Here is a 57,671-nt window from a genome sequence, read left to right as displayed (position 1 = left end):
TTAATTGCTACCGGTTCGCCAGCAATTAATGGCGGTTCTTTAGCGTTAGCTGCCGGCACTGAAATCTTTTTGGCAGTCACCGAAACCACCACTTCTCCAGCGTCGGTAAATTTAACCGCATTACTGAGCAAGTTGATTAAAATTTGCCTCAAGCGGGTGCTATCGCCGATCGCCGTTGCGGGTACTGTACGATCGATCAAGTAACCCACTTCCAGTTTTTTTTCTGCCGCCTTAGCAGCTACCAAGTCTAGAGATTCCTCAATGCAAGTGCGGAGGTCAAACGGATGTTCCTCCAAGTCCAATTTGCCCGACTCAATTTTCGAGAAATCTAGAATATCGTTGATCAGCGTCAGCAAAGCATCGCCGCTGCTGCGGATAGTTTCTACAAAATCGCGCTGTTCGCGAGTTAAGGGGGTATCCAGCAGCAAACCGGTCATGCCGATGACTCCATTCATCGGAGTGCGAATTTCGTGGCTCATGGTGGCTAAAAATTCGCTTTTGGCTCTAGTAGCCGCCAGTGCTTGATCGCGAGCTTTTGCCAAATCTACGTCTGTTTGCTGGCGTTCGAGTTCGCTTCCCACCCACTGAGCCATCAGTTTCATCAACTCTCTGTCTACAGCTCGGAACGGTTCTGTCACAGGAGTCGGAGAAAAGAAGCACAGAGTGCCGTAAACTTCACCTGCCACCGTGACGGGAATGCCCATGTAAGCTTCGATGGGGAAAGCTCGATCGTCGCTGTTGAAGGAAAAACCCGAAAATCGCACCGACTCAAAGTAAATCGGTTCTTTTGCCATTGACGTAGCGACGCAGAAAGTTTTTTCTAGATCATAGATTTGGTCTTTGACGATCGACCCGTCGGGACACTCAACAGCCATTATTTGATAGTTGTCGCCTTGAATGCAGGACAAAATTCCCACGGACAGGCCTAAATGCCGACATCCCATTCCCAGCAGTTCTTGGAGGCGCAAATCAAAGGTAGAGAGGTGGTTGAGCGGGTCTGTACGGGGAGCCGAAGTTACTTGGTACAAAGCTTTGATGGCAGCTTCGCTTTCTCGCAGTTCTTGTTCTGTTTGCTTCCGCACGCTGATGTCGCGGGAAATGCCGATAATTTCTTGGACTTCGCCGGTTTGGGGATCACTGATCGTGCGGCCGGTAGTTTCAAACCAAATGTATTTGCCGTCTTTGCGGCGGATGCGGTAGCTGACGGTGTAAGTAACTGGGAGCGCCAGGACTTTCCAGTGAGCTTTGGCAATGGTTTCTAAATCGTCGGGGTGAAAAAAATCCTTGGGGACGCGGCCGATGAGTTCCGAAGGTTCGTATCCCAGCAAAGCCCGGCTGGCGGGCGAGACGTAAACAAACACGCCTTTGGGGTCGTGTCTGGTGATCATGTCGGTTGAATTTTCGGCCATCAACCGATAGCGGTCTTCGCTTTCATTACGTTCGACTTGAGAATTGCCCAATGCTTCTAACATTCGGTTGATGGCGTCGGCCAAGCTTGCGAGTTCATCTTCTCCGGCCATATGAACGCGCAAGTCTGGGTCGCCGCTGGCTGCGATGTTGCTGACGCTGGTGCTCAACGAAGCCAATCTCGCCAAGACTAATTTTTCTAGCAACAGCAGGGTGATGGCGCTAAATATTAAACCTACTGCCAGTATTGATAAGGTAAACAGCTCCAAGGTAGCCTGACCTTGGCCGTAGATGATGCGATCTGTCTCTACTCGCAGCAGCAGCGCTAGGTTCCCGTGGATGTCACGAATCAGGGCGTATCCTGCGACTAAGGTGTCGCTGAGTGGCTCGACTAAAATTTCTACTGATTTGAGGTTGGAAATTTTGAGTTTGACATTTTCCAACTCCTGTCTAGAGCGAGCCAGCGCCTTGGCGCTGTGCCCGAAGTAGTTCGCCGCTCCCACTTTAAAATCTAAACTCGGCAATCTAAAATCCACTGATAGGTGGGTCAGTTCTGAAAGCAAACCGATTTCGCTGCTGTCTAGGTAGCGTCCCAAGATCAACGTCCCCCGCGGCGGGCCTTGGGCGTTGCTGTTCAAGATGGGCTTGGAGGCAATCAGCAGCCTGGCTTCTGGCAGGGTGAGGACGCCTGTTTTGGGGTCGGGGCGATCGCCCTCGACTGTCGATGAGTCTATTAGTGCCTCGGTCAAGTTATGTTTTAAGCTTTCGGGAATCGGGATTTCGGTTTTGGATTTCAGGTCGAAACCTTTGCTGAAGATCGTCTTACCGTTAGAGTCCAGCAGTACCAATAAGTTTAGTCTCAAGTAAATAAATGTCGAATCGACGAAATTTGACTTGACAAAATTTTCGTTCCGTGTTTCGACGAAAGAGTAAGTATCGTCCCACTCGGCGTAATCTTGGGCGCTGGTGTCTAAATTCGACAAGTCATCATCTAATGCGTCCAAAGCCCGTGCGACATCCTGGCGGACGTACTGTGCCTCCAGGTTGTGAAAATCATGCAGCAAAATAGTTGATGCAGTGGCATAGAGGACCACAATCAGGCTGATCAGCGCTGCACCGATGATTAATAGTGTTTTTTTTCGGAGTTGCATGGCGTCGCCCTCCTCACGGTGCTAATAGGCAACTAGCCAGGAGAGGTTTGAGACGTAGGTTGTTTAACATTGGCGATCGCAGGGCCTGCGTGTTTGGACTGTTCTGGGCTGACGAAAGCAAAGCCCTTGGTATTTCCAAGGTATCCGGTATGTTGCCCCCCACAGTCAGTGTAGTATTTTCACAGCTTTAGTTCCATATTATGCACAACCTATGATCTACAAGTTATAACCTGACGATCGGCATCTTCAAAATAAACCGCCGATCTAACTCAAAACAGTTCGCGTTTGATACTAACGCAGCCAGGGCGGCGGGCGGTTGATAGAACAGGCGTGCTGGGTTGAGAACCCTAACTATTATTGTACGTGACATCCTCCTACGCCAACTGAGTAGAGTATGGCGTAGGCTTCTTTGCAGCCCGATGAAGGGTGTGCAAAATTTCCTTCGCGGTACTATTATCTATAGTTTCTACTACAGAAAGATTCCCGCCACGGCGTTTTATACTGGGAAAAATGTCCAATCCCAGTTTCTTTAAATTAATCGCAGCATTGATATCACGATCGACCATTAAAGAATGTTGCTCATCCCAATAGTTTCGCATACCGCAATCGGCAAAAACAATTTCATTCCGATAGCACAGAACCATTGAGGTATAAGCAGGTTTTTGCGGAACGACGGCTGACCCAGCTTTTTCGGCTATGTATTCCAGCGTCTTGAAAAATTGACCAAACGCAGCATCCAACCAAGACTTGTTTAGTCCTGATTTAGCTGATTGACCGTTTGGAAGGTAAGTACCCTCATCATCTTGCTTAACTTTATTCCGCTTCGTTAAGCCTTTTAAGTTTAAGTCTTCGTGAAAAAAGAATTTAGCTCCAGACCTGACAAGTCTGTGAGCTGTTTTGTAGTGGAAGTCTTGGCGAGAACGCGCTATTTTTTGGTGCTGTCTCGCTTCTTTTTTGGCTAATTTGCGTCGGCTTTTAGAGCCGCGCTTCCGTTTGTTCCGCTTCCTTGATATCTGGTCTAACTTAGCTTGGTTTTTGCGAAGCGGTTTTAACGAAGGTAACTTCTCGCCTGACGACGTTGCTAAATAGACATCTTCATGCAGCACCGCATCTAACCCAATTGAGTTGTCCCAGTTTGGGGTAACTTTGTCGAGCGTGAACTGGGGCACACAAGAGTCTTCAAGCATTACCTGGATAAACCAACCATCAGCCTTTCTAGTCACACTCACTTGCTTGATGGCAAATCCGTTGGGGATTGAGCGGTGCATCCGAACTTTGACAACACCTAATTTAGGCAATCGAATATAAATCCAATTCTTGCGAACCAATTTAATCCAATCGTTGTTAGCCGTAGAAAAAGTCATCGTTCGGTAATCCGCTTCAGTCTTGAATCGAGGTTTACCCGATCGCCCGCCTTTGCTATCCCCTACAACAAATCGCTCAAAGGCTTTGTCTACTCGCTTAGAAACATCTTGTAGGATAGTTGAATCTACCTGTTTAAAGTCTAATAGCTCGCCACTGTGGAAGACTTTTACCAAGTCTTTTTTGATGGCTGGCAATTGTTGTTTTTGCGAATAATAGTTGGGCTTTTCACGAGGCGCAGAGATACTAGCGAGCAATGGACAAGCATTCACAGTAGTGCGGTTCCTCTCCCACCAATCAAATCGATCACCTAGTTGTCTGTTGTACCAATAGCGACAAATTCTTAACCATTGGTTGAGGGTTGACTTTTGACTGGTGTCGGGATATAACTGATACTGGTATGTTATCTTCATTGCGCTACGACCTTTACGCATTTGTTGAGAATAAAAATACCCGAAAATACTATACCATGTCAAGCAAATTAATAATTATACCGCACAACAATGTTGGTCTAGTAAATAAAAAACTTATTGTACTTTGATGTCGTCATCCACATCTTCATTGCTCGCCCGCTATGCTTGTGAGGGCATGAAAATGTGGAATCCTCGATTCACGCGACGAGGTATCCCACACTAATCGAAGCGATATAGTGTGGGGATTCCCGTCTGACTAGCTAACATTAGTGCCTGATATCAGTAGAAACTCATATCAGGCACTATCTGCAATCCGATCGCAACTTCAGTCTTGTTTATCGGATGACGGCTAAAGCACCGGCGCCGGCTGCTGCTGCCGCCGAAGTAAGAGCGGTGAAAAACAGCCACCAAGAGGCAACTTCTGCTGCTTTCCGAGTTTCTTCGGCTTGTTTTTCGGCTTGCAGTTTGATGCTTTCGAGGCGAAGCTGCGCCTCTTGCTGCAAGCGTTCTGCTCTTTGCAAGACGGTGTTGCGGCTTCTTTCAATTTGGTCGATCAAGCGGTTGGCATCTGCTTCGGAAATGTCCTCGCGAGAACTCATTAGTGCTACTAAAGTATCGCGGTTGAAATGACCAAGCCGATCGCGCAAAGCATCAAATCCGGCTTGCGGATCGTCAAATAACTTCCGCACGTCCCGCGTAATGCCTTCGTAATTTAGTTCTGGGCGATCGAGCGAATTGAGGTAATCCCGAACTTTTCCTAGAATCCCGTCAATTACCGACTGAATACCCTCCTGTATTTTCTGAATTTGCAGTGCGAACTCATCGCGCACCGACAAAATTCCATCGACAATGCGATTGGCTTCTGCTTCAGAAATATCCGGCCGCTGAGACAGCAGAGAAACAACTGTAGCTCGATCAATGTGTGACAAGCGCTCGCCCAAACTGTAAGCGCCGACTTTCGGGTCATGCAGCAGCAGTTGTAAGTCGCGCTTGATAGCTTCGGGATTTAATTCATCCTTGCCCGTATTACGCAAATAATCTTCTAAAACACCCTGAAAATCGTGAACTTGGCTTTGCATCCGTTTTGCCAAACGGCGCGGCGCTTTCACAATCGAGCCGAGAGTTTCCTGCACTTGGTCGATAATTTGATTGACTTGTTCCTCGCTCAAATCTTGTCTCTGAGAAAGCAGTTTTACCAAAGTATCGCGATCGACTTGAGACAGGCGGCCCCGCAGCGCTAAAGCTCCTTCTTTGGGATTTTCCAGCAGTTTTGTCAAATCCCGCTGAATCCCTTCAGGATTGAGTTCTGATTTGCCAGTATTGCGGAGGTAATCTGCAAGGGCGGTGGTGGTTTGGTCGTACTGATCCTTAGCTTTTTCGGCCAACTTTTGCGGCGCATGCAGCGCGCCGTGCCAAGTTTCTTCGGCGCTGTCGAGAAGCTGATTTACTTGGTCTTCGCTAAGGTCTTTCCGCTGAGATAGCAATTTTACCAAAGTTTGGCGATCGAACCTAGAAGCTCTAGCTCTCAGCGCCCACATTCCTGCTTCCGGGTTATCCAGCAGCGTTTTCAAATCGCGCTTGATGCCTTCGGGATTAAGTTCTTCTTTGCCCGTAGAGTTCAAGTATTCTTGCACTCTTTGCCACTGGTTGTCTAGTCGAACTTGCGCTGCTTCTTGTAGACCTTTAGCATCTGCTAAAACTACATCTCGCGTCCTTTCCAACTCTTGAACAATCTGTTCTACTTCCTGGAAGCCGAAGTTTTCGCGGCCTCGGAGAATTTGCACAAAACTGTCGCGGGTGTAAGGAGAAAGCCGATCGCGCAACTGTTCGTAACTAGCGTCGGAATCCTCTAAGATTTTTTTGAAATCGCTCCCGATACCTGCTGCTGTCAGTTCTTCTTTCGGCGTCAGCTTCAAATAAGTTTCTACCCGCCACTGCAAATCGCGAGATTTTTCTTGCTCCTCGGCAAAGATCACGGTTTGTAAAACGCGCTGTCTAATTGCTTCTAATTCCTGGGAAATTTCTTTAATTTTGTCTTGTGTAAAAACACCTCGACTGGCCAGAATTTCAGCAAAATTAGCCTGTTTGAGTTTTTCTAATTCGCGGCGCACAGTTCCTGGATCGGCGGTAGGATCGTAGAGAACGTCCCGAAATTCGCGCTCGATGGCTTGGGGGTTCATCTGCCACGAATAAGTGTTGAGTAGGTAGTTTTCTACGTCGGCACGAATTGGGCTGTAAGTTACGGGTTCGCCTTTGACTTGAGCGGTAATTTTATCAGTTTGCTGGGTAACTTTGTTTTTAGCTTCTTTAAGCTGACCGACTACTTTTTCAACATCCAAGTCAGAAATATCCGTGCGACCCAATACTATTCCCATTAAAGCATTGACTGCCATTGTCGTTGCTTGGTTCATCATGGTCGGGCTTTGTCCAGAATTTTGACCGCCCAGATTGCTGAGGGCTTTTTCTACCCTACTTGCCAATGTATCTGAGACCAAATCTCCCGATTTGGCAGATTTGAGATAGTCTACTAATTGGGCGATGCCGTCTGATTGCTGCCCTTGTTTTCCTACTTGTTTCCAAGCATCTTGAAGTTGGTCTACAATCCGGTTTACGTCGCGTTTTGATAAGTCCGATCGCGAACTTACTAAATCTACGAGAGTTTGCCGATCGAGATTCGGCAAATTTTCGGCTGCAATAGTTTTTAGTTGCGGATCATTAAGCAATTTTTCAAACTCGCTACGCATCCCTTTGATGTCTAATTCTGGCGGTTTGAGGCTTTGGATGTAGTCTTCGACGTTTTCGCGCAAGCTTGTGGGGTCGATCGCGCTACCGAGTTCATGACCCACTGCTGCTGCTGCTGCTTTGGCTGTGGCGACGACTTGGTTGCTGGCTGCTTTTGCGCCGATAGCCGAGGCTGCGGTGCCGACAATGGCTTGAAAGCCTGATGTGGCGGTGTTGACGACGGAACCAATCAAGGAACCGACGGTGGTGGAACTCACCCACACAAGCATTGAGAAATAGGTTGCCCACACGACTAAACCGACGATCGCACCTAAACCGGGACTGCTAATCAAGCTGAGCTTAACTGCTAGCAAGCAAGCGAAGAATAAAGCGATGGTGACGGTGATTAGCGTCCAAGTACCTACCTTTCGGCCGATGTGGCGGACTGGGGGGCTGCCGCTATCCGAGTGGTGGTCGTCGTCGTGGGATTGTCCCATGTACGAAAGGCCCGCGGCTACTGATAAATTTGTTAGCAAGAGTTGGAAAGCGCAGGCGAGCACGACTCCAGCTATCAAGGCGATAAAAAATTGCGGCCCGGAATACAGGAGTGCTGCGTCTTCTGCTGTGTTTGTAGTAGTCTGCTCTACTGGCACTTGGGCCAGCCAGAACCCGATGTTATACAGTTGTGGATTTATTGGCAAATTTTGATACATAGTATATTCCTCGTTAAGGAGTGGGTGCGCGCGCTCATTGGCGCAAGTTAACTAATGTATAGTTTTAGACTCATGCCCCCAATGGCAAGTATCGCCTTATTGTCGAGCTAAAGCATCCCCCTACAGTCGGAAGTGTAGAAATATGTCTGCGGCCGGCTGTTTATTTAGGGCTATTTGTGCTATGTAAATTGGCAGTTGTGAAGTTGTTAGTTCTCCGTTATGAGTAAGGTGCGCTGTGGCGCAGCCGAGATAGATGGTAGTAATGGTAAGTCTGATTACAATAATGGCAAACGAAAATCCTTGGTCGATCGATATTAAGAGTCGGCATAGAAGCCCAGACAAATTGTTCACAATTCATCAACCAATGCCATAGCAAATTAGCTTTGAAGGGATTCGATAGTGCAGCGAGAAAGTCATGCAATTATTATTGGCGGCAGTTTAGCAGGACTGTTGGCCTCTAGAGTATTAGCAAAACACTTCGACCGAGTAAGTATTGTTGAACGAGATTTTTTCCCAGAAAAACCCGTACCTCGCCCTGGTATTCCTCAATCCTGTCACCTTCACATCCTTTTAAATCGGGGAAAAATCATCCTAGAAGAGTTGTTCCCCGGCTTGGAAAACGAACTGATAGCTGCTGGTGCTCCTAGTTTAGATCCGAAGTCGATCGGGTGGTTTAGTCCGGCGGGTTGGGCCCCGCAATTTAGCCCGGATCTAAATGATTTAATTATGTTCAGTCGGGATTTACTTGATTGGCAAATTCGGCGCCGCTTGGCTGAAAATACTAACGTGCATTTCCTCGAAGGATGCACAGTAACGGGGTTGCTGGCGAATGCCTCGCGCGCGGAGGTGACAGGAGTGTCGGTGCGTTTTCGCGATCGCCACAACCCTGGTAATATCCATGCAGAGAATTTGTATGCAGATTTAGTGGTCGATGCTGGTGGCAAAGTTTCCAAAACACCTCAATGGTTGAAAAGTTTGGGCTATGAACCTCCGCAAGAAACCGTTATCAATGCTTTTGTCGGCTATGCCAGCCGCATCTATAAATGCAGCGGTAAATTGTCAGACACAGCGCCAGTATTTGTGTCACTAGGCCCGCCATTTCGCACCCGTGGCGGTGCAATTTTCCCGATCGAAGGTAATCGCTGGCTGGCAATTCTTGCCGGGGGCGATCGCGATTATCCCCCCACAGACGAAGCAGGTTTTGTAGAATTTGCACGCACTCTCCCAACTCCGATAATTTATCATGCAATTAAAGATGCGAAACCGCTAACTCCTATTTCGAGTTATCGAGGTACTGAAAACCGTTTGCGTCACTACGAACATCTCTCTCGTTACCCTGAAAACTTGGTAATTATCGGTCATGCAGTTTGCGCTTTCAACCCAGTTTATGGCCAGGGAATGACGGTTGCTGCACTGGATGCTCAGATGCTAGATGAATGTTTGCAAAAGCAAAAAGAGCGGTATCCAGAAGGCGATTTAACAGGCTTGGCGCGACAATTTCAACAAAAACTAGCAAAATTACATACTATCCCTTGGACGTTTGCTATCAGTCAGGATTCCCGCTATCGGGGAAGTACAGGTGCGAAACCAAATTTGGGCACGCGGCTGATTATTGATTACATGGATCTAGTGTTAAACGTGCTGGTCGGAGATGCTAAAGTTTGTCAAGCATTTTTGGAAGTTCTGCACATGATTGAGTCGCCGGCTGTACTTATTCATCCCAGTATTGCGGTTAAGGCGATCGGGCAATTAGTCACTGTTCGGCAGAAGGCAGAATTAAGATCGAGAGTTTATACAGAATCAGGTTAGTTTTGCCAATTCTATTTTTTTCCCGCCGAGTAAGGAAGATAAAGGCAGATGAAATCCTATTCATCTGCGTTGATTTAACCTGATATGATGTCCGCTACAACCTGCATGATAAAAAGGATCACTTTGGCGACTGCGGTTTTCGGGTATTTCACGTAATTAAGGTGGGTGAAATCCGATTTAGTACCGCAATTTTAGGTTTTTGAAATAAACCTAATGGATTGATTTCAAAAAATGTTTGCAGTCACGACTTACCCACAGGACTCAAGAAACCTGTTTTTTTACTCATATCCCTCGCGCTTCACGCTATATTGTCGTAAAAAAAAACGATTTCTGCAGCCTAGAATAATATAGACTTGTGCAATTGTCACTTGCCAGCCAAACAATCTAATTGTTCTTGCATTTGGGTGGTAACTCGCTCGAAACAAGCATCAACATAATCGCGATCGCGCGCCGCCTCGGCACCGTACCTCTCAAATACAATCGGTTCGCACACGCGAGTCCGAATTTGCACGGGTAAAGGCAGGTTTGGCAAAGGCCCAATACTCAATCCCCAAGGCAATCCCAAATACACCGGCAATACCACTGGATCGATGCCAAATAGCCACGGCATTCCCAATTCATGCAATTGCTTTGCTTGTTCGTACAAATCTGCCAACACTATCAAAGTATCGTGGGCACCGTGCGATATAATTGGTACAATTGGCACTTCTTCTCGCAATGCTAATTTGATAAATCCCTTGCGTCCCGCAAAGTAGATTTGATCGCGCAAGTGGTGGGGGCGGAAAACATCTTGAGCGCCGCCCGGATAGACGAGAACTGGGGCATTTTTCCGCAAAGCTGCGATCGCCATTTTCGGATGCGCCTTGAGGGCTCCACACTGAACCGCCATGCTAGCAACATCAGGAGAAACTTGCCAAACCGTTGGGTGCATCAATCCGTATGCCAAGCGTTCCGTGCCGTACCTGCGGAACCATTCGTATAGGAACATAAACATATCGGGAGCGGCGATTCCCCCGTTGTGAGAACCAACCACGAGCATTTTTCCGCTGGCGGGTACGTGGTGCCAGCCGTCGCTTTGTACGCGGAAGTAGTAGCGGTACAGCCATTCCCAGAATGGCAACAAAAGCTGAATGAAGTCGGGATTGCGATCGTCTAAAGATAGACCGTCAAAGGGATATTTAGAGGATTTGCCGTCTTTTTTGTTAGTAGTTTTTGTCACTGCAAAAATATTTAACGCTTTGGTCATTATATAGCAGAAGGAAGAAAGCTTTAGCTCTCGAAGAGAGAAGACTTTAGTTATTGCGGAAAGAAGGAAGAAGGGAGGATATTAGTTGGGCTTTCCCTCTCCTTGTGCGTCCACTAATCCCGATCGCCCGCCTAAAAAAAGATTTTTCGTATCATTAATATGCTCCCATTCCGAAGGAATCTACCACATTAGTTTTAGCAAGTGAAAACCTCATAAACATCGAGCGCGGTTGCTATAGCAATATAATGAAATCAGAATTGGCGCAAATATTTTGTTTCTGATTTGAGCAGGCTGCTTTTGTTCGGAGGTTTTGTGCTGGTTGTCTCCACAGGAACAAAACCGTTTGCAAACAGCTACAGCAACTGTCGCTGATTGCGGGGCGACTTTAGCCACAAAAACACAACTGTGTCTCAAGCCGATAAGTTTCCGTTTTGGAAGATTTTATCAAATTGATGCCAGCCATCGGGTCAATGCTAGCGATTGATGCTGTTTACCACAATTTTAATAGTCCTGGACGCACGTACTAAGATTTTCTGTCCGAAGATAAAGTAGTGAACCAATCTCAAACCCTTTATTTAACGCCCTTGAGTGCGTAAGTCCTGTTTAAGTAAGGTACGATCGACAGTTGAGTTATGTGAGCGCGATCGAAGAACTATATCCGGCTTCCGACACCCCACTACGACGATGGGGTCGATCGCGCCTATCGCCTGTCAATCTGAATATTGGAGCATCTCAACCACAATCTCGCTCTTGAAGCTGCCAAGAATTCACATGAAATGTAGCCCCATATTACTCAACTGCAACAACTGACAGCTAAATGGTTTAACGAACACAACACATGACTTGCATTTCTAGTAAACTGTCCCGCATTTAAACAGTTAACTGTTGACTTTCCGCCTCTGCCATTCCCCGACTCGGACACTCTGGCATTCTCCCCCTCTCCCGCTCTGCCATAATGAGCCATTTATAGGCGTAGCAGCTTTATGTCTCTTCGCTCAACTCACCAAACATTAAATAATATCAATAAAGCTTGACTTGCGGCCATAAAAAAGTTATATAAAGCTTTTTCGTGGAAGACAAATCGATTTTTTTGCTATATTGACGTGCAATTAAGATAATGATTGTGGTTAAGTGAGGAGTTGAACGGATGAAAAACTTGAATTGCTGGAACAAACCCGCTGCATTGCTGGGCGCGATCGCGATCGTAGCCGGAAGTTTGCAGGCGAATGCCATCGGTGTTGCCGCCCCATCAACATCCACTGTCAGTCAAGATGCGGAAAATATTTCCTTTGAAGATAGCGCCACGTTTCAAATAGCCCAGGCTGGCAACCTTTGCCGCAAAGTCACTCCAAAAGAAGGTTTGACGGTTCGTCAGAAGCCAGACCCCAAATCCCCTAGAGTTGGCGGGGTAGCACTTAACACACAGGTAACGCTGTCCCAAGGTGCTACTTCTGTTAAAGCCTCCGACGGTCGCCTCTGGATTCAAATTACCGCTCCCGTCACAGGGTATGTGGCTAGTGGCTATCCCAACGACGAAAGTAATTTAGGTTCGTGCACAATTAGTCAAACTCCTTCCCCAAGTCCCGCACCAGCACCAGCACCAGCACCAGCGCCCGCACCCGCCCCAGCACCCGCACCAGCGCCTGCACCCGCAGCAACACCCGCACCCGCACCAGCGCCCGCGCCTGCACCAGCACCCGCACCAGCGCCCGCGCCTGCACCAGCGCCCGCACCAGCGCCCGCACCAGCGCCCGCACCAGCACCTGCACCAGCACCTGCACCAGCGCCTGCACCAGCGCCTGCACCAGCACCTGCACCAGCACCCGCACCAGCACCAGCAACGGGCCCAGTAAGTCTGTGCCGACAAGTAGAACCTCGCGTAGCGCCGAGGGGTCTAGCTATCCGCACTGAGCCTTCAAAGACTTCTGCTGTTAAAGGCGGTGTACCGGCTAACGGTCAAGTAACGCTTGTACCGAATTTCCAGTTAGTGAAAGATAAGAATGGAGAAAACCGCAATTGGGTTGAGATTTCAGCCCCTGTGGCGGGATTCATCTCGGCGGGAAATTTAATCATGTGCAAGTAAACTTCTGAGTTCGATCGCTCTTTTTGACTAAAAGAGCGATCGACACCGAAAATAGTTTTAAGATTGTCGCGCAGCCAGGGAACAACGCCGATCCCAGACTGCTTCTGGGACTTACGCATGAATAACTTATTTCTATCGGGAAGCAGCGGTAGCGAATCTTTCTGTGCCTCTGTTTTTCGTCGGTTGCATCAAGTCCTAGCTTGGTTCCTCGCAACGCACGCGGGATGAATGAATTTAAGGAAAAGGCCGATCGACCTTTCTACCTACAGAGGCCGCTTGCCCAATCTTGGTGTCCGCGATTTGGTTGACACTTCGATTGTCGGCCAATCCAGACAATTTCCCACTTATTTTGCCTGAGTCTGAGTTCGATGCGGTGTCGCATTGCAGCAACAGAATCGTCAGCTAAACCGATGACTGTATGTACAATTACTGCTGTTTCTCGCGTGGGATATTCAACCAAAATTTGCTCGCTTTTTCGGCCTTCAGATTCTTCACCGAAAATAAAGAGTTTTGCGGCGATATCTTTGGGTTTGGAGACGGTAATTTTGCGATCGGCAACGAACTGTTTAGCGTTAATTGCTTCGTAGTTCCATCGGGCGGCGGGCTGTCCCATTGCTGCGATAGGAATTTGGATGCAGGCGATAACAGCTAGGAAAAAGAGCGATCGCTTGACAATTGATTTGTTCATGAGGCTTCAGATTGTGCGAGAAATTTTTGTCTCCTTGATGCGAAAGCCGCCAAATCTGCCTCGGTGAATTGAGTTTGCTGCCATGAGGGACGCGACATTAGTCGATCGCACCAAGCTTGAATTTTAGGATAGCCGTCTAGGGACACACCAACCCAAGATAGCAAGGGCACGACGGTGCCGGCAACGCACTCGGCAAACGTGACACTGTTGCTAGCGAAAAAAGGGCGATCGTCCAACAAACCTTCAAAGAATTTCAACACAGTATCGACTTTTTCCTTAGCCTTTGCGATTTCCTGCGCTTGGGGAGTTCCCCATCCCATTTTTTCACTGCTGAGGGGGTAAAGTGCCGGCGCAAGTTCGTTAACCGTGACCAATTCTACCATTTTCACAACTGCCAAATCTTGCGGATCTTTCGGCAGCATTGCCGGTTCTGGATACTTCGTTTCTAGATAGTCAAGAATTGCCAGAGACTCGACGACGGTGAAGTCATCATCGACCAAAACAGGGATGCGGTGAAAAGGATTCATTGCGACAAACTCAGGCTGCAAGTGATCGCCGTCCAAGTGGATTTCTACTAATTCAAAGTCGAGGTTTTTTTCTAAGAGGGCGACCCAGACGCGGCGGGAGTTGGCGGAAATGGGAGTATGGTAAAGTTTCATGGCGGTTGCTATAATCAAAATATCATCATAACAAACTTCTAAAGATGCTATTATTGGCTGATTATTGGCTGATAGTGACTTCCTGACGCACAGACGAGGTAATAGCCTCTACTAGAAATAACCGCTCGCTAACTGACAATTTAAGCGTTAATTTCACTAATTCTTGAAAAGATAAATTTTGTGAATTTTCCGAATAATTATCCTTTCGATCGGGCGAAAAACTATCATCAGAACTTAAAGGTTTGGTATTCTGCTCTAAAGTTGTCGTCATGTCTGCGTGGAGAAGCTCTAAAAATTTAATATCGTTCCCTAGATCGGCAGCCTCATCCTCATCTACATCTTCAATTACTTGCAAACGTTTTTTATAGGCATTGATTTGATGTTCAATGGCTTCTATAATAAACCTTAAATCTTTAAATGATAAATTCATGATACTTGCCTTGGTAAGAATAAATACTCATTGGCCGACTTGAGTTGAAAATACCCAAAAGATTATTTTTTTCGATGCAGATAATTTGATATAAAAAACTAATCAAATATACTATTAATTATATTAGGAGGTTGGGTTTATCTACTTACACCCAACCTCCTCTTAACTTATTCTATTTTACAGAAAAATGTGCCTATGAGGTGAAGTGCCTCTTTGTATTTTTCTAGAGTCATCGGTCTACTGGGCTGGAATAACCAATGACCGGGACGGTCATTCACTAATTCCAGTTCTGGTGGAATGTCAGTGCTGAGGTCTAATTTATACCAATTTTTTCCTGAGCCTGGACTCTCAAAGGTTGATATTCCTTCTGACCGAGACATTCCTCCTGACAACCTTCCTTCTTCTAAAGTAGGCATAACCCATAATTCATCTTGCTGTTCATAAACGGTAATATCTTTATTGGGTCTGACATTATCCATTCTAGGTGAACTAGCATTCCCCTGTCGATACAGCGCAACGGGTGTTTTAGGCATCTTTAATCTTCTGAAATTGTTGTACAAAATTAACGGTCACGCAGGGTTAGGTTTTTGGGCCTAACCTCGCATGTGAGTACAGAGGCACGGGGCCTTAGAGATTGTGCGTTTAGTTAATTTCGCTTCAGAGAGAGTTAAAGTTATGCCTACAGTAAAAGCACTTCCCAAAATAACAGAGCGGGCCCTAAAGCCCGCCCCATCAAACGATCGATTAATTAGTAATCGAAGTCGCCGCCGCCCATGCCGCCGCCAGCGCCAGCAGCAGCGCCATCCTTCGGTTCAGGCTTGTCAACGACGATGCACTCGGTTGTCAGCACCATACCAGCAATAGATGCGGCATTTTGCAGAGCAGAACGAGTCACCTTCGCAGGGTCAACGATACCAGCTTCAAACATATCGACAAACTCATTTGTCGCTGCGTTGAAACCAACGTTGAACGGCTTTTCTTTGACGCGCTCAGCAATCACAGCGCCGTTCAAACCAGCATTTTCAGCAATCCGCTTCAGAGGAGCAGCCAGAGCCCGTGCCACAATCAATGCACCGGTCAATTCTTCGCCCTTCAGGCTGCTGTTAGCCCACTCTTCCAATTGAGGAGTCAGGTGAGCCAAAGTTGTACCGCCACCAGGAACAATTCCTTCTTCTACTGCAGCTTTGGTTGCGTTGATGGCATCTTCAAGACGCAGTTTGCGATCCTTCATTTCGGTTTCGGTAGCCGCGCCGACTTTGATCACTGCGACGCCGCCAGCCAATTTGGCCAAACGTTCTTGCAGCTTTTCTTTGTCGTAGGAAGACTCGGTTTCGTCCATTTGACGGCGAATTTGTTCGCAGCGGGACTTAACGGCGGCTTCGTTACCTTCGGCAACAATTGTGGTGCTGTCTTTGGTGATGGTGATGCGGCGGGCTTTGCCGATCATGTCGAGCTTGGTGTTTTCCAGTTTCAAACCGGCATCTTCGGTGATTAGTTGACCGCCGGTCAATACGGCGATATCTTCTAACATGGCTTTGCGTCGATCGCCAAAACCGGGTGCTTTAACAGCAGTCACGTTCAACACACCGCGCAGTTTGTTGACAACGAGGGTAGCTAAAGCTTCTTTCTCAATGTCTTCTGCAATGATCAACAGCGGGCGGCCGGAACGAGCTACTTGTTCGAGCACGGGTACTAAATCTTGTACCAGAGCGATTTTCTTGTCTGTCAGCAAGATGAACGGTTCTTCTAGAATCGCTTCCATCCGTTCGGTGTCGGTGACGAAGTAGGGAGAAATGTAGCCTTTGTCGAAGCGCATCCCTTCGGTGATTTCCAATTCGGTGGTCATAGACTTCCCTTCTTCCAGGGAAATCACGCCTTCCTTGCCCACCTTGTCCATTGCGTTGGCAATCATTTGGCCGACTTCATCGTCGTTACCAGCAGAGATGGAGCCGACTTGAGCGATGGCTTTGGAATCTTCTACTTGTTTGGCGTGTTCGGCAATTTTTTCTACCAAAAACGTGGTTGCTTTGTCAACACCGCGCTTGAGGGCGATCGCATTTGCGCCGGCTGCTACGTTACGCAGACCTTCTTTGACCATGGCGTGAGCCAAAACGGTAGCTGTTGTGGTACCGTCGCCTGCTGCGTCGTTGGTTTTGGAAGCTGCTTGACGGATCAGGGCAACGCCTGTATTTTCTACGTGGTCTTCTAGTTCGATTTCTTTGGCGATGGTAACACCGTCATTGACGATCTGAGGAGCTCCGAATTTCTTTTCGAGAACCACGTTACGGCCTTTGGGGCCGAGGGTTACGGCCACTGCTTCGGCCAAAATGTCCATACCGCGTTCGAGGGCGCGACGTGCATTTTCGTTGTAGATGATACGCTTAGCCATAGTTTTTGGGGATGAGAGGGTTTGAGATTTTGAATTGGGGATGATGGATTTTAGTCATTTGTCCCGTGTCATTAGTTGTTTGGCGGCGTTCGCTTTAAACTAATGACTGATGACTGATGACTAAGGACTGATGACTAATGATTAATTAGTTAACGATCGCCAGAATGTCTTTTTCTGCAAGCAAGACGTATTCGTCTGTGCCGAGTTTGATGTCGGTGCCGGCGTACTTCGAGTAGAGAACTTTGTCGCCGACTTTGACTTCCATTTCAATGCGGGTGCCGTCGTCATTGCGCTTGCCGGGGCCCACGGCCGCGACTTCGCCTACTTGGGGCTTTTCCTTAGCTGTGTCGGGCAGAAGGATGCCGCCGGCGGTTTTTTCTTCGCTAGCGCTTACTTTTACGAACACGCGCTCGCCTAACGGTTTAACGGTAGAAACACTCAGTGATACTGCTGCCATAAATAAATCTCCAGATTATAGATTGTCGTGAGTCAGTCGTCAGGGGTCACGATGAAAGCAACAGCGGACTACTTACAACTGACATATTAGCACTCTCGACTCCTGAGTGCTAATTTAGCTTTAGTCAGGGGCGATCGCAACTTACTTGTCAGTACGGGTTCCCGAACCGAGCATGAGTTGGAGGGAAGGAGAGGGGGAGAGAGGGAGAGAGGGAGAGGGGGAGAGAGGGAGAGGGAGAGAGGGAGAGAGGGGAGAGAGCCTGAAGCCAAAAAGCCCGGATTTCGACTTGTTATGCCTTTAAAACTTGCCTCTTGCTTGCCCTCAATTTCTGAATTGTAAAAAACCTACCCTTGAGAGGGGAGGGAGTGGGAGCTGGGGTGATGACTTTAGACCGCTAACCAATTACTTTTGATTGATGAAGACAATGACAGAAAATAACGAGGAATATTGCAGCCAAAGCTTGAGCGCTTGCGTCCAAAGCCTGGGAATCGCTCAAATCGAGCGGCATATTTTTATCTGTGCCGACCAAACCGTGCCCAAGTGCTGCGATCGGCAAACCAGTCTGGAGGCGTGGAATTACTTAAAAAAACGCTTGCAAGAATTGGGGTTGGACAAGCCAAGTGCCACTCGACCAACCTGCGTCTTTCGCACGAAAGCCAATTGCCTGCGAGTGTGCGCGTCTGGCCCGATTATGGTAGTCTATCCAGACGGAGTGTGGTATCGCGACGTTACTCCACCCGTCATTGAGAGAATTATTCAGGAACATCTCCTAAACTCAAAGGTAGTTCAAGAATACGCTTTCTTGACTCATCCTTTGCCAGTGCCTGCTGAGGCCGAGCCAAACATTTAAGTGTAGCGCTGTTTAAAGTACAGGGTTATAGGTAAAGTGTTAAATTTAAGGTTAAGGGTGAGAATTTGAGACAGTTTGGCGTCCGGGCGATCGCACCTGCTACAGCTCAATAAAACTGTAGTTAGGTTCTTGTCTTCCTTGTGCGGCTTCCCGTGTTCCTTGTGTTTCTCAAAAGGTACAGTAAAAAAAATCGATCGGAGGAACTGTGAAATTTTGTGCAAAAATTTCTCAGTGGCCGACACTAAGCAGGTTGCCAAACTACACTAGAAACAGTTAAATACTTAAGTAGGGAGTCTGCTTAAATTTCTCTATATCAGAAGTATCATTTAAAACCGGGGCATTAACCTGAAATTGAACCGATCGAGATTAAATATTTAACTTGGGCCCTGTTACGGAGTCTCGAATCAATCAAGGCCGATCTTGATAGGGCGATCGTCCATTAAAGGTTTGGGCTGCATTCCAGGTCGTAAGACACTCACAAACAGCCGTCGATTATAGGTTGGAAAGCGGTAATACCCGCCCCGCTTTCCCTCACCGCCATCGCTTCAGTCGATCGTCGTCCTCCACTCCCAGCCGGGTGGCGGGGGACTGACCGAAAAAACCGAAGTGAAAACAAGGAAGTGTGCGGGATACTTTAGCGGGAATAAACATGACAAAGGACAATAATTCAGGAGAACAAAAACGGCTGATGCTGGTTGACGACGACCCCAATTTGATCTTGCTGGTCAAGGACTACTTGGAGTTTCGGGGTTACAACGTCATTACAGCAGAAAACGGCAGAGACGCTCTGGAAAAACTAGAACAAGAAGTTCCCGACTTGATTATCTGCGACGTGATGATGCCGGAAATGGACGGCTACACTTTAGTCAAACACATCAGAGAAGACCCTCGCACGAGCTGGATTCCGGTTCTTTTCTTGTCCGCAAAAGGTCAAAGTTCAGACCGAGTAAAAGGCTTGAGCACTGGGGCTGACGTTTATATCGTCAAGCCTTTTGAACCAGAAGAACTGGTAGCCCAAGTGGAATCTTCTCTGAAAGCAGCATCCCGCTTGATTCGCCACTCAAATCCCGGTATGGACAGTGGCCCAAAAATTAAGGCGCGCCGCAATGTCGAATTGACTCCCACTGAGTTAAAGGTGGTACAGTTGCTAGCGCAGGGTATGGCAAACCGCCAGATCGCAGACGTGATGAATGTCAGCCAGCGGACTATCGAAAGCCACGTCAGCAATATGCTGGGCAAAACAGGTCTGCACAACCGGACAGAGTTAGCTCGCTGGGCTCTTGAAAGCAAAAAGGCTTAAGCGGAGGTAGTCTGCGCTATGAAATCAGGGGAGCAAAATCTACTGCTATGCGCTGGGCGTATGCCTGCTTGGCGGTAGGGCGGTGGGCGCGGTAGTTTGAAGGCGCAATTAACCTTGACACGGCAGCCGGTATTGAGTTACTAGGCGTATAGTTTGTGAGGGCCCCTCGCTCAAATGCAAGCAGGGTTAAAAGAACCCTCTGGCGGTAGAGCCGAAAATATGAAATACTGGGGAGATGGAGTTTTCTGAAGTCTAATCTATTGCCTCAGTTAGCTCCATGTTGCTAAAATGTGATATTTAGATTAACTTCTTTCTACAATTATTAGGTCTAAGTTTCTATGACAAACTTAATGAACCGCCTTTCTATTTTTGTGGACGGGAACAATATGTTCTACGCTCAACAAAAGAACGGTTGGTTTTTTGATCCTCGCAGGGTGCTCGAATATTTCAAAACTTCGCAGCCGAATGTCATCTTGATCAATGCTTTCTGGTATACGGGTCTGAAAGACCCCCAAGATCAAAGGGGATTTCGAGATGCTTTGATCAGTCTAGGTTACACGGTTCGCACTAAAATTCTTAAGGAATATTACGACGATGCTTCGGGCAGATATTCTCAAAAGGCTAATTTAGACATAGAGATTGTGGTTGATATGTTTAATACCGTGGATCAATACGACCAAGTTGTGCTGTTTAGCGGGGATGGGGATTTTGAGCGGGCGATCGAGCTACTGCGATCGAAAAATACTCATATTACTGTGGTATCAACCGAAGGAATGATTGCTAGAGAGTTACGAAATGCTACAGATAGGTATATAGACCTAAATGAAATTAGGGAACATATCGAGAAGATGGATTATTAGTCAGTAGTTATTAGTCATTAGTCATTAGTCATTAGTCATTAGTCAGCAGTCATTAGTCAGTAGTTATGGGTTATGGGTTATTAATTATTCGTTATTGGCGTGAGACAGGGGACTGGTGACTGGAGGCTAAAAATCCAGAAAAACGGACAAGTAAAAATCAGGAAAACACTTTTTTAGAGCTATGAAAACTCAACCAAGTCAAGACCGGATTATTATTTTCGATACGACTTTGCGGGACGGAGAACAATCTCCGGGTGCATCTCTGAATGTGGATGAAAAGCTGACGATCGCTCGCCAGTTAGCGAGATTGGGCGTGGATGTGATTGAAGCGGGTTTCCCTTTCACCAGCACGGGAGATTTCGAGGCAGTCCAAAAAATAGCCCGATCGGTTGGCACAGAAAATGGGCCGACAATTTGCGGTTTAGCGAGGGCGAGAAAGGAGGATATTAAAACAGCAGCCGAGGCTCTGAAACCAGCAGCAAATGCGCGAATTCATACGTTTCTGGCTACGTCCGATATTCACTTGGAATATAAGCTGAAAAAGACGCGGGCTGAGGTTCTGGAAATTGTGCCGGAAATGGTGGCTTACGCTAAGTCTTTTGTGGATGATGTGGAGTTTTCACCGGAAGATGCTTGTCGATCGGAACCGGAGTTTTTGTATCAGGTTCTAGAACGGGCGATCGCCGCCGGTGCGACTACTGTTAATATTCCCGATACTGTAGGCTACACGACTCCGAGCGAGTTTGGGGCTTTGATTCGGGGAATTAAGGAAAATGTGCCGAATATCGATCGCGCAATTATTTCGGTTCACGGTCACAATGACTTAGGATTGGCTGTTGCTAACTTTTTGGAAGCTGTGAAAAATGGCGCCAGACAGTTAGAATGCACGATTAACGGGATTGGCGAACGGGCGGGAAATGCAGCTCTGGAAGAGTTGGTAATGGCCCTTTACGTGCGGCGCCAATATTATAATCCGTTCTTGGGCAGGCCTGCGGATTCTGAGGAACCGCTGACAAATATTGACTCGCGCCAAATTTACAAAACCTCGCGCTTGGTTTCCACTTTGACGGGGATGTTGGTGCAGCCAAATAAGGCGATTGTCGGAGCAAATGCTTTCGCTCACGAGTCGGGAATTCACCAAGATGGGGTGCTGAAAAATAAGCGGACATACGAGATTATGGACGCTGAGTCGATCGGCTTAACTGAAAATCAAATCGTCTTGGGCAAATTATCCGGCCGCCACGCATTTCACACTCGCTTGAAAGAGTTGGGTTTTGAAATGGCCGACGATGAGCTAAATAAGGCTTTTGTCAAGTTTAAAGATTTGGCAGACAAGAAAAAAGAGATTACTGATTGGGATTTAGAGGCGATCGCCAATAATGAAGTGCACCAAGCACCGGAACTGTTCCGGTTAGAATTGGTGCAGGTTTCCTGCGGCGACAAATCTCGCCCGACAGCAACCGTAACGGTGCGGAATCCGGCGGGCGAAGAATTGACCGATGCTGCGATCGGCACTGGGCCTGTGGATGCGATTTACAGGGCAATTAACCGGGTGGTAAACGTACCGAACGAGTTGATCGAGTTTTCTGTACAGTCGGTAACAGCGGGCATAGATGCGATCGGCGAAGTAACAATTCGCTTGCGCCACGAAGGCAAAGTATTTTCCGGTCACTCAGCAAATACCGACATTATTGTAGCGTCGGCAGAAGCATACATCAGCGCTTTAAATCGCCTGTATCAGGCCTTGCAGCATACTACTGAAAAATCCTCGGAACAGCCAAATCTGATCAGAAATGAAGTTGTTGCAAAAGCACAGCGCTGATAAATTTATTGTCAGCCATTTTTCTTGAAACAAACCGCAGACGAACCCAGATCGAAGCAGATAAATCTCAATTAATCTGCCTTTATCCGGGTTTATCTGCGGTTTAAAATTACTTTTTTTACTAATAACCAACTCTTGAAAAATGCAAGACGAAACTTTAAAAAAAGAGCGGCAATTCCACGATGCTTGGGCATCCACAATCGATATTGACGGCATTCGAGTTAATGATTACTTTGAAGCTTGTACCGCCCCAGAAAATAGATTTATCGTCCAGCAAATGGGCGATATTACAGGTAAACGCCTGTTAGATTTAGGCTGCGGCGCGGGAGAAAATAGCGTTTACTTTGCCAAAAAAGGTGCGAATTGTGTGGCGGCTGACTATTCTCAGGGCATGGTAGAAGTTGCTCTGAAATTGGCAGAGAAAAACGGCGTCCAAATAGACGGCTGCACGGTGAATGCAATGGCTATGGATTTCCCGGACAATAGTTTTGATATTGTTTACGCTTCTAATTTGCTGCACCATTTACCGGAACCTGAAAAGGCAATTCGCGAAATGCACCGCGTGCTGAAGCCTGGGGGTAAAGCTTGTTTTTGGGACCCGATGAAGCACAATCCCGTGATTAATGTTTACCGCAGGATGGCAACTGAGGTGCGGACTGAGGATGAAAGTCCTTTGGATATTAATATTGTGAATGTGGTCAAGTCTTTGTTTTCGGAGACGGCTTATGATACGTTTTGGCTGACATCGCTTTGGATTTTTTTGCGCTTTTATTTGATAGAAAAAGTGCATCCAAATGAGGAGCGTTATTGGAAAAAGATTATCATTGAACAAGAGAGATTGAAACCGGAATACTCTCGGCTAGAAGGGTTGGATGGCTTTTTGAAGAAGTTGCCTTTGATGAAGCGCTTGGCTTGGAATTTGGCTGTGGTGGCAACGAAGTAATTAAAAGAAGTACAATAAGTCAAAGCATTTAATTAAGAGGCTAATTATGCCAGAAACTATTGCTGCTGTGTACGAAAACGGGGTTTTTCGTCCCCTGAGTCCTTTGTCATTGAATGATGGGGAAACTGTGCAAATCACAATTGTAGCGGAAGTGTCGCAGCGCCAAAAGTCGATGATTAAGATGATGACAGAAGGGCAATTGGTGCCTTTTCCAACAAAACAGTTTAAGCTAGATGCAGCCGCAGAACAAAAGCGGCGCGAACTGTTTGAAAAACTGAAGGGAAGAGTGGGGAAACCTCTTTCTGAAATCGTTATTGAGGATCGCGGCCCGTGGTAAATGCCTATTTCTTAGACACCAGCGCTTTGGTTAAACGGTATGTGCCCGAATTGGGAAGTAATTGGATTCAATCAATTACTCTTCCAGCAGCAGGTAACTTTCTCGCGATTTCTCAGATTACTTGGGTGGAGGTATGCAGCGCTTTTTCACGCCGTCAACGAGAGGGTAGTCTATCTGTCGATGAGGTTGACCAACTTATGGGAGATTTTCGCACGGATTTTGACAACCAGTATGAAGTTCTTGAAGTCGATCGCACTTTGATAGAAACAGCGGGTGCACTGGTGATGCAAAACCCGCTGCGGGCTTATGATTCTGTGCAATTAGCGTCAGCTTTGCGGGTTCAATCTACTCTCGTTCGTTTTTTCGTGCCAGATACTCAACTGGTTTTTGTTTCGGCGGACAAGAGATTGCTGGATATTGCTCATTCAGAAGGGTTGGCTATTGATAATCCTAATAATTATCCGTAATCAAGCTGTTTCTAGTGAGGAATGCAAGTCCTCATAAAAATTTGAGGACTTGCATTCCTCATTACAAACTAATTTTAGTGCGATCGCTCTTTATAGGATTTCTTTCAAAGTTTTAACTAAGATTTGATTCTGTTCATCAGTACCTACACTAATCCGCAATTTGTCTTCCAATCGCGGCTGATTGAAGTATCGAATCAATATTCCCCGTACTTTGAGTGTTTGATAGAGCCTTTCTGCATCGCCGTTTGGTGGCCTAACTAACAAAAAGTTGGTTTGCGAGGGCCAAACGTCAAAGCCTAATTCCTTGAAGCTAACGGCTAGTTTTGCTCGCGAAGCCTTAATCTTTTCGGCGTTGGCTGTTTTGTGGTCTTGATCTGCGATCGCACCCGTCGCCACTGCATAGGCTAAAGCATCCACATTATAGCTGTCTTTGACTTTATTTAATTCAGCCAGCAGAGCCGGATTTGCTATGGCAAAACCCAGCCTCAATCCTGCTAGGGAATAACCTTTGGAAAGCGTCCTCAATACTATAACATTACTGTACTTTTTTGTCAATTCCAAAGCATTATTTTCTGCGAAATCTACATAAGCTTCGTCGATGACAAGAATGCCCGATAACTCTTTAGCCAGTTTCTCCAAATCTGCAACAGATATGGCTGTTCCCGATGGACTGTTTGGCGAGGCTACAAATGTCACTGCACCCTGGGCTGCTATTAGCAAATCGACTGGTAACTTGTAGTCGTCGGGATAAGGAACTTCAACAAATTCTGTATCTTGAATTTCTGCCAAAGTGCGGTACAATACATATGTAGGTGAGGGACAAACAATCTGTTTCCCAGATTCCCCCACAGCGCGAACTATCAAGTTTAATAAATCGTCGCTGCCGTTACCTACAACAATCCAATCCTCAGCAACTCCCAAAACTTTACTAGCAGCAATGCGGAAAAGTTTGCCAGTTGGATCTGGATAGCGGCGCAGCATTTCTCCGTCTATTTCCTGAAGCACTTTTAAGGCTTTGGGAGAAGGCGGATAGGGATTTTCATTAGAATTTAGTTTAATAATTTTTGTGCCTAGCGGTGGCTGTTCCCCCGGCACATAGCCAGACATTTCGTGGATGCTTTTGCGAAAGTAATTCATCTATTAAGTGAGTTTTGTGGAACGGGCATCTTGCCCGTTCTTGATAATGGCGCAAGATATCAAGTTAAAAAGATTATATCAAACAATTAGTGACTATCCGCGTTATACCCAAATCAATTAACTTTTGCATATCCGCTCGATCGTCCACCGTCCAGGCCACAATGTCCACTCCCTGACTCCGGCTTTCTTGAATTAGCGCGGGGTTTTCCAGCAACACGCGATACAGACTGCTAATCAAATTATCCTGATGGGCTACAGCTTGAGCTAATTGAGTTTTGTATGCTTCTAGATTAGCAACAATGTGTCCGATCGCCAAATCGCCAGATAGCCGCCGCACTTGTTCCAGAAATCCCTCGTTAAAGGAGGTAATAACGCATTTGTGTTGGATTTCTTCGCCCTTCAAAGTATTGACAAAATCCGCGACATCTGCATCCGACCACTCGCAGTGCGGCTTGACATCAAAGTAAAGAAATTTGTCAACATTTTTGAGGATAGCTAATGATTCTTTTAAGGTAGGAATTTTTTCTTGTGAAAATTCATCGCTAAACCATTTTCCCGCATTCAGTGTCTGCAATTGAGACAGGGTTGTTTCCCTAACTTTGCCCGAAACTCCAGTGATTCTATCTAATGTTGCGTCGTGAAAAATCACTGGTACGTTGTCGGCGGATAGCTGGATGTCAAATTCGATCGAATGAGCTCCACGGGCGATCGCCAGTTCAAAAGCTGCTAAAGTATTCTCCGGGGCGATCGCCGAAAATCCCCGATGTGCGATAATTTCTAGATTCACTGTCTTCTACCCTCTAAAAAATCTGCCACAGTTTGATTAAAAGTTTCCGGTTCAGTCAAAAAAGACCAGTGATTCCCAGGTACTTTTGCAACGGTAAGATTTTTCAAGTATCTCTTGTAGGGCTGCATTTGCCAATCCATGCGATTTACGCCTTTTTCCGGCTGTAGGAACAAAGTCGGTATCTCAATATTTTCAGTTAAACCGGCAACTTTCATCACTTCTGCAAATATCTGATTTCTGGCTGCAATCGTAAATTTACTGCCCCACTTTCCGTCTGATTTTTGTTCGATTTGGTGTTGGAATACCCTTTGCTGCACGTCACTCCAATCTGCGTATTCTCCCGATTGTTTGGCTGCTGCTTCTGCTTGGGCTAAAGTCGCAAACGGGCCCACACATTTGAGACAGTCTAATTTTCGGTAAACAATTGGCAGCGTGAGTTTCATCGCGGCGGGCAGTTTGGTGATGAAGATGGGGTCTACTAAAATCATACTGCAAAAGCGATCGGGATTTTGCCTCGCCCAAATCGGTGCTAGTTTTCCCGTCCAAGAATGTCCTAAAATGTGGGCGTCTGGCCAGTTGAGATGTGCCATCAAAGCTTCTAAATCTGCGATCGCACTTTCAAAAGTATAGCCTGTTTTCGGTTTGCTACTTTCTCCGTGACCGCGCATATCGGGCGCTACAATATGATAGCGGTTGGACAAGTAATTGCCCAAGCTAGTCCAGACACACGCACTATCTGCTAAACCGTGCAGCAGCAGCAAACGGGGAGATTTTTCTTTCCCAGTTTCTGGCTGCCATTCTAGGTAGGAAAGTTCGATTTCTGGCAAGTGCAAAGTCTTACGAGTTGGCATGACTGGCGGTAGTTAATTACTCTGTTGAACACTCGGCGGTTGAAACCGCTGCTATACAAACGAAGTCCGCCTTCGCGGACTAAAAAATAAGGCGTCCTAATACTAATTTTGGGTTTTCAAACTCAACAAAATAAACTGAGTTTTCTGCGCTTCATCAAAATTGTCGTCGCTGACCAAAACTACACTCTGGCTGCCGTCGGGCAAGCGCGGGCCGAGGGTCATTCCCTCTAAGTTATATAGCGGAATTCCGAGTTGGCTTAAGTCTAGCAGCAACTTTTTCCTAACAGGTTCTACCATTCCCACTCGTCCTTTAAAACTCTGAATTCTCGAAGTATCTGTAGCCGCCCCAACCGCTACTTGATAAATCCTAGCGCTGTATCCCGACAGCCCAAAAGAACGTTCTAAACTCAAAATCTGACCGCCACCGATTGTTACTAATTCTGTTAAACCGTTCAAAATAGTCATGGGAACTTGGTCGAGAGTGTAAAGATTTTCTGAGACTAATTGCGGCGTTTTATCGACGATGATATAATGTAAAATACGGAGTTTGCTTGCCTGTTCGGGGTCTAAATCTTGCATTAACGGCGCTTCCGTAGCTGCGAACAAACGAAACGGATCGAGACCGCCCGGACTAAAGGTTTCTGGGTCGATGGTTAAAGATTCAAAACCTAAATTGTCCACCACTCCTTGCTGCTGTTTTTCATCGCTGGCATCGGGAATATAGCGCTTTGGTATCGGCAAATTTCCCCGCATTTGCCCTGTTTTGAGGTCAAATTCACCGAGAAAAGGAGGGATGCCAACATGAGTAACGCCTTCGCTGGCGACAAATACTGAGTTGCGGGGAGAAAGGGCGATGCCTTCGGGATTGATGGAACCCCAAGAGAAGGTTTCACCGTCTGCTTTTTTGAGGGAGGTAACGCCTTCAACGGTAACTTTTTTCAGGCGAATATTTGCTGGGTCGCTTGATGTGAGATCGAGTCGGAGACTGTAAAATCTGGCTTCTCCGTTTTCGCTGGGGTCGTCGGAAAGAGCGTAAAAGCGATAAGCTTTGGAAGTGACTGCGCTAATACCTTTGGGGTCGTAGGTAATTCCTGACAAACCGCCGACTGGTACTCCTTCAAAATTCATTTTTGGCAATTGGTACTCGCCCAAAAATTCTAGAGACATTTCTGGAAAAGAGCGGTCTTTTGCAACTGCGGGAGGGGGGGCGCAAGCTGTGCAAACAGTTAAGAGAATTAGGGCTAGACTGAATAAGCGTAAAATACGTTGGCGAAGCCCGCCCCTACGGGGGCTACGCCAACGAAGAGGATCGCCCAGCGTCTTTAAATCCCAATAATTGCTCAGTGCGGTGACATTTATTTTGTTGCTCTTGTTGAACAGTTTGCTTTTGTGCCATCTTTGTAACATAATTTATACCGTTTTGTAGATATGCAAAACTTGATGTTTCCAGAAAAGATGCCGAATCGCGGCAACAAAATTTTAAGAATGAGAAGTTCTGTGCCAATTGGGTGCTTGCTTTTCTTGTGGCTGTGTGCTGGTTCTATTGCTAGCGCCCAAACTAATCCACCAGGCCTCGATCAATTTTCTCCTAATCCTCTAGAAATTACCACACCCGATCCCCTAGCTCCCGCTAACGAATCTTTGAGCAGCACTCAGCGGGACGAACTGACAGCGGCTTTGGAAGAGTTAAACTTAGAAGCAGCGGCTAAACTGCAAGCTGGAGACGGCGCTGGTGCTTTTGAAATTTGGTTCCGAGAATTGCGGCTGCGGAGGTATCTGGGGCCGGCGGCGGAAATTGCTGCTTTGAGTCGGGTGGGAAGTTTTGCTTGGAGTAACGGTAAAAACCTCGAACTACAGCTTATTACCAAACGGTTGCAAGCAATTCAAAAAGAAGTCAAATCCCAAGTACCACTTAATACTGAGTTGCTCCCCGCCTTCGCTGCGGCTTTTCAGCAGGTGCGCGCTAAAGGGCCGACTGTAGAAGTTTACCAAGAAATTCTCGAAAATGCGCGCCAAAACCAAGATATATTGGCTGAAGGTCAGATTTTGAAGGCGATCGGGCTAATTCACATCAATTGGTTGAGTTACGATAAAGCTGCTCCGGTGTATGAGGAATTGGCTACTTTAATTCAGGAAAACCGCGATTTATTTGCTGCTAATTCTGCTGTGCAAAATTCTGCTGTAGTTGCGGGAAACGGTGCGCCGCCGCAGCCTGTAACTCCTCCAACTGAGGTAGATACCCTGAGACAGTTGGCTTACGTTTACCAGCAGTCGAAACAACCCCTAAAGGCGATCGCAGCCAGGGAAAAACTAGCATCAGTGTATGTCAACCTGCAAAATCCCAGCGCTATACCACCGCTCAAAATTGCGATCGCCAGTGATTACCAAACCATAGGTCAAATCAATTTAGCAGCTCAATACTATCAGGAAGCCTACAATTTAGCCGTCCCCATTCAACAGTATGCCCAAGCTAGTGAAGCTTTGGATAAATTAGCTTTACTTTACCGATCGCAAAAGCAGTGGGAGCCGACTTTGCGGATTTATCAAATGCAGTTGCTGTTAGAAGAGCGGGCTTACAATTTCTACGGATTGATGAACACTTATGACAATATCGGTCAAGTTTATCAAGAGATGAAGGCTTACGATAAAGCTTTGGAATCCTATCAAAAAGGGTTGGACGTGGCTAAAAGATTGGGACACAGACAAGAGTATTTTGCTAAGAAAATTCAAAAAGTTAACAAGCAATTGCAAAGAACTTCGTAGTTGTCAGCAGGCAATAATGCCAATTTGCAATGTGAGTAATTTAAATGCAGTAAGGTGTGCAATGCACACCCTACAAAACTACTTTTGACTCGTAGGTTTCTCGGGAGATAGAGTAATACAGTACATCAGTTTCGTAATAACGAGCATTTTTTTCATATTTCATGCCAACTTTCTGTATCACGCGCTGAGAGGCGATATTTTCTGGTCGGGCGATCGCAACTATTCTATCCAAATTTAATATTTTAAATCCATAGTTGAGACTAGCAAAAGATGCTTCTGTCACCAATCCTTGATTCCAATAAACTTTGTCTAGCGCATAGCCCAGCTCAACTTCCGGTGTCTGATCCAGAAAAGCAAGTCCGCAGCGACCGATCAATTTACGGTCTATTTTATGTACTAAAGCCCACATTCCGAAGTTGTTTTGTTCCCAACGTTGGAGCATGGTATGAATGGCGATTTGTGTTGCTTCTCTAGTTTTAACTCCTGTGAGGTATTTCATTATTTCCGGATCGCTGTAGATGCGGTACAGGTCATCTAAGTCGTCGGGCGTAAATTGTCTCAGATACAATCGGGCTGTCTCTATTTCGTGCATAATTTATCAGCAAAAAGTCTAATACAATTTCCGTGGGGCAACGGTTAAATGTAAAATCAATCTCTTTAATGCAGTGAACTGCCTTTTAAAAACCCAGCATTTGACACAGTAACTAAAACCAGTGGCAAACTCTATGTCTAAAGGCATAAAGTGGCAAGTAGCGGGTATCCGCAATTGTAATAAATATGGGTGACTGAGCGCTGTATGGTTGGATAATTTGCTGGATCTGTAGAAGATTTCTTAATTTGACTGACTCTATTTGCTACAATTATTAGTTGGATATATTGTACAGCTTTTTTGCTCAAAGCTGATCGAACTGATCTCGCCAGCCCGCCCTACAAGCCGCGCCGCGAAAAAAAGCTCGATATCCTCAGAAAAAGAAAAAGCCGCCGAATTTAGCAGCATAATAGCTTCTGCAATCTAAAATCTAAAATCTAAAATCTAAAATCGGATGACAACTTCCTCACCAGTAGCAGATACCAAAAACAAATCCGGCCAGGAAACAGACTGGCGGTTATTCATGAGGTTGGCATCTTACGCAACCCGCAGCAAACGCTTGTTGATTATTTCGATCGCACTATTAGTACCGCTAGCAGTCTCAGGAGCAATTCAACCCATTCTCATCGGACAGGCAATTTCGGTAATTCGCTCGGAACCTACCTACGAATTCTTACGGGGATTGTCTCTATCTGCTGCATTGAATATTTTGGCTATTTTGCTCATGCTAACTATAACACTTAGATTAGCACTGCAATCACTTCAAGGCTATTTAGTTACCAAAGTAGGGCAAATAATTACTACAGATATTAGAAATGATTTGTTCGCCCACGTCACATCGCTAGCAGTGAGATTTTTCGATCGCACTCCGGTCGGTAAATTGATGACTCGCCTCACCAGCGATGTAGAAGCTTTGGGAGAGGTTTTCTCTTCAGGGGCGATCGGCATTGTCAGCGATCTATTTTCAATTTTAGTAATTGCCATTTTCATGTTTACCATGCAGTGGCAACTGGCTTTAATGTTGGTGCTGATGATGATACCAATTACCGCAGTCATAGTTTATTTCCAGTACCAATATCGCATAGCCAATTACAATACCAGAGAAGAACTTTCCGAACTAAACGCACAACTGCAAGAAAACCTGACTGGTATTGGCGTAGTGCAGCTATTCCGCCGCGAAAGGTTCAATTCACAATTGTTTCGCGTGACCAATAAACGCTACATTAAAGCAGTTGACAAAACTATATTTTACGACTCAGCCGTATCTGCGACATTAGAATGGATTGCTTTAGTGGCGATTGCAGCCGTTTTGTGGATGGGTGGTCAAAGGGTTTTAGCCGGTAATCTTAACTTCGGTACTCTCTCGGCATTCATTTTATTTGCTCAGCGTCTCTTCGATCCGCTGCGGCAATTTGCTGAGAAATTCACTGCAATTCAAGCAGGATTTACCGCTGTCGAACGCATTAGCGATATTCTCAATGAACCGATCGAAATTAAAGATCCAACCAGCGGGAAGAAGGAAGGGCACAACACCGATTTTGACACGGATACACGGATGTTTGAAGGGAGAGGGAAGAGGGAAGAAGGAAGAAGGGCAGGTTATTCACCGTTGTTGATAACTGGACATCCAGAGGCAACGGCTTACAACTTGTCTCCGTTCGATCGAGAATTGCCAGATAATCATCAAAATCCAGCAAGTTCAGAATATCGTTTAGTGCCTAACAATCCCCAATCACCCCCCGCCAACCCCACCTTGCTAAGGGGAGGAGAAAATGCAAAATCGCAGAATTCTGAATCGGGAGAAATCCAATTTGACAACGTGTGGTTTGCTTATAAACAAGACGAATATGTCCTGCAAAACCTCAATTTCACCATCAAATCCGGCGAAAAAGTAGCATTAGTTGGCCCCACCGGGGCGGGCAAAAGTTCGATTATCCGTCTCCTGTGCCGCCTTTACGAACCTAGCCGAGGACGGATTCTGGTTAATCATGTGGATATTCGGGATTTGCCTCAAGCAGAGTTACGCAGGCACATAGGCGTAATTATCCAAGATGGCTTTCTATTTGCTGGTGACGTGAAGAGCAATATCAGCCTGGGAGAAAGTTACTCGATTGAGGAAATTCAAGCAGCAGCAGAAAAGACTAATGTTGCCCGTTTAATCGAACAATTGCCTCAAGGTTATGATACGCAATTGCGCGAACGGGGAACCAATCTTTCGGGGGGACAAAAGCAATTATTAGCGTTTGCTCGCGCCGCTATTCGCAATCCCAGTATTTTAGTTCTAGACGAGGCAACGGCTAGTTTGGATGTGGGGACGGAAGCTTTAATTCAAGAAGCTCTAGAGCGTTTGATGGCGGACAGAACGGCGATAATTATTGCCCACAGGCTCTCGACTATCCGAAATGTCGATCGTATTTTAGTTCTCAAACGCGGGCAGTTAGTAGAATCTGGTAGCCACGAAGAATTGTTGCAGCTAGAAGGTTTGTATGCCAGTTTGTACAAGTTGCAAATGCTGGGAAGTTAATATATGAAGGAAGGCACGACACGGATTTTGACACGGATACACGGATGAATTATCGATAATAGGGAAAATTATCCGAATACCCAGATACCAGACTTCTTCAAGTCTGGTATCTAAAAGAATCTAAAATCTAAAATCTCAAATCGGCTCACTTGCCCGAAATTATTTTACCCAGGGTTTCGGGCAAGTGAATTATATGTTGAAACAACTGATTGGGGCCGATGCCAAACAATAACTGCATCGCCAGCACAATTGCTGCTAAAGCAATCGCTGTCCCGATGCTGGCTTTCAACACTTTAAAAGCCCAATTAAACACCAGCCAAGATACAAGTAACGAAGCAATTAAGATAATTAGTTCTATTGGCATATAACATTTTTAACTCTATTTTAACTCTACATAACTTACGCAGCAATCCCAAAGCAACCGGGTTTTTTATCTGTGTTAAAGGCTTAAATGCCGTATTTCCGTAAAAACCCCGTTTCTGCGTCCAAGATTACTCTACTTATTACTTTAAGCAATACTGCCGCGCTTCCGTGTTTCCTTATACGAAATTCCGACATTTTTTAAGCCGGCTTTAATCATTTGCTGCTCTAACAAAGCGAAAAAGCGACTTCGATCACCCCCCGTGACTACCGCTTGATTGTGAGCTTCTGCTAGCGTCACCGGATAGCCGCCTCCTTTGTGTACTTGAGCCAGCATCATTCCTAATGCTAAATCTAGCTGTGCTGTATCTTGTGCTACCCATTCCGGCACTTCTATTCTAGCAATTTCTGTGCCGACGTGAACGTAACAGAAATAGACGGAATTAAGACCGTACAAATCTAAAATTCGAGCTTGGGATTTCCACAAAGGGCTTCTTTGTCCCGGTGACAGGATTGTTGCCCACAAGATGGCATCGCGCAAAGGTTCAAATTCTTGACAAGGTGCTTTTTCGGCGAAAGAAATTGTGGCGGCAAATCCCACGTTTGGGCAATTTGTCATGCAGTCTGGTACTTCGTGGGTGCAAGCTTCAAATCGTAAAAAAGATAAGCTTTCGCTGCTGCGAGAAGCGCTTAAGTATCCTAAGAGGGGAATTCCTGCTAAACGCAACTTGTCCCAAGATTCTAAAATTGGCAGCAAAATTTGATCGCGCGCTTCACTTGGTAACTGTTCCAAAAACCAATAAATCAGGGAACCGTCTACCATTGCTAAAGCTGGCGCGGGCAATTTATTGTCGTTAACTTTTGCCCAATTGCAGCCCATTTCTGCTAAGGCAATTGCTTCGGAAACTGCGCGCCGATATCCCATCCATTCTTCGGTTCTAATTCCCCACTGTCGCGAACCGTACAAGTCTTCGGGTTTGTAGAAAACCTCGGGCACGCTGTCTAAAACTGGGTGGCGGCTTTGTCCGTAGTGCAGCATGACTGTGCCGACGTTTAGCAGGTAGCAGTAGGCTATTTCGTGATGGTTGGGGGAAATTTGCGATCCGTCTGTGGCGAAGACTGTGTGGGCGGCGGGGGGTGCGGTGATGTAGGTGCGATCGGACAATGGCTCGATCGGCGTTGCAGCATTGAATAAAGTGCGATCGCGCCAATTCTCTTGCAATTCCACCAATTTTTCCTGTTCCGCTGCAGCCTTTACCAGCAAATTCTGAGCCACTTCCAAACGCTGGCGAGCGGCAGCCGCTTCCACATTCAAATGTTGGCTCATTCCCTGCATTGCCTTGGCTGCTTTAGTTAAATCGAGCATGGGTTTTAAGTCTCAATATTAGAAAGCTTTCAAGCTGAGAAATTATCAAAACACTTTTCAAACTTTGGGTGCCGAAGCTTGGTTTTTTGTCATACACGCGGTTTGATAAATTAAAATACTTCGTGCCCGCCCGCATAAATAGTGAAAAAACCATTTTTTGAGTTCAAGAGTACCTGCAATAGTCTAAAAAAAACATTTTTTTTAGACTATTGCCTTGCTTTTTTGAGGGATTTCTGTTATATTTATCTTATAATGGGATGGTGGCAAAAATAATATTTTTGCCACCATCCCATTATATTAAAATACCATGTCTACGCCGCAAAAGTCAACAAAAAAGATGTAAAATTTTGTGATTTTTTTTGACTCTGAAAAGCGAAAAAAAATCCCACCTGTAAACAAATCTAACATCAACAGTCGATCGGCAGCCAAGCGGGAAAATCTCCGGCAAACTGCGACAGAGAAAGCAATTGAACTGGTGGATTTTGAGCCACAGATTCCCGTTCTGGCAAAGTATTGTAACCCCAATCAGCCAAAAATAACCTCACCTGAGATAAATCCGGCTGCTGCTTCACCGACAGCAAAGTTTTTAACCTATCTTCCACAAACCAAATAGTCGAATCTTTGCCAGACGCTGCCAAAAATTCCCGCAAAATTTGGTGTTTCGGCTTGTTGTATTCCTTGCCAAAAATCAACTCCGACGGCATTTTTACGCCTGCTAGCTGCAAAAGTTCCCGCACAAAACGACCTTCCTTTGTAGTGACGATCGCCACTTTCACCGAACTCTCCTGCAACGAGTGCAACCGATCGGCAACCCCTGGATAAAAGCGGTGCAAAGACAGCCACCCAGCTAAATCCTCAGCAATCCAATTATCCCGCAATCCGTCTAACATAGCGCCGACAGACTGCGCTTTCAAATTATTTTCGGTCAACAAATACGGTACTATATTCGGCCACTCTAGCAAAATTTGCTCTGGGGAAATTCCTGTCAGTAGTGCGCGGATCAGCAGCGGCATTTCCCAACCGGTTTCTATGGCTGGGCGCACTCGGTAAAAACTCAAAGCTAAATCTGGATCGGGCACTGTTTCGACTGGTTTCCAAATTTGACAGTAGGTACGCCAAGCTGTTTGGAAATATTCGATTAGTCCGTCACAAATCACACCGTCAAAATCAAGAGCTAGAATTGTCGGAAAGTTATTAGCCATCAATCGATTTTAGATTTTAGATTTTAGATTTTGGATTGAAGAATTGAAGAATTTGAGAATTGAACAAAGCGATATCATATCATTTCCGGTTACACCGGAATGATGTTGACTGTTGACGGTTGACTGTTCACTGTTGACGCCGTGAACAGTGAACAGTCAACCGTCAACTCGAATTTACTATTCCGATGCTAACGGATTTGATATCACTGATGAATCCGGGGACTTGTTATCGGATACTATTTTTTGGTTGTGCCAGGATAAAGACGGGGGCTTGTACCCTGGCTGCTTTCGGTCACTGGAGTAAATTACCCAGCACTGACCTGAGTACAGGTACAGTGTGGGCTTTCAATAGCCCTGAAATGATCTTGCAAATTGCAAAACAATCTCGAACCTTCGGGCTTATTTACGAAAGCCCCAATAGCAGCAATATTTTTGCTACCGTTTAAGTCTGCGTCACCTTTCCAGCCACAATGACCACAAGCAAACTTTTTACCGTTTCTATAAGATTCACCCTGTACAGGGTGAATATGATTGCATTTGTGGCACATTTGGCTAGTGTATCTAGGCTCAACAAACAAAATCTTTACGCTATGCTTTATAGCTTTGTAGATTAGGAATTGGCGCAACTGAAAGAATGCCCAGCTATTGCTAATTCTCCGCTCTTTTTTCGAGCGTGGCTGCTGATTTGTGCGCTCCCTAATTCCCGTCAAATCTTCCAAAGCGATAATTTGATTTTTGTTTTGAGCTTTCGTTACGATACGGTAACTGATAGTGTGATTTACCAATGTCTGAAAGCGCTTTTCCTTGCCCGACAACCGTTTCAACAATTCTCGACATCTACGCCGAGTGCTCCGTGTGCCTTTCGTGGCTTTTCGCTGCATATTTGCTCTCAACTTGGCATAATGATTTCTAACTTTGGTAATTTGTTTGCCGCTAAATGTATCTCCATCAGAAGTAACTGCAATATCAGTCCTACCCAAATCACAGCCCAAAATTTGATCGCTTGGCGGAGGCTCGGCTGGCTGAGATTCAAGCTGAATATTGAGATAATAACTACCATTTTTGCGTTTACACAAAGTAGCAGTCTTGGGGTTTTGACCTTTCAGTAATCCAAGTTGGTAGTTCCCGATAGCCAGTGCAAACCGCTCCCTACCACCAGTAGTAGTCAAACTTACTGTCCAATCTTTCTCCCTGAAAGAAAAGATACGAGCATCGTAAGTGACGCTAGTAGGAGCAAATTTATTGACCAATTTCCTATTTTTTTTTGCTGTTTTTCTGTTACCAGAAACTCGTCTAATAGCATGGATTGCCCACTGCGCCGAAAGTCCAAACATATCTCTGACATCGTGATATATCAAAGATTGCATCGCCAATTCATTTGTCAGGGTTGGCGACACAGTTTGATTCACATATTCACAAGCACTCGCGAACGCCTGAAGGGTTGCATCAATTTTGATGGACTGCTCAGGCGCTACTTGGAGCTTGCAAGATAGTGTCAGGACTTGTTTCATGACAAGATTGTATCACTTATTGAAGAAATTCTGTCTGCGTTTATAGATAATTTGTTCAGCTCTTGAGCCTCACGCGCATTCGTCCCGTCACTCAAGGTCGTACCGTGTTTGGTGCGGGACTCCTGCTGTCTTAGTTGAAGAATTGAAGAATTGACTGTGCAAACAATCAGCAATGATTGGTGAAGAGTCGTTATTAAAAAGACTGAACTAGCGGTTGAGTGGCAATCGATTCTAGTCCTTGGGACTGCAACAATTGCGTCCACTCGGTCGTCAGCCGTGAATCATCGGGTGCGAGGCGCCGCATTTCGGCTAGAGTAGCAAGAGTCTCGTACCAAATCCCGTTCTTAGCATAAGCAATCACCTTAGCCATAGGGTCGGGATTTGCCAAATCGTTCTTGAGATTTGCCTGGGGTTCAATTCGCTGCATCCATCCTTTAACAATATAATCTCCTGAACGCTCCAGAGGATCGCAGGCTAGTGCAAACGACCACACATATCGCTTACCAACCTCAATATTTTTTGTCTGGTCTTTCTCAGAAAGGCTAACTCCAACAATTCCGGCTTTGTCATTTTTTAAAGTAGTTTCATAAACTACTTCCGATTCATCTTCGTTTAGCAAAATAAACTCTACTTGAGCCGCCGGTTGAGAAACATATACAAACAATGTTGGCGACTCTGTTAGCGTTAAGCCAATATTGCTTTCAGGTATTAAGGGAGTAATGAATAAACCATCCCGTAACTTACAGCCTCGATGCGTCCCCCCTTGCCTGTTGTCGGGGGCTGTTACATCTGGGGGTTTGAAATTAACATTCTGACTCAGCAGCATGGGTGCAGGCACAGCCTGCATCGGTGTCAGCAAACTGGGGAGAGTAACGGCGATCGCCAATACAGTCATCGCCAGTGCAGTAAATTGTATAAAACGTTTCATTTTTCCACCAACTTGTAGAAATATTTATAGATCGCATCTCTAATTTTAACCCGGAGTGTTAACCCCGGGCGCGATCGAGTAAATGGGTTAATTTTCACATCGCCATCGGAAGACCGACAAAACTTCAAGAAATAGCGAGATTTAAAGAGGCGCAACCAGTGGTTGAGCTGCAACTGATTCCAGTCCTTGGGACTGCAATAATTGCGTCCACTTGGCTGTCAGCTTCACATCCTCCGGTGTCTGGCGCCGCATTTGGGCTAAAGTAGCAAGAGTTTCGTACCAAATCCCATTTTGAGCATAAACGTTGAGCCTAGTCATCGGGTCGGGATCTGCCAAATCGCTCTTGAGAGTTGCCTGGGCTTCTATGCGCTGCACGAACCCTTTAACAACTAAATCCGCCGATCGATCTTCGGGGTCGCAAACCATCGAAAATGACCATACGTATCGCTTGCCAACTTCAAGGGATTTGTTGTTGTCTACGGTCGCAGGAATACTAACTCCAACAATCCCCGATTTGTCAAGTTTAAAGGTTTTTTCGTAGACCACTTTGTCCTCCTTTTCGTTGAGCAAAGTAAACTCTATTGCGGGCGAGGTGTTAGGAATATAGACAAAAATTGTGGGAGAATCTGTTAGGGTTAAACCAATATTAGTTGGAGGCACTAAAGGAGTAATAGATAAACCCGCTGGACAAAGCTTGTTGCCACGATGTGTCCCTCCTTGTCGGCCGGCCGGGGCTGTTACGTCGGGAGGCTTGAAATTAACATTTTGACTCAGTAGAAGCGGCTGAGATTGTGCGCGCATCGGTGTAAGTGAACTGGGTATGGTAGCTGCGATCGCAGATACGGCGACCGCAAGTTTAGCCCGATGTAGAAAACGTTTCATTTTGTTGTACCTTTCACTATAATTCCAAACACAGGCCTTCGCTGATAGCGACAAATATTTTTGAGCTGCTAGTCGAGGGCGCAGATACACAATTTAAACCTTGACATATCATCAATAACATTAATTAATTCGAGTGGCAAGTGGATTCTCTGTCGGAAAAATCAGGTGGCCTAGGTCGCAAGTATCATTGGATACAGTTCCTCGCCACGTACTGTAAATTTTTGTAACAAAGTGGTCGGAGTTTCCGAGTGTTCTAAGATGGAGGAAGTCTCCAGCAGGCGGAAAATGTGAAACAACTGCTGTTCCAGAAACGAGTCAAACTTTTATGCTGGGATAATGAGTAAAATATCTAACCACATTCGATCGGCAGTGGCTCAATTGAGTCAAATGTATAAACCATCACTAGCATTGGCTAAGTCTGTATTAATTGCCAGCGCGGCAGTCACATTATCCTTGATGGGGGCCAGACAGCTAGGAATACTCGAACCAGTAGAATTAAGCGCTTACGACCAAATGGTGAGGTGGCGTCCCGATGAACAGCCAGACTCGCGTTTGCTAGTTGTGGGGATTACCGAAGCAGACATTCAGAAACTGAAACAGTGGCCGATATCCGATCGCACAATAGCTGAAATTTTACAAAAACTCGACAAAATGCAGCCGGCAGTCATCGGTTTAGATGTACTGCGAGACATACCTTTAGGAGACGGGCGCGAGGAATTAACTAAAATTTTACAAAAAAGCGATCGCATTATCGGGGTATGTTTAGTCACCGACGGGAACCCCGACAATCCCGGTTCTCCGCCTGCGCCGGGGCTGCCAGAAAACCGGGTGGGATTTGCAGATTTCGGAGTCGATCCGGGTGGCATACTCCGCAGGGCTTTATTATTTATGAAACCACCGACAATTGAGGGCAAATCCTCGGTAGACAAACATCTTTGCAATGACGACTCTCAAGTTTTAGCTTCATTCAACCTCCAGATAGCACTCCACTACCTGCAAGGGCAAAAAATTTCTCCCGAAATGGCACCCGATCAATCTTTATGGCTGGGAAAAACCCAATTAAAACCACTAGAAAGCCATGATGGAGGATACACAAATGCCGATGCCAGGGGATATCAAATATTAATTAACTATCGTTCCAGGGAGCAAGTCGCAAACCAAGTCAGAATTACGGATGTTTTAGAAGGCAAAGTTGACCCGAATTTAGTTAAAGATAAAATAGTGCTCATCGGTTACACAACAGAAACCGTTAAAGATTTCTTCTATACTCCTTACAGTGGGCGACAGCAAAGCAACCAATTCATGCCTGGTATCGTGGCACACGCACAAGTAGTCAGCCAAATTTTGAGTGCTGTTTTAGACAACAGACCGATGTTGTGGTTTTGGCCGGAATGGGCAGAAATCCTGTGGATTTCGGCATGGTCAATTGTCGGAGGAACCTTGGCATCGCGGATGGCTCACCCAGCGAAGTTGACGGTGACATTCGGAGCAGTGCTGTCCGGGTGCTGCGCGATTAGCTTTGGGATTTTTCTGTTGGGAGGGTGGGTGCCTGTGGCAGCGCCAGCCTTGGCATTAATCTTAACTGGCGGTAGCATTGTATCAGCAGAAAGATTTAATAAAGCCGGATACGGGAAAGCAATTAGCGATCGAGTAAAACAAGTCTTCAAAATTGAAATAGACCAAGCAAAAAAAGAACAGCAAGTCGCAGAAATCACAGAATCTGATTTCTTTAAAGAATTGCAGCAAAAGAAAGATAAACTGAGGGTTAGCAAAAAAGAAACCTCTGAAAAAGCACCTTCCCAACCCCAAGAAATAATTGCCATTACCCCAGAGCTTCCCAAGGTCGAAAGTCAGACAGACGAATACCTAGCTCAGTTGCAGGAAAAATCCAAACACCAGAAGCAGCGCGCCGCCGTGACTGAATCGGAAAGCGGCTCAAAAACGGGTGTCCCGATCGATGCGGGCGGCGGGGCTAGTTCAGCCGAAACCAAACCTGATGACGAGTTCAGCGATTTGCAAACCAAAGCCAAACAGATGCGGCAGCGGAGGGGCGCCCAAAAGATGATAAAAGATGAAAAAATTGATAGTTTAACAGATAAGGAGGATTTGGGGGGCAAGGAAGAATGAGAGACAACTCGACTGCATCATCGAGAATTGCATCATAATGGGTTCTCGCAGTTTCTTACCCTCATACGCAGATCATGTCCAAAATCATCTCTGTCCACTCTTACCGGGGCGGAACTGGCAAATCGAACACGACAGCAAACCTGGCATCTATTATCGCTCGCGGCGGAAATCGGGTCGCCATTGTGGACACAGACATTCAATCACCGGGGATTCACGTGCTGTTCGGTTTCAGCGAGAGCAACATGGATCGCTGCCTAAACGATTACCTGTGGGGCCGGTGTCCGATCGCAGATACGGCCTACAATGTGAGTTCGCTACTGCCAAAATTAGCCAGTAACGGCAGCCTCTACCTGATTCCTTCGAGCATTAAAGCAGGGGAAATAGCGCGAGTTTTGCGGGAAGGCTACGATGTGGGACTGCTTACCGACGGCTTTCAAGAACTGATCGAGGTTTTGAACTTAGACTACCTATTTATAGACACGCACCCGGGGCTCAACGAAGAAACCCTCCTCAGCATCACCATTTCCGACATCCTGCTGCTGATTCTGCGTCCGGATCAGCAAGATTTTCAGGGAACGGCTGTCACGGTAGATGTGGCCCGAAAATTAGAAGTTCCCAAGATTTTGATGACGATTAACAAAGCCCCAGAATCGCTGGATTTCGAGGATTTGAAGCAGCAAGTAGAGAGTATTTACAAAATCCCAGTGGCAGGGGTACTGCCCCACAGCGACAAGATGATGCTGCTCGCCAGCAAGGGAGTGTTTGCGCTGCACTTCCCTAACGACCCTCTAACTAAGGTGGTGGAAGGGATTGCGAAACAGATTGTGGGATAATTGGTGCAGCGAAAGCCGATCGCCCGCCCAGGAGTTTCGCTTTCGCTCTCAATTCTTGCGGAGCGATGTCCTCCTGCGTATCCCGAATATTTGCTTAAAGAGTCAAGAGAATGGCGACAAAATGAGATACAAATAGATTATGAGAATTTGTTAAAAAACTTTAGGAGGAGAACTCATGGATTTTGACTTCCGCATACTAATAGTATTGATGCCCGTATTGTTGGCGGGCGGCTGGGCTGCTTACAACGTCGGTGCTATAGCTCTCAAACAAGTGCAGAAATTGTTGAACAAGCAAGCATGAACTAAGCATTATCACCAGTAATTTCGCAGCCGGCTGTTTTTTGAGATACAAAACAGCCGGCTAATTTGTGCATTGGCTCTGCTTAAGTGATGGCTGATTCTTGGTGAGCAATTTACGACTGCAGAGAGATGGGGCAAAAACCCAAGAAAAGTTAAATTTAAAGGTTAAGCAGAAACCGGGTACGCTCAAGCAAAATACTTTGTTGCAGCAAACGAGCCTGGGTTAAAAAACCTAGCTGTGAAAGCAGGGCGATCGCATAACTTCGGATTGTGATGTTTTCCTCTCTACTCAGGACTTGTGAGTAGAGTGTTATAAAAATATTTGGTAAGCACGTTATCGCAGAAAATATGAGACAATCACAAAAGAATTTGCCCTGAGAATCTCCCTCAAAACTACGAAGTTTAATTAGTAGGGAAGATAGGTCAAATTGTCAATGTTAAATTCCTATATCTTTAGATAGATTATGCTTTTTCCCCGATCAAGTGGCATGCTACTCCACCCCACGTCCTTTCCCAGTCGATTTGGCATTGGAGACATGGGAATAGAAGCATATCGCTTTATTGACTTTTTAGTTGAAAGCGACCAGCAATACTGGCAGGTATTGCCGCTGGGCCCCACAGGATACGGCAATTCTCCTTATTCGTGCTATTCAGCAATGGCGGGAAATCCGCTGCTGATTAACCCAGAACTGCTGCGGGACCAGCAATTGCTCGGAGATGAAGACTTCGCTAATTTGCCAGAATTTCCGCTGGATTATGTAGACTTCGATCGAGCGATCGCGCTGAAAGTGCCTTTGCTTAAAAAAGCTTGCGAAAACTTCAAAGCCAAAGCATCCCCGATCCAGCAAAAAGAATTCTCAGCTTTTTGCCAAAGCAAAGAGAATTGGCTGGAAGATTACGCCTTATTTATGGCACTAAAAGATCACTTTGGCGGTGTTAGCTGGAACAATTGGGAACCAGAAATTGCCCGTCGAAAACCAGAGTCAGTAGAGAAGTGGCGTCAGCAGCTAAATGCTGAGATTTATTACTACAAATACGTTCAGTTTGAGTTTTTTCGCCAGTGGACGGAGTTGAAACGCTATGCTAACCTGCGGGACATTAAAATTATTGGCGACATTCCGATTTATGTAGCTCACGACAGCGCGGATGTTTGGTCTCATCCAGAAACATTCTGCTTGGATGAAGCAAGCGGAGAACCAGCTTTAATGGCGGGAGTTCCCCCAGATTACTTCAGCAATACAGGTCAATTGTGGGGCAACCCCGTATACAATTGGGAGAAGTTGCAAGCAAATAATTTCGAGTGGTGGGTTGAGCGTTTTGAAGCGATTTTCGCTTATGTAGACGTGACTCGGATCGACCACTTTCGAGGATTTGAGGCTTACTGGGCGGTGAAGCGCGGACAAGAAACTGCGATCGAGGGAGAGTGGATTAAAGCGCCGGGAACAGCTTTGTTGGATCTAATTAACGAGAAGTTTGGTAACTTGCCGATTATCGCTGAAGATTTAGGGGTAATTACTCCAGAAGTGGAAGCTTTGCGCGATCGATACGAGTTTCCAGGAATGAAGATTTTGCAGTTTGCTTTTGGCGCTGGTCCGGGCGATCCTTTTTTGCCTTTCAATTACGATCGCAACTGCGTAGTTTACACCGGTACCCACGACAACGACACGACTGTCGGCTGGTTCAATCAACTGCAAGACTACGAAAGAGATGAGGTTTTGCGTTATTTGGGCTGCATCGATCCCCAAGGGATTCACTGGTCTTTAATCCGCATGGGCTGGATTTCTATTGCTAATTTGGCCATTGTGCCGTTTCAAGATTTGTTGGGTTTAGATACTGACGCGCGGATGAATTTTCCGGGGAAACCAGAGGGAAATTGGGGCTGGCGCTATCGACCCGAAGCTTTGAATTGGGAAGTGCGCGATCGGCTCAAAACCATGACTTACATCTCCGGGCGCGCTCCTAATAAACATTGATCGTCGGGAAGGGGTAGTTGGTAGTGGGTAATTGGTAATTGTTAATGGGTAATATCAAATCTGTTAGCATCGGAATTATTCCTATCTTTCTACTCTTTATCTGCGTGAATCAGCGTCAATCCCTTGTCCGGGGCGGTTAAGAAATTCTCTTTTTTTTAACCGCAGATACAGGCAGATAAACACAGATTAACGCAGATGAATCCTATCAATTCCGGTTACACCATCAGTGGTTGACTGTTGACTGGATTTGACTATTCCGATGCAACCGGGTTTGATAGAATGGGTAATTGGTAATTGGTAATGAGTGCATCAAGACGGACATTCTAATTAAACTCTGTGGACTGCCCGCTATTACCTATTACCCATTAACAATTACCAATTAATACTTACCCTTGATTCTTGGGCGGTGCTGAAGGCTTGAGTTCGTTTGCTTTAAAAACAACTTCTTTGGCGACTCCAGGAGCTCCGAGTTGTTCGGCTTGTCCATTATTAACAGCAACCATTACCCCGCCGGCGTTACCTGCTACCACTACCAATTGCTTTTGAGCTTCCCAGGTGCGAACACTCCCGGTCGGCAAAATTCCCTCAAACTCTGTTTTACCATCAACTTCAACCTGCATCCACGATTCTGCTTTAAAAGTGACGCTAACCATCACTGGTTTATTGCCAGATTTATTTAAATTTTGACCGGTTCTTACTGCTTCGACAGCCTCGTAACTATCCGGTTTCTGATTTTGTGAGGATCTCGATGCCTCAGCAGCTAAACGAGCTTGTTCTTGCTGCCCAAGCGCTAGTTCTTCGGCTCCCGCACCGTTTTTTGCGGTGACAGAACCGCTCATCAAATGAGATAAGACATTGACCGAACAGATAATTAGAAATGTGTAAAAGAGGTACAGGTGCATCGGCCGCAACTGAGGCCCATCTTGCCAGGATAGCTTGGTTCTCGATCGGGGCGGCGGTTCGATCGGAAAAAATTCGGCAAACTGAGTTGGGTCCAAACCCATTGCTTCAGCGTAGCGCTTGATCAAACCCTGAGTGTAGACGGGTTCGGGAAGTTGGTCTAGTTGACCGTCCTCGATTGCTTGTAGCAGATTCCGCCGAATCATTGTTACCACGGCTACTTTGTCCAAACAAATCGACTGCTGTTCACGGTACTGGCGGAGTTGAGCCCCTATTTCCGCTAGCTTCTTCTGAGCTGTTTCTGGCTCTTGGGAGTGCAGTTTCTGCTTAGTTGTTTTGAAGAATAAAAACAATAAATTCTTTGTCATATGCTGTGCTCCGGGGAATTTACTGGCACGCTTATTGATGTTAGGTTGACTAGATTCCATAAATAAATAATTTCTGCATCTTCTAGGGGTCGGTAGCAGCCCGGTGGCAAGATTGGCCCTGCGGGTGGCTGCAATTGGATCGGGCCAATGGCCGTGCGGTGCAGGCGAACCACGGGATATCCCAACTGCTCGGCTGTTCGCCGAATCTGTCGGTTTCTCCCTTCTGATAGAATGACTTCTAACAGAGTTTGGTCTTGCGCGCGATCGATAACTTTAACTTTCGCGGGCAAAGTTTTTCTGCCGGACAAGATGATGCCCTGACGCCACGCTTCCAGTATGGGTTCCGGGGGATCGCCGCTCACCCAAACCTGATAAGTTTTGGCGATCGAGTGACGCGGATGGGTCAAACAAAATGTCAGCTTACCATCATTGGTGAGCAAGAGGGCGCCGGTGGAATCTGCATCTAAGCGTCCTACGGGGTGGATGCCTTGACCGGAGCGTAGTTGGGGTGGCAGCAAGTCGAGAACTTTCGATCGGGCTCTTGGATCGCTGCAAGTAGAAACTACGCCTGCCGGTTTGTTGAGCAACAGATAGACCTTTGCGGGTCGCTCTGTTGGTTTCACCGGGACTCCATCGACTTGGATGAGATCGCGATCGGGATTCGCTTTTTCTCCTAAGCGAACAATCTTGCCATTAACTCGGACTCGTCCAGCTACAATCATCTGTTCTGCAAGACGGCGAGAGGCAATGCCCCACTGGGCGAGGATTTTTTGCAGCCTTTCATCAGACATGACGGGAGTGTGGAAATCCCCAACGAGCGAACGGTGGGGAGGAAACACGACACGGTTAATTGATTAACCGTACTAGCAATGCTCAATTCCTGGTTGGGAATAAATTATAATGCTGACCAATTATTACAGGACGCCCGGCAAGAGTGCAGATTGTCCTTGTGCCCGGTGCAGATTGTCCTGATGGCATTACCCTGAATGCTGTGCAAAAACTACGACGAAAAGACTCGCGGCAGGCACAGGTTTGCACCGTTGGTTTGCGGCTGGTTTGAAAGGTGTGGGTCTGACCCGACCATAAACCAACACTACCATAAATTCCGTACTACTGGTTAAATTTATACGCTCGATCGCGAATTTTTCATCGGGATCGCAAAACTCGTGAACTACCCAAAGATCCCAAGGGGGGAAAGGTGAGAATTTTTCTGCTTCTGGCCTTGCTGATGCCAGATTTCTGCTTGGTTTTGGAGTTAATCGGACTGGTTTTCATCAACCCTGTTTCTAAGAAAAATCAAAGGTTGACAGCGGTACATCTGTGCAGAAATCGGGTTTTTGAGTCCAGATGTGCAAGTTCTAGTTAAATTTATGTGCTTGAATATTAAGGTTTATATTCTGAAATTGTTTATGACTGTCGATCGAAACTCTCTTCAATTTGACAATAGAGATCGCGCTGCTGGCTCTGGTGGGACTATTAATCTCGGCGAGCAGCCGAGTCAAGGCAGCCGGATCGCGAGCGCGGTGCTGTCTCCGGCGGTGCAGTTGTGGCTGCGATCGCAAGTTCAGCAGGTGGACGACTTGAAGGTGAAAATTGAGGGGAGCGATCGACAAATCTTCAGCGGTGCGATCCCCAAAGTCACGGCTGCCGCGCTCGGTGCTGTGTATAAAGGACTACACCTAACTGAAGTTGCCATAGAGGGCTGTGGCATTCGCATCAACCTCGGTCAAGCTCTCAAAGGCCAACCCCTGCGCCTCCTGGAATCCGTTCCCGTGACAGGCGTTTTGAGGCTCTGTCAGGCGGATTTGAATGCGTCGCTGAAAGCGCCTTTGCTGGCTGATGCTTTGAGCGAATTTTTGCTGCCTATGCTGCCGCTGACAGATAGGGAAAAGTCGCTAAAGTTGCAAAATTCGCAGATCGCAATTGAGGCGGGTGTATTGACGCTTTCGGCGACAATTTTGCGCGCTGGCGGTAGGCAAATTCCTTTGGTATTGCGGACTGGTTTGCGGATAGCCAGCGGTCGCGAATTGATGTTTGAATCACCCGAAATCGAAATGGATGGAGAATTAAAGAGCAGTGATTTCAATGGTTTTAAAATTGATTTTGGGCCGGAAGTTGAGATAGAAGAGTTGATTTTGAGTCCGGGGGAGATTGTTTGTCGGGGGGGAATTAGAGTTTTACCTTAGTTAGTTGACAGTTGACAGTTGACAGTTGACAGTTGACAGTTGACTTTAAATCTGGTTCCTCGGTAGTGCCTTGGAATACATACCCCATGCCCTGTTTGGCCAATTCCCAATTCCCAATTCCCAATTCCCAATTTCCAATTCTCAATTCCCAATTACCCAATTACCCATTAATTAAAAAAGAGTCGATCGCGGGCAACAGTAAAGTGACAAAATAGTAGACTAAGGGCGCGGTAAAAACATAACTGTCGGTGCGATCGAGAATGCCACCGTGACCGGGGATCAACTGTCCCGAATCCTTAACGCCGGCGTCTCGCTTCATCATCGACTCAGTTAAATCTCCCAACAGGCTAGCAACCCCAATCAACAGACCAAAAGCAGCCCCAGTATACGGCCACCCCGGCCAGTGTAAATACCAAGACCCAGCGGCTGCCACGGCGATGCTGCCGCAAACTCCAAATACGGCACCTTCAACGGTTTTTTTGGGGCTGATGTGGGATAGGCTAGTGCGCCCGAAGAATTTGCCGACAAAATAAGCCCCAATGTCAGCGGCCCAGATGCACAGGAAAGCCAGCAGCAGCGAAGTCAATCCTAAAGATATATGGCTAGAAGTTGTCCAAGACGGCGGCGAGTAAATGTTAACGGGCAAATTGCTTGCTACTGCTTGCGAAAGTTGGGTTGTAGCAAGATTGGCTGGGTCGAGGCCGACTCGCAGCCGTACCCAATAGCTGGGCAAATAACCGCCGTAGAACAATCCTAAAACTGAGGAGGCAATATCGGCGATCGTCGATAATTTAGGTTGGAATAACAGGTAGAAACAGATTAAGGTTCCCGCTAAGGGGAACATGGCATCTACGAGTTCCGGTGCTAGGGCGGCAGTAATTAATAGCCCTTGACTGACGGCTAAAGTAGTTTTGGCAGCGGGTGCAATGCCTTTAGCCCTGGCTAATTGAAAATATTCCAATTGGCCTAGGTAGACGATGACTCCAAAGCCGACGGTGAAGTACCATCCGCCCATAATAATCATTCCCAAAGCAAGGGCGATCGCAACTATTCCACTCAGGATACGAGACCAAGGCATAAAATGAATTTCTCTTGCAGACGGCGGTGGATCATTCGATTTTGGATTTTGGATTTTGGATTTTGGATTTTTATAGAGCACGAGTTGATCCCTTGCACAGCTAACCCCCATCCCCCATCCGTTATCCAATATCTCAAGTCAGGGGGTCAATCCAGCTATGGTCGCCCTTATTCTAAGTATGAAGGTTAATTGAACGTAAAAAAGGTTAAGAATTACATTTAGGAATGGGCATAGTGCCTAAAAGCATGAGACATGGGGCATTGGAGGCAGACCCTAGAAGGGGATGGGTAACAAATAACCAATAACAACTGTCAACTGTCAACTAACTTCTAATCCAGCTTTTCGCCGCTGAGAATAAATATGGGATTGACGGCGGCAAAGGTTTGACTCAGGCCGCGAGTCTCCAAGCGGTTGACGGCGGACTGAACTACTTCAATGTTGCGGACTTGCAACTCGGCGAACCCTTCGGAAAGGGCGTAAAGATTCTCTAAATTCGATGCTGTGGCGACAACTCTACCGTGGGGTTGCAAGTAGCGCCAGACTTCTTGGAGAATGGCTTTAATGGGGCGACCTCCTTCGATGCAGACTCGGTGGGGGGGTTGGGGCAGGTTTTCCAGGCATTCCGGGGCACTGCCTTCTATGACTTCTACGTTGTCGAGCTCGAATCGATCGCAATTTCTGCGAATCAAGCTTGCTACTTCTTCGTCCCTTTCGACGGCAATAATCCGACCTTTGGGACACAGCAAACCTGTTTCTACGGCGATCGTACCAGTACCTGCACCGATGTCCCACACGACTGAATCTGCTTGCAGCCGCAGGTGGGAGATTAACAGCAGTCGGACTTCTCGCTTACTCATGGGAATTCCCGGTAAACGTTCAAATAAGTCATCCGGGATGCCTGGAGTGACGTAGGGCCAAAGCATAGTTATATTTTTGATTTTTGATTTTTGAGTGAAGCAAGACGGCAGTTGGAACTCGTGGAAGAAGTAGAAATTCTCCCAATTTCCCCCAAGCCTTAATATTTACTGTCGCACAACCTTGAGAGTTTGGAGGTTTCTATCGCTACAACCTGTGATTTTTCCGCCGGCGGCAAGGATTTGTTGCAGGTAGTCAACGGCTGCTGGGGTAATGATTTCACCGGGCATCAGGACTGGTATTCCTGGGGGGTAGGGACAGATGAGTTCGGCGCACAGGCGATCGACTGCTTTGTCTGCAGGTACTGTTTCCGCTGGAAAAAAGAAAGCCTCGCGGGGGGAGAGGAGAGGGGGAGAGTGGGAGAGTGGGAGATTGGGAGATTGGGCAAATCTTCCATCGGACATCTGACTTCTTCTCTCGGACTTCTTCTTTCGGACTTCTTCCTTCTTCCTGACATCCTTTGCATCCGTTACATCCGTTACAGAATCCGTTGCCGAACTTCCTTCTTCCTTCTTCCTTCTTCCTTCTAAAAAAGTACAAGCTTTAACTAAATTGTCAATATCTGATGCTGTATTTCCCAAGCTGATAATAAATGTTAAATGTTGGGGCATGGGAAGTTCTGCGGTGACGCCGAGTTGAGAGTGCAGAATTTCATCGGCGGCAAATCCTGTAATTCCTAAATCTGATACTTTTACTGTTAGCCTGGTGCGGTCTAATGCTGCAAAACCAGGTGTATTTAACGGTTCTAAAACTGATAAGCCGGGAATTAGACTAATGCGCGATCGCGCTTTTTCTGCTAGCTGTAAAGTTTGCGCCATTAATTCTTTGCCGTGGAGTGCGATTTGTTGGCGGGCGGCGTCTAGGGATGCTAATAATAAGTAACTCGGACTGGTAGATTGTACTAACTGCAATGCTTTATTTAATTTTTGGATATCTATACGATCGCCCTTGACGTGCAGCATCGATGCTTGTGTCATTGCACCAAGGGTTTTGTGGGTTGATTGTACTGTTAAATCGGCGCCGGCTGATAGTGCTGGTTCTGGCAAGTTTGGATGAAAGTTAAAGTGCGCGCCGTGAGCTTCGTCTACTAATAACGGTATGTTGTATTGATGGGTAATTTGGGCGATCGCCCGCAAATCCCCGCAGACGCCGTGATAGGTTGGGTAAACTATCATTACTGCTTTGGCGTCGGGATGTTGTTCTAGGGCTGCGGCTGTAGCTTGTGGGGTAATGCTGTTGGCAATATCCCAATCCGAGTTGTACTCTGGATTGACAAAAATCGGAATTGCACCGGATAAAATTAAACCTGAAATCGCCGAGGAGTGGATATTTCGAGGCAAGATAATTTTATCGCCTGGGCCGCAAGTTGCTAAGATGGCGGCGATAATTCCGCAAGTCGAACCGTTGGCCAAAAACCGAGTTGATTGGGCTCCAAAAGCTTCGGCAGCTAAGTCTTGAGCTTCAGCAATTGCACCTTCTGGGTTAAAGAGATTATCTAATTCCGGCAATTCGGGCAAATCCGATCTAAATACTGCCGCACCGAATAAGTCAATTAGCGGCCCTGAGATTCCTTGTCCGCGTTTATGTCCGGGGGCATAAAATGGGGCGTGTGGGTGATTTGTGCGATCGCGCAAGGCATCTAATAGAGGCGTTTGTTGTTGAGAGTTTGCTGGTGACACGCTTAATCCTGATTGCTGTATTGGATATCTAAGTAGAGCGGTATGAAAAAACCATAGTATCTTGTTGTAGGGGCGCGTTGAGCCAATGTCTTTACTCTCACACAGTTTATTTCTGTACTCACGCGCCCTCGCCATCTAATGTTTATTTGTAACCACATACTTAGTTTAATACCAAAGGCATAATTTTCTACGGAAGTAACAGTTAATTATAGTTATTTAGATAGATGTCTCCGTCGCCATTTTTAGTTTATTTTTATGATATAAAACACGGCCACAACTCAGTTATTTTTCTTACAAAATATAGCTAGGAGTGCCGAGCCAATGTTTTTGAAATATCTCTATTAGCGAGCAAAACACTAACATGATTTTTCCCAACCCTACTCCATTTCCCGGCCCGCAGATTCCCAGTACCGAACCGGGGCTGCCGACTATACCCGCATCGCCACCAGTGCCGGGCCCCGTTCCCGAACCGATTCCCGGGATAGTACCGGAGCCCGTACCTGCGCCAATTCCCCAGCCCATTCCCGAACCGGTGCCGGAAACTGTACCCTCTCCAATTCCTCAGACGGTGCCCGGGCCTATTCCTCAGACAATCCCTGAACCTGTGTAAATTATGTTTTAGTCGATCGCGAAATTTAAGATTGTTTGTAAGGTCGATCGCAAAAACCGGCTTTCTCCAAAGTCCCCAATCTTTTTGATGAATATCAGACTTGAAAAAACTCGGTTTTTGCCTAAATTATCGATTAATTGAAGTTAAGCGCAGTCTCTTTACAAAGGTCAACAGCATCCAAATCAGTGGATTTGCCGTCAGAGTATTCCGCCCTGACATCGAAAACACAGCCCGCATCCGAGCCGCCGTAGTCAGCTTGATTCCACTCAAAATCTGCCTTTTCCCGATCGGGAATCGGGGCATCTAGCTCGTTTTCTCCCCAAGTATCCTTATCGGGAGGAGACATATAAACGGCTGTCATCGTCTTGCCGCTGTTGTTAATCACCGAAATTTTGACCATCTGAGCGAAAACGCTAGCTGCTGTCAGCGCTAACAGGGGCAGCGACAGCCCCGCAGCGATCGTTACTTTGCTTAACTACTTGTTAACCATTGAGCCATCTACCTCAAGTTCGATATTTATTCAAGCTTAGCTGTAGAAGTTAGAAGGGACAAGTCAGATATATTGCTATTGCTTATGATATTTTGAAACAGTGATATGTTTCTAAATAGCTATGCTTACTGCCGGAATTGTCGGACTGCCTAATGTTGGCAAATCTACTTTGTTTAATGCTCTGGTTGCTAATGCCAAGGCGACTGCTGCTAATTTTCCTTTCTGTACGATCGAGCCAAATACGGGTATCGTGGCAGTACCAGACGAACGGTTGAAGGTGCTGAGCAATATTTGCAATTCCGCGCAAACTGTGCCGACGCGGATGGAATTTGTGGATATTGCGGGTTTGGTGAAGGGGGCGAGTCAGGGGGAAGGACTGGGAAATCAGTTTTTGTCTCACATTCGCGCCGTGGATGCGATCGTCCACGTTGTCCGCTGTTTTGAAAATGATGATATCATTCACGTTGCGGGTTCTGTCGATCCGATCCGAGATATTGACATTATCAATCTCGAATTAATTCTAGCAGATTTAGCTCAAATTGAACGCCGGCTCGATCGCACTCGCAAGCTGGCCCGCAACAACAAGGAAGCTCAGGCCGAAGTGGATGTACTCGAAAAATTAGTCGCAGTTTTGAATGCGGGGAAACCAGCGCGGCAGTACAGTTTCACAGATGAAGAATCTGAATTAGTTAAAGGTTTGGAATTACTGACAAACAAGCCGATTATCTATGCAGCTAACGTGTCTGAGGACGATTTAGCAACAGGAAATAGCTATGTCGAACAAGTACGGGAAATAGCAGAAGCAGAAAATGCTAAGGTTGTCATAGTTTCGGCGCAAGTTGAGTCAGAATTGGTGGAGTTATCAGAGGAAGAACGAACGGATTTCCTAGAATCTTTGGGGGTAAAAGAAGGTGGCTTGAAATCTCTGATTCGCGCTACTTACGAATTATTGGGTTTGCGGACTTATTTTACTAGCGGGCCGAAGGAAACTCGCGCTTGGACGATTATCGCGGGAATGTTAGCACCGCAAGCTGCGGGGGTGATTCACTCTGATTTTGAACGGGGTTTCATCCGGGCCGAAACTGTAGCTTATGAAGATTTGGTTGCTACGGGCGCGATGAAAGCGGCTAAGGAAAAAGGCTTAGTTCGCAGTGAAGGAAAAGAGTATGTTGTACAAGAGGGGGATGTGCTGTTGTTCCTATTTAATGTTTAGCTTTTTTTCGAGGAGATTGCCACATGAATATCGACAATATCGACATCTTTTCGGTGGCAATTGCTTGGCTGGTAACTTCGGTGAGCTTTTTTATTATTTCCAAGTTGCCCATCGGGGTGGATATTGACAGTTTTGGAAAAGCGATGATTGCGGCTGCGGTTTTTGGATTGGTGAATGCTTTGGTTCGGCCGCTTTTTGTTAGACATTTTGGATTAGTTGCGTTGCCAACTTTTAGCTTGTTTGCGATTGTTATCAACGCTGCTATGTTTGGATTGGCGGCTTGGCTAGTCGAAGGGTTTCGCTTGCGGTGGGGAATTTGGAGTGCTTTGCTGGGGGCTATCGCCCTCGGTTTTATTAACTCTCTTCTCTATGAGGTGTTGCGGACTCTGCCTAGTTTTCGCTAGTTAAATGTAACGCGCTGGGCGGAAGAAGGAAGGGGCGGGTTTATTCATCCTGTTAGTTATAGCAAATATTTCGGGTGAAACCCGCCCCTACGGCAAATATTTTAGGTGTAATTCTCCCATATCAGGTATTTGTTTTTTGGTATTGGTTGAGTTATTAGCTTTCGCAGTAGTCGATAAATTTGTCGGGAACTAGGCGCAATTCGCCCGATCGAAAGCGCTCGACCGGCATCCAAAATGCAGTATGTTCCCCATCTCCGTCTGCAAAATCCAGACTCTCCAATTCATAAAATTTGGAATCAACAAAATCGCACTGGTATAGTTGTATTAATTCATGTCCGGCTTTGCCATTATAAACAAATAAGTTTTCCAAACAAGCCAAATATTTGATATTTGTTAACTCGGCTTTAATTTCTTCTTGAAACTCTCTTTGCAAAGCGTCGATGCTGTGTTCTCCGAATTCTATACCACCGCCCAGAGCTCGGTAAAATGTGTCTTGTTTGACCGGATCTTCGCATTCTGACACGAAAATGCGATCGCCCCGTCGAATTAATCCTAAAACAATTACGCGAATTTTACCTTGCATAATTAGCCATCAGTCATTAGTCATCAGTCATTAGTCATCAGTCATGAAGCATCAACACCAAAACAAAAGAAACCGGGTTTCGACTTCGCCCAACCAGCAGTTTTTTTGCCGTTGATGCGGGTTGTAACGAAGTATGATGCCAAAAACCCGGTTAATGACTACCTGTGCGTAATGCCTATATTAGCCAGCAATCATCAGTCCTTATCCGTGTATCCGTGTCATCCGTGTCGTGCCAACGTTTAATTATCGGCGGCAAAACCCTCTCTGCTCCTCCTATTTTCAATGGGCCAGTCTGTATTTTCCCCGCCAATAATGAGTTTTTCAATCGTTACGAATTCTTTGCTGAGTTGCTGGAAAACATTAATCAAAACATCGAGGCCAATTGCATCGCTAGTGCCCAAATCAAACCAGCAGCGAGCCCAAGAACCTTGATACTCCATTTCTCCCATATTGTGCATCAAAGCCATCATGCTTTGGTCGGCTAGATTAACATCGTAATTCATATCACTGATGTCTAAGCCTTCATCTTGAACTTGCAAATTTTCCGCATTAAATCCTCCGAGTTTTCCCAAGAAAAACCAAGAGTCAAACACTTCTTCAACATACTGTTTTTCACCGTTTGAAGGCACGTTGCTGAACTTCAGCCAAATCCAGAGGTCAAAGGGGTTAAACTCGCGAAACTCTACTTGCATCAATTTTATCAAAGAAAGGGAATGGAATTGCAGGAATTGAATTGCAGGAGAGAGGAAAAGTGGGAGAGAGGGAGACAGGAAAAATTTTCCTCCTGACTCCTGACTTCTGACTTCCCCTCTGACTTTTTTTATAGTGGTGGTAAGGCGGTCGGCCCCCAGACTCCATCTGCATCTCTAATTTTATCGCGCATCGGGTCGCAGGCGCGAGATTTGCTGTCGAGACGGTTGCGGGTTCTGCACTGCTGAAAGAAGATTTCGGCTACTAAGCTGCGCGGCAGTTGGTCGGGTTTTGCTAAGGCTGCGTCGAAGTTTTTTCGGGCTTCCTCAAGTAAGGTTTTGTTGCTGTCTTTCCCCTGGGATTGGGAGAACAAGATTTGTGCTTTTAGATAAAGAACTTCGGGATTATTGGGTGTTTCTGCTAGGGATTTGTTGGCAAACTCTAAAGCGCGATCGTACTTTTTCAAGTCTCGATAGCCTACTGCCATGCCGCGATAAGCTAAGTAGCGAGGAGAGGCTTTTTGTTCGAGTCTTTGAATGGCTTCGTTGGGGTTGGAAAAGGGCAGGTTTGTGGCTAGAATTAAGTCCATGTAGCCTTTGATCAGGTTAAGTTCGGGGTCGTTGGGCGCTATTTTATCGGCGGCTTCTAGGTATTGAAATACTACTCGCAGTTTGTTGAGTGCTTGGGGCGCGCCTTTGGCTGTTCCTTCTTTGGCTATAATGTTCGCCCCTTCTAGAAAGTGACCTGCTGCTGTGTAAATATTGCCGCGCAATGGATTAGTTTTAGTCAATTTTTCGCCGACTTCGCGGGTTTTTTGTGCGTAGGAATTCATCGAGTTTAAGTCCTGCTCGATGTAGGATAGAGAAGCTGCCATTGCATAGGCTAGCGGTTCGTTTGGTTCGGCTGATAGTGCTTGTTGAATTTGAGTTTTTGCTTGTTTGTAGTTTCCTTGCTGAAACATTGTTTTGAAAGCGGTTTCGGTGTTGGGCCCGATCGCCTGCGGGTTGCTGCTGCGAAAGGGATCGCCCGCTACTGCGGAGTTAATGCAGATGCTGAGGGCGATCGCTCCTGCACAGGCGATCGCCCGCACTGTCTGTTTAGAACTTAACATTTGCTTGCCCAGCGATGCTAAAGGGGTTTTCGTCATCGTCAATTCTCTCAATGGAATATACTGTAAACTAGAAACAAGAGAGTTAAATTTTCAGACTCTCGGGTCGCGACCAAAAAAAGAGTGAAATTTGCTTGATTTTTTGTGGTTGTTGAGGTATATTTTAATAATGGGAGTGTGGCTTGTAATATATTAAAGGACAGATTTCCATTATTAGAATATACCATGAAAAAACAGAAAAATCAAACGCCAATCCTGAAAAAAAAAGAAAAATTTTGTTAAGATTTATGTAAAATAATTGTCTGCGATCGATCCCAGCCAAAAACAGCCTTAACTATCAATAGCACAACCCGAAGTTCCCCGCTCCAACAATAACTATTTTTCTGATTGTTGACTGTTGACTGTTAACTGTTAACAACTGCCAACTGCCAACTGCCAACTAACAACTGCCAACTAACAACTGCCGTTAATGCTTTATCTAAAAAACTTAGTATATCATCCTACCGCCTGTCCGAATCCTATTCTGAAAAATATTAACTTAGAACTGCCCTCGCAGCAAATGGGGCTGATTGTGGGTCGCAGCGGTTCAGGCAAAAGTACGCTATTAGAAATATTAGCAGGTTTAGCGGAAAAAACTAGCGGCGACATCCGTTGGCGGGAACAGGAATTAACACCGGAACACTTGCAACAATTAGGAGGGTTAGTATTCCAGTTTCCAGAAAGGCATTTTTGCGGCGGCACAATTTTAGAAGAATTGCGACTGGGGCATCCTGAATTGGGACAAGAACAAATCAACAAAGCAATGGCAGAAGTGGGACTCGGACATTTGCCGCTGCGGGCTTCCCCCCACGCTTTGAGCGGCGGACAACAGCGCAGGGTAGCCCTGGCGGTGCAGCTAATTCGGCAGCCGCATTTGCTACTTTTGGACGAACCGACGGCGGGTTTGGATTGGTCGATGCGCCGGCAGTTGGTAAGCTTGTTGAGTAAGTTGAAAAGTCACTGGACTTTGTTGATTGTCACTCACGATGCTAGCGATTTGCTGAGCGTTGCCGACCGCTTTTGGACTTTAGACCACGGGGATTTGCAGGAGGTCGATCGGGCTAAATTAGAAGCTAAGGAAACGAGTTTTGTTAGTCATTAGTCATTAGTCATTAGTCATTAGTCATTAGTCATTAGTCATTAGTCATTAGTCATTAGTCATTAGTCA

At 46.3% G+C, this 57,671-nt stretch carries 50 protein-coding genes (1 of these 50 running past the window's edge); 20 read left to right on the top strand and 30 right to left on the bottom strand.

What is annotated here, in order from left to right; translation table 11 throughout:
• The 3 genes from QUA43_RS23240 to QUA43_RS23230 form a co-directional block, all read right to left on the bottom strand.
• Window positions 1-2,558 carry part of the coding region annotated (locus tag QUA43_RS23240) for a CHASE4 domain-containing protein (protein ID WP_333376790.1) on the bottom strand (this coding region is incomplete at its 3' end). The annotated region extends 1,335 nt beyond the left edge of the window, so 2,558 of the 3,893 annotated nt are shown.
• Between the two features lie 374 nt (window positions 2,559-2,932).
• Entirely contained in the window at window positions 2,933-4,333 is a 1,401-nt protein-coding gene (locus tag QUA43_RS23235) for a transposase (RefSeq protein ID WP_333376788.1), read from the bottom strand.
• 335 nt (window positions 4,334-4,668) lie between these two features.
• Window positions 4,669-7,767, bottom strand: coding sequence for an MFS transporter (locus tag QUA43_RS23230; RefSeq protein WP_333376786.1), 3,099 nt, complete (start codon window positions 7,765-7,767; stop codon window positions 4,669-4,671).
• Between the two features lie 399 nt (window positions 7,768-8,166).
• On the opposite strand from QUA43_RS23230, the gene QUA43_RS23225 reads away from it, so the two are divergent.
• Window positions 8,167-9,576, top strand: a complete 1,410-nt coding sequence (locus QUA43_RS23225) for a 2-polyprenyl-6-methoxyphenol hydroxylase-like oxidoreductase (RefSeq protein WP_333376784.1) — start codon at window positions 8,167-8,169, stop codon at window positions 9,574-9,576.
• Between the two features lie 364 nt (window positions 9,577-9,940).
• Here QUA43_RS23225 and QUA43_RS23220 read toward each other — a convergent pair whose 3' ends face one another.
• Window positions 9,941-10,822: a lysophospholipid acyltransferase family protein gene (locus QUA43_RS23220; protein ID WP_333376782.1), complete on the bottom strand. Its 882-nt coding sequence runs from the start codon at window positions 10,820-10,822 to the stop codon at window positions 9,941-9,943.
• Window positions 10,823-11,969: 1,147 nt separating this feature from the next.
• Between QUA43_RS23220 and QUA43_RS23215 the strand changes: the two genes are divergently transcribed.
• On the top strand, window positions 11,970-12,905 hold the full coding sequence (locus tag QUA43_RS23215; protein WP_333376781.1) for an SH3 domain-containing protein: 936 nt from the start codon (window positions 11,970-11,972) through the stop codon (window positions 12,903-12,905).
• A gap of 259 nt (window positions 12,906-13,164) precedes the next feature.
• Here the strand turns inward: QUA43_RS23215 and QUA43_RS23210 are convergent, their stop codons facing one another.
• The 6 genes from QUA43_RS23210 to groES all read right to left on the bottom strand — a co-directional run bounded on the left by QUA43_RS23210 (window position 13,165) and on the right by groES (window position 17,528).
• Entirely contained in the window at window positions 13,165-13,593 is a 429-nt protein-coding gene (locus QUA43_RS23210; protein WP_333376779.1) for a hypothetical protein, read from the bottom strand.
• The gene (locus QUA43_RS23205; RefSeq protein ID WP_333376777.1) at window positions 13,590-14,252 is read right to left on the bottom strand and encodes a glutathione S-transferase family protein; all 663 of its coding nucleotides are present in this window, start codon (window positions 14,250-14,252) and stop codon (window positions 13,590-13,592) included. The genes QUA43_RS23210 and QUA43_RS23205 overlap by 4 nt, the downstream gene beginning before the upstream one ends.
• Window positions 14,253-14,313: 61 nt before the next feature.
• The gene (locus tag QUA43_RS23200; RefSeq protein WP_333376775.1) at window positions 14,314-14,682 is read right to left on the bottom strand and encodes a hypothetical protein; all 369 of its coding nucleotides are present in this window, start codon (window positions 14,680-14,682) and stop codon (window positions 14,314-14,316) included.
• A gap of 167 nt (window positions 14,683-14,849) precedes the next feature.
• Window positions 14,850-15,161, bottom strand: a complete 312-nt coding sequence (locus QUA43_RS23195) for a Tse2 family ADP-ribosyltransferase toxin (protein WP_333376773.1) — start codon at window positions 15,159-15,161, stop codon at window positions 14,850-14,852.
• Window positions 15,162-15,430: 269 nt separating this feature from the next.
• Window positions 15,431-17,071, bottom strand: coding sequence for a chaperonin GroEL (gene groL, locus QUA43_RS23190; RefSeq protein ID WP_333046934.1), 1,641 nt, complete (start codon window positions 17,069-17,071; stop codon window positions 15,431-15,433).
• A gap of 145 nt (window positions 17,072-17,216) precedes the next feature.
• A complete protein-coding gene (groES, locus tag QUA43_RS23185) occupies window positions 17,217-17,528 on the bottom strand; it encodes a co-chaperone GroES (RefSeq protein ID WP_332945088.1) in 312 nt (103 codons plus the stop codon).
• Window positions 17,529-17,952: 424 nt separating this feature from the next.
• On the opposite strand from groES, the gene QUA43_RS23180 reads away from it, so the two are divergent.
• The 7 genes from QUA43_RS23180 (at window position 17,953) to QUA43_RS23150 (ending at window position 24,107) form a co-directional block, all read left to right on the top strand.
• Window positions 17,953-18,378: a ferredoxin gene (locus QUA43_RS23180; RefSeq protein ID WP_333376771.1), complete on the top strand. Its 426-nt coding sequence runs from the start codon at window positions 17,953-17,955 to the stop codon at window positions 18,376-18,378.
• 649 nt (window positions 18,379-19,027) lie between these two features.
• On the top strand, window positions 19,028-19,678 hold the full coding sequence (locus QUA43_RS23175; protein ID WP_333376769.1) for a response regulator transcription factor: 651 nt from the start codon (window positions 19,028-19,030) through the stop codon (window positions 19,676-19,678).
• Between the two features lie 338 nt (window positions 19,679-20,016).
• Complete coding sequence (locus QUA43_RS23170) at window positions 20,017-20,538, top strand: LabA-like NYN domain-containing protein (protein ID WP_006633075.1); 522 nt, start codon at window positions 20,017-20,019, stop codon at window positions 20,536-20,538.
• 181 nt (window positions 20,539-20,719) lie between these two features.
• Complete coding sequence (locus QUA43_RS23165; protein ID WP_333376767.1) at window positions 20,720-22,360, top strand: 2-isopropylmalate synthase; 1,641 nt, start codon at window positions 20,720-20,722, stop codon at window positions 22,358-22,360.
• Window positions 22,361-22,502: 142 nt separating this feature from the next.
• On the top strand, window positions 22,503-23,303 hold the full coding sequence (locus QUA43_RS23160) for a class I SAM-dependent methyltransferase (RefSeq protein WP_333376765.1): 801 nt from the start codon (window positions 22,503-22,505) through the stop codon (window positions 23,301-23,303).
• A gap of 46 nt (window positions 23,304-23,349) precedes the next feature.
• Window positions 23,350-23,640, top strand: a complete 291-nt coding sequence (locus QUA43_RS23155) for an antitoxin family protein (RefSeq protein ID WP_333376763.1) — start codon at window positions 23,350-23,352, stop codon at window positions 23,638-23,640.
• Window positions 23,634-24,107 (top strand): type II toxin-antitoxin system VapC family toxin, encoded by a 474-nt coding sequence (locus QUA43_RS23150; protein WP_333376761.1) that lies wholly within the window; start codon window positions 23,634-23,636, stop codon window positions 24,105-24,107. Before QUA43_RS23155 ends, QUA43_RS23150 begins: the two co-directional genes overlap by 7 nt.
• Before the next feature lie 90 nt (window positions 24,108-24,197).
• On the opposite strand, the gene hisC is transcribed toward QUA43_RS23150, so the two are convergent.
• The 4 genes from hisC to QUA43_RS23130 all read right to left on the bottom strand — a co-directional run bounded on the left by hisC (window position 24,198) and on the right by QUA43_RS23130 (window position 28,049).
• Complete coding sequence (gene hisC, locus QUA43_RS23145) at window positions 24,198-25,244, bottom strand: histidinol-phosphate transaminase (RefSeq protein ID WP_333376759.1); 1,047 nt, start codon at window positions 25,242-25,244, stop codon at window positions 24,198-24,200.
• Window positions 25,245-25,317: 73 nt separating this feature from the next.
• Window positions 25,318-26,031 (bottom strand): glycerophosphodiester phosphodiesterase family protein, encoded by a 714-nt coding sequence (locus tag QUA43_RS23140; RefSeq protein WP_333376757.1) that lies wholly within the window; start codon window positions 26,029-26,031, stop codon window positions 25,318-25,320.
• A complete protein-coding gene (locus tag QUA43_RS23135) occupies window positions 26,028-26,882 on the bottom strand; it encodes an alpha/beta hydrolase (protein ID WP_333376755.1) in 855 nt (284 codons plus the stop codon). Before QUA43_RS23135 ends, QUA43_RS23140 begins: the two co-directional genes overlap by 4 nt.
• 102 nt (window positions 26,883-26,984) lie before the next feature.
• Window positions 26,985-28,049, bottom strand: coding sequence for an esterase-like activity of phytase family protein (locus QUA43_RS23130; RefSeq protein WP_333376754.1), 1,065 nt, complete (start codon window positions 28,047-28,049; stop codon window positions 26,985-26,987).
• Window positions 28,050-28,322: 273 nt separating this feature from the next.
• On the opposite strand from QUA43_RS23130, the gene QUA43_RS23125 reads away from it, so the two are divergent.
• A complete protein-coding gene (locus QUA43_RS23125) occupies window positions 28,323-29,645 on the top strand; it encodes a tetratricopeptide repeat protein (RefSeq protein ID WP_333376753.1) in 1,323 nt (440 codons plus the stop codon).
• A gap of 70 nt (window positions 29,646-29,715) precedes the next feature.
• Here QUA43_RS23125 and QUA43_RS23120 read toward each other — a convergent pair whose 3' ends face one another.
• Window positions 29,716-30,237: a GNAT family N-acetyltransferase gene (locus QUA43_RS23120; RefSeq protein ID WP_333376751.1), complete on the bottom strand. Its 522-nt coding sequence runs from the start codon at window positions 30,235-30,237 to the stop codon at window positions 29,716-29,718.
• A gap of 451 nt (window positions 30,238-30,688) precedes the next feature.
• Between QUA43_RS23120 and QUA43_RS23115 the strand changes: the two genes are divergently transcribed.
• Entirely contained in the window at window positions 30,689-32,758 is a 2,070-nt protein-coding gene (locus QUA43_RS23115) for an ABC transporter ATP-binding protein (RefSeq protein WP_333376749.1), read from the top strand.
• 145 nt (window positions 32,759-32,903) lie between these two features.
• Here QUA43_RS23115 and QUA43_RS23110 read toward each other — a convergent pair whose 3' ends face one another.
• The 6 genes from QUA43_RS23110 to QUA43_RS23085 all read right to left on the bottom strand — a co-directional run bounded on the left by QUA43_RS23110 (window position 32,904) and on the right by QUA43_RS23085 (window position 39,007).
• Window positions 32,904-33,122 carry a hypothetical protein gene (locus QUA43_RS23110; protein ID WP_333376748.1) on the bottom strand — a complete coding sequence of 73 codons (219 nt, stop codon included), beginning with the start codon at window positions 33,120-33,122 and terminating at the stop codon, window positions 32,904-32,906.
• Between the two features lie 144 nt (window positions 33,123-33,266).
• Window positions 33,267-34,484 carry a DNA double-strand break repair nuclease NurA gene (locus tag QUA43_RS23105; protein WP_333376746.1) on the bottom strand — a complete coding sequence of 406 codons (1,218 nt, stop codon included), beginning with the start codon at window positions 34,482-34,484 and terminating at the stop codon, window positions 33,267-33,269.
• Between the two features lie 407 nt (window positions 34,485-34,891).
• Window positions 34,892-35,686: an HAD family hydrolase gene (locus QUA43_RS23100; protein ID WP_333376744.1), complete on the bottom strand. Its 795-nt coding sequence runs from the start codon at window positions 35,684-35,686 to the stop codon at window positions 34,892-34,894.
• A 305-nt stretch (window positions 35,687-35,991) separates the two neighbouring features.
• Window positions 35,992-37,197, bottom strand: coding sequence for a transposase (locus QUA43_RS23095; protein ID WP_333376743.1), 1,206 nt, complete (start codon window positions 37,195-37,197; stop codon window positions 35,992-35,994).
• Window positions 37,198-37,390: 193 nt separating this feature from the next.
• A complete protein-coding gene (locus tag QUA43_RS23090; protein ID WP_333376742.1) occupies window positions 37,391-38,125 on the bottom strand; it encodes a DUF928 domain-containing protein in 735 nt (244 codons plus the stop codon).
• A 141-nt stretch (window positions 38,126-38,266) separates the two neighbouring features.
• Window positions 38,267-39,007, bottom strand: coding sequence for a DUF928 domain-containing protein (locus QUA43_RS23085; RefSeq protein ID WP_333376740.1), 741 nt, complete (start codon window positions 39,005-39,007; stop codon window positions 38,267-38,269).
• 336 nt (window positions 39,008-39,343) lie between these two features.
• Here QUA43_RS23085 and QUA43_RS23080 point away from each other — a divergent pair, with 336 nt between their 5' ends.
• From QUA43_RS23080 to malQ, 4 genes are all read left to right on the top strand, one after another.
• On the top strand, window positions 39,344-41,134 hold the full coding sequence (locus QUA43_RS23080) for a CHASE2 domain-containing protein (protein WP_333376739.1): 1,791 nt from the start codon (window positions 39,344-39,346) through the stop codon (window positions 41,132-41,134).
• A 74-nt stretch (window positions 41,135-41,208) separates the two neighbouring features.
• Window positions 41,209-41,967: a MinD/ParA family protein gene (locus tag QUA43_RS23075; protein WP_333229759.1), complete on the top strand. Its 759-nt coding sequence runs from the start codon at window positions 41,209-41,211 to the stop codon at window positions 41,965-41,967.
• Between the two features lie 175 nt (window positions 41,968-42,142).
• Window positions 42,143-42,268 (top strand): photosystem II protein Y, encoded by a 126-nt coding sequence (locus tag QUA43_RS23070; RefSeq protein WP_333053037.1) that lies wholly within the window; start codon window positions 42,143-42,145, stop codon window positions 42,266-42,268.
• Between the two features lie 463 nt (window positions 42,269-42,731).
• Complete coding sequence (gene malQ, locus QUA43_RS23065) at window positions 42,732-44,240, top strand: 4-alpha-glucanotransferase (protein WP_333376737.1); 1,509 nt, start codon at window positions 42,732-42,734, stop codon at window positions 44,238-44,240.
• Between the two features lie 386 nt (window positions 44,241-44,626).
• Here malQ and QUA43_RS23060 read toward each other — a convergent pair whose 3' ends face one another.
• Window positions 44,627-45,508, bottom strand: a complete 882-nt coding sequence (locus QUA43_RS23060; protein ID WP_333376736.1) for a RodZ domain-containing protein — start codon at window positions 45,506-45,508, stop codon at window positions 44,627-44,629.
• Window positions 45,505-46,299, bottom strand: a complete 795-nt coding sequence (locus QUA43_RS23055) for a pseudouridine synthase (protein ID WP_333376830.1) — start codon at window positions 46,297-46,299, stop codon at window positions 45,505-45,507. Before QUA43_RS23055 ends, QUA43_RS23060 begins: the two co-directional genes overlap by 4 nt.
• A 618-nt stretch (window positions 46,300-46,917) precedes the next feature.
• On the opposite strand from QUA43_RS23055, the gene QUA43_RS23050 reads away from it, so the two are divergent.
• Window positions 46,918-47,694 carry a DUF2993 domain-containing protein gene (locus QUA43_RS23050; protein ID WP_333376735.1) on the top strand — a complete coding sequence of 259 codons (777 nt, stop codon included), beginning with the start codon at window positions 46,918-46,920 and terminating at the stop codon, window positions 47,692-47,694.
• Window positions 47,695-47,854: 160 nt separating this feature from the next.
• Here QUA43_RS23050 and QUA43_RS23045 read toward each other — a convergent pair whose 3' ends face one another.
• From QUA43_RS23045 to QUA43_RS23035, 3 genes are all read right to left on the bottom strand, one after another.
• On the bottom strand, window positions 47,855-48,772 hold the full coding sequence (locus QUA43_RS23045; RefSeq protein WP_333376734.1) for a phosphatidate cytidylyltransferase: 918 nt from the start codon (window positions 48,770-48,772) through the stop codon (window positions 47,855-47,857).
• Window positions 48,773-49,101: 329 nt separating this feature from the next.
• Complete coding sequence (gene cbiT / locus QUA43_RS23040) at window positions 49,102-49,695, bottom strand: precorrin-6Y C5,15-methyltransferase subunit CbiT (protein WP_190659397.1); 594 nt, start codon at window positions 49,693-49,695, stop codon at window positions 49,102-49,104.
• A 99-nt stretch (window positions 49,696-49,794) separates the two neighbouring features.
• Complete coding sequence (locus QUA43_RS23035; protein WP_333376732.1) at window positions 49,795-51,366, bottom strand: aminotransferase class I/II-fold pyridoxal phosphate-dependent enzyme; 1,572 nt, start codon at window positions 51,364-51,366, stop codon at window positions 49,795-49,797.
• Between the two features lie 361 nt (window positions 51,367-51,727).
• Here QUA43_RS23035 and QUA43_RS23030 point away from each other — a divergent pair, with 361 nt between their 5' ends.
• Window positions 51,728-51,976, top strand: a complete 249-nt coding sequence (locus tag QUA43_RS23030; RefSeq protein WP_333159819.1) for a gamma-aminobutyric acid A receptor, epsilon-like protein — start codon at window positions 51,728-51,730, stop codon at window positions 51,974-51,976.
• Between the two features lie 133 nt (window positions 51,977-52,109).
• Here the strand turns inward: QUA43_RS23030 and QUA43_RS23025 are convergent, their stop codons facing one another.
• Window positions 52,110-52,376 carry a hypothetical protein gene (locus QUA43_RS23025; protein ID WP_333376731.1) on the bottom strand — a complete coding sequence of 89 codons (267 nt, stop codon included), beginning with the start codon at window positions 52,374-52,376 and terminating at the stop codon, window positions 52,110-52,112.
• 211 nt (window positions 52,377-52,587) lie between these two features.
• On the opposite strand from QUA43_RS23025, the gene ychF reads away from it, so the two are divergent.
• Window positions 52,588-53,679, top strand: a complete 1,092-nt coding sequence (gene ychF / locus QUA43_RS23020) for a redox-regulated ATPase YchF (RefSeq protein ID WP_333376729.1) — start codon at window positions 52,588-52,590, stop codon at window positions 53,677-53,679.
• A gap of 23 nt (window positions 53,680-53,702) precedes the next feature.
• A complete protein-coding gene (locus QUA43_RS23015) occupies window positions 53,703-54,083 on the top strand; it encodes a phage holin family protein (RefSeq protein WP_445301995.1) in 381 nt (126 codons plus the stop codon).
• A 154-nt stretch (window positions 54,084-54,237) separates the two neighbouring features.
• Here QUA43_RS23015 and QUA43_RS23010 read toward each other — a convergent pair whose 3' ends face one another.
• The 3 genes from QUA43_RS23010 to QUA43_RS23000 form a co-directional block, all read right to left on the bottom strand.
• Window positions 54,238-54,666: an NUDIX hydrolase gene (locus QUA43_RS23010; RefSeq protein ID WP_445301994.1), complete on the bottom strand. Its 429-nt coding sequence runs from the start codon at window positions 54,664-54,666 to the stop codon at window positions 54,238-54,240.
• A 239-nt stretch (window positions 54,667-54,905) separates the two neighbouring features.
• Window positions 54,906-55,358, bottom strand: coding sequence for a DUF3531 family protein (locus QUA43_RS23005; RefSeq protein WP_333376727.1), 453 nt, complete (start codon window positions 55,356-55,358; stop codon window positions 54,906-54,908).
• A 128-nt stretch (window positions 55,359-55,486) separates the two neighbouring features.
• Complete coding sequence (locus tag QUA43_RS23000; protein ID WP_333376725.1) at window positions 55,487-56,503, bottom strand: Sll0314/Alr1548 family TPR repeat-containing protein; 1,017 nt, start codon at window positions 56,501-56,503, stop codon at window positions 55,487-55,489.
• Window positions 56,504-56,933: 430 nt separating this feature from the next.
• Here QUA43_RS23000 and QUA43_RS22995 point away from each other — a divergent pair, with 430 nt between their 5' ends.
• On the top strand, window positions 56,934-57,605 hold the full coding sequence (locus QUA43_RS22995) for an energy-coupling factor ABC transporter ATP-binding protein (RefSeq protein ID WP_333145528.1): 672 nt from the start codon (window positions 56,934-56,936) through the stop codon (window positions 57,603-57,605).
• Window positions 57,606-57,671 lie beyond the last annotated feature (66 nt).

This window comes from Microcoleus sp. N9_B4 (assembly GCF_036701635.1).
In the GTDB taxonomy this organism is placed as follows: Bacteria; Cyanobacteriota; Cyanobacteriia; order Cyanobacteriales; family Microcoleaceae; genus Microcoleus.
The sequence above is the reverse complement of the archived record's forward strand: the minus strand, read 5'-3'. Positions and strand labels throughout refer to the sequence as shown.

Excerpts from the sequence above, each read along its gene's own strand:
- QUA43_RS23095 (WP_333376743.1), bottom strand. The coding sequence starts at position 37,197 with ATGAAACAAGTCCTGACACTATCTTGCAAGCTCCAAGTAGCGCCTGAG.
- QUA43_RS23080 (WP_333376739.1), top strand. The coding sequence starts at position 39,344 with ATGAGTAAAATATCTAACCACATTCGATCGGCAGTGGCTCAATTGAGT.
- QUA43_RS23175 (WP_333376769.1), top strand. The coding sequence starts at position 19,028 with ATGACAAAGGACAATAATTCAGGAGAACAAAAACGGCTGATGCTGGTT.
- QUA43_RS23005 (WP_333376727.1), bottom strand. The coding sequence starts at position 55,358 with ATGCAAGTAGAGTTTCGCGAGTTTAACCCCTTTGACCTCTGGATTTGG.
- QUA43_RS23105 (WP_333376746.1), bottom strand. The coding sequence starts at position 34,484 with ATGCTCGATTTAACTAAAGCAGCCAAGGCAATGCAGGGAATGAGCCAA.
- malQ (WP_333376737.1), top strand. The coding sequence starts at position 42,732 with ATGCTTTTTCCCCGATCAAGTGGCATGCTACTCCACCCCACGTCCTTT.
- QUA43_RS23200 (WP_333376775.1), bottom strand. The coding sequence starts at position 14,682 with ATGAATTTATCATTTAAAGATTTAAGGTTTATTATAGAAGCCATTGAA.
- QUA43_RS23120 (WP_333376751.1), bottom strand. The coding sequence starts at position 30,237 with ATGCACGAAATAGAGACAGCCCGATTGTATCTGAGACAATTTACGCCC.
- QUA43_RS23045 (WP_333376734.1), bottom strand. The coding sequence starts at position 48,772 with ATGCCTTGGTCTCGTATCCTGAGTGGAATAGTTGCGATCGCCCTTGCT.
- QUA43_RS23235 (WP_333376788.1), bottom strand. The coding sequence starts at position 4,333 with ATGAAGATAACATACCAGTATCAGTTATATCCCGACACCAGTCAAAAG.
- groES (WP_332945088.1), bottom strand. The coding sequence starts at position 17,528 with ATGGCAGCAGTATCACTGAGTGTTTCTACCGTTAAACCGTTAGGCGAG.
- groL (WP_333046934.1), bottom strand. The coding sequence starts at position 17,071 with ATGGCTAAGCGTATCATCTACAACGAAAATGCACGTCGCGCCCTCGAA.
- QUA43_RS23155 (WP_333376763.1), top strand. The coding sequence starts at position 23,350 with ATGCCAGAAACTATTGCTGCTGTGTACGAAAACGGGGTTTTTCGTCCC.
- QUA43_RS23015 (WP_445301995.1), top strand. The coding sequence starts at position 53,703 with ATGAATATCGACAATATCGACATCTTTTCGGTGGCAATTGCTTGGCTG.
- QUA43_RS23165 (WP_333376767.1), top strand. The coding sequence starts at position 20,720 with ATGAAAACTCAACCAAGTCAAGACCGGATTATTATTTTCGATACGACT.
- QUA43_RS23125 (WP_333376753.1), top strand. The coding sequence starts at position 28,323 with ATGTTTCCAGAAAAGATGCCGAATCGCGGCAACAAAATTTTAAGAATG.
- QUA43_RS23000 (WP_333376725.1), bottom strand. The coding sequence starts at position 56,503 with ATGACGAAAACCCCTTTAGCATCGCTGGGCAAGCAAATGTTAAGTTCT.
- QUA43_RS23100 (WP_333376744.1), bottom strand. The coding sequence starts at position 35,686 with ATGGCTAATAACTTTCCGACAATTCTAGCTCTTGATTTTGACGGTGTG.
- QUA43_RS23130 (WP_333376754.1), bottom strand. The coding sequence starts at position 28,049 with ATGTCTCTAGAATTTTTGGGCGAGTACCAATTGCCAAAAATGAATTTT.
- QUA43_RS23195 (WP_333376773.1), bottom strand. The coding sequence starts at position 15,161 with ATGGATAATGTCAGACCCAATAAAGATATTACCGTTTATGAACAGCAA.
- QUA43_RS23085 (WP_333376740.1), bottom strand. The coding sequence starts at position 39,007 with ATGAAACGTTTTCTACATCGGGCTAAACTTGCGGTCGCCGTATCTGCG.
- QUA43_RS23010 (WP_445301994.1), bottom strand. The coding sequence starts at position 54,666 with ATGCAAGGTAAAATTCGCGTAATTGTTTTAGGATTAATTCGACGGGGC.
- QUA43_RS23215 (WP_333376781.1), top strand. The coding sequence starts at position 11,970 with ATGAAAAACTTGAATTGCTGGAACAAACCCGCTGCATTGCTGGGCGCG.
- QUA43_RS23090 (WP_333376742.1), bottom strand. The coding sequence starts at position 38,125 with ATGAAACGTTTTATACAATTTACTGCACTGGCGATGACTGTATTGGCG.
- ychF (WP_333376729.1), top strand. The coding sequence starts at position 52,588 with ATGCTTACTGCCGGAATTGTCGGACTGCCTAATGTTGGCAAATCTACT.
- cbiT (WP_190659397.1), bottom strand. The coding sequence starts at position 49,695 with ATGCTTTGGCCCTACGTCACTCCAGGCATCCCGGATGACTTATTTGAA.
- QUA43_RS23070 (WP_333053037.1), top strand. The coding sequence starts at position 42,143 with ATGGATTTTGACTTCCGCATACTAATAGTATTGATGCCCGTATTGTTG.
- QUA43_RS23160 (WP_333376765.1), top strand. The coding sequence starts at position 22,503 with ATGCAAGACGAAACTTTAAAAAAAGAGCGGCAATTCCACGATGCTTGG.
- QUA43_RS23030 (WP_333159819.1), top strand. The coding sequence starts at position 51,728 with ATGATTTTTCCCAACCCTACTCCATTTCCCGGCCCGCAGATTCCCAGT.
- QUA43_RS23050 (WP_333376735.1), top strand. The coding sequence starts at position 46,918 with ATGACTGTCGATCGAAACTCTCTTCAATTTGACAATAGAGATCGCGCT.
- QUA43_RS23210 (WP_333376779.1), bottom strand. The coding sequence starts at position 13,593 with ATGAACAAATCAATTGTCAAGCGATCGCTCTTTTTCCTAGCTGTTATC.
- QUA43_RS23110 (WP_333376748.1), bottom strand. The coding sequence starts at position 33,122 with ATGCCAATAGAACTAATTATCTTAATTGCTTCGTTACTTGTATCTTGG.
- QUA43_RS23180 (WP_333376771.1), top strand. The coding sequence starts at position 17,953 with ATGACAGAAAATAACGAGGAATATTGCAGCCAAAGCTTGAGCGCTTGC.
- QUA43_RS23135 (WP_333376755.1), bottom strand. The coding sequence starts at position 26,882 with ATGCCAACTCGTAAGACTTTGCACTTGCCAGAAATCGAACTTTCCTAC.
- QUA43_RS23170 (WP_006633075.1), top strand. The coding sequence starts at position 20,017 with ATGACAAACTTAATGAACCGCCTTTCTATTTTTGTGGACGGGAACAAT.
- hisC (WP_333376759.1), bottom strand. The coding sequence starts at position 25,244 with ATGAATTACTTTCGCAAAAGCATCCACGAAATGTCTGGCTATGTGCCG.
- QUA43_RS23055 (WP_333376830.1), bottom strand. The coding sequence starts at position 46,299 with ATGTCTGATGAAAGGCTGCAAAAAATCCTCGCCCAGTGGGGCATTGCC.
- QUA43_RS23075 (WP_333229759.1), top strand. The coding sequence starts at position 41,209 with ATGTCCAAAATCATCTCTGTCCACTCTTACCGGGGCGGAACTGGCAAA.
- QUA43_RS23220 (WP_333376782.1), bottom strand. The coding sequence starts at position 10,822 with ATGACCAAAGCGTTAAATATTTTTGCAGTGACAAAAACTACTAACAAA.
- QUA43_RS23060 (WP_333376736.1), bottom strand. The coding sequence starts at position 45,508 with ATGACAAAGAATTTATTGTTTTTATTCTTCAAAACAACTAAGCAGAAA.
- QUA43_RS23115 (WP_333376749.1), top strand. The coding sequence starts at position 30,689 with ATGACAACTTCCTCACCAGTAGCAGATACCAAAAACAAATCCGGCCAG.
- QUA43_RS23230 (WP_333376786.1), bottom strand. The coding sequence starts at position 7,767 with ATGTATCAAAATTTGCCAATAAATCCACAACTGTATAACATCGGGTTC.
- QUA43_RS22995 (WP_333145528.1), top strand. The coding sequence starts at position 56,934 with ATGCTTTATCTAAAAAACTTAGTATATCATCCTACCGCCTGTCCGAAT.
- QUA43_RS23025 (WP_333376731.1), bottom strand. The coding sequence starts at position 52,376 with ATGGTCAAAATTTCGGTGATTAACAACAGCGGCAAGACGATGACAGCC.
- QUA43_RS23205 (WP_333376777.1), bottom strand. The coding sequence starts at position 14,252 with ATGAAACTTTACCATACTCCCATTTCCGCCAACTCCCGCCGCGTCTGG.